The sequence below is a fragment of the Streptomyces sp. NBC_01294 genome (genome assembly GCF_035917235.1).
Taxonomy (GTDB): Bacteria; Actinomycetota; Actinomycetes; order Streptomycetales; family Streptomycetaceae; genus Streptomyces; species Streptomyces caledonius.
This window is the reverse complement of the sequence record NZ_CP108423.1, coordinates 738,315-794,740: the sequence shown is the minus strand read 5'-3', so window position 1 is coordinate 794,740 and position 56,426 is coordinate 738,315. Positions and strand designations below refer to the sequence as shown.

The window sequence follows — 56,426 nt, the reverse complement described above, 5'->3', positions numbered from 1 at the left end:
TGGCCCGCGACCTGATCACCGGGGAGATCTCCACGTACTACGCCGACGCGGTGGTGCTGGCGAGCGGCGGCTACGGCAACGTCTTCTACCTCTCCACCAACGCCATGAACTCCAACGCGACCGCCATCTGGCGGGCGCACCGGCGCGGCGCGTACTTCGCCAACCCCTGCTTCACACAGATCCACCCCACCTGCATCCCGCGCACCGGCGAGCACCAGTCCAAGCTCACCCTGATGAGCGAGTCCCTGCGCAACGACGGCCGCATCTGGGTCCCCAAGGCCAAGGGCGACACCCGCCCCGCGGCCGAGATCCCCGAGGCGGAGCGCGACTACTACCTGGAGCGGATCTACCCCTCCTTCGGCAACCTCGTGCCCCGCGACATCGCCTCCCGCGCCGCCAAGAACGTCTGCGACGAGGGCCGCGGCGTCGGCCCCGGCGGCCAGGGCGTCTACCTGGACTTCGCCGACGCCATCCGCCGCATGGGCCGGGACAAGGTCGCCGAGAAGTACGGCAACCTCTTCGAGATGTACGAGCGGATCACCGCGGAGAACCCGTACGAGGTCCCCATGCGGATCTACCCCGCCGTGCACTACACGATGGGCGGCCTCTGGGTCGACTACGACCTCCAGACCACCGTCCCCGGCCTCTTCGCCATCGGCGAGGCCAACTTCTCCGATCACGGGGCCAACCGCCTCGGCGCCTCCGCGCTGATGCAGGGCCTCGGCGACGGCTACTTCGTCCTGCCGTCCACGATCAACGACTACCTGGCGCGTCACCCGCACCGGGACACCGTGGACGACACCCACCCCGAGGCGGCGGCCGCCGTACGCGAGACCCGCGAGCGGCTCGCGAGGCTGCTCGCCGTCGACGGCGACCGCACCCCCGACTCCTTCCACCGCGAGATCGGCGAACTCATGTGGGAGTACTGCGGGATGGCCCGCAGCGAGGAGGGGCTGCGCAAGGCCCTCGACCGCATCCCGGAGATCCGCGCGGAGTTCTGGCGCCGGATCAAGGTCCCGGGCAGCGGCGAGGAGTTCAACCAGTCGCTGGAGAAGGCCAACCGCGTCGTCGACTACCTCGAACTCGCCGAGCTGATGTGCCTCGACGCGCTCCACCGCGCCGAGTCCTGCGGCGGCCACTTCCGCGAGGAGTCCCAGACGCCCGACGGCGAGGCGGCCCGTCAGGACGAGGCCTTCTCCTACGCCGCGGCCTGGGAGTTCACCACCACCGGCGCCGCCCCCGTCCTGCACAAGGAAGACCTCGTCTTCGAGTACGTCCACCCCACCCAGCGGAGCTACGCATGAAGCTCACCCTGCGCGTCTGGCGCCAGCGCGGCGCCGACGCCCCCGGCCACATGGCCTCGTACGAGGTCGACGGGATCTCCGAGGACATGTCCTTCCTGGAGATGCTCGACACTCTCAACGAGGACCTCATCCTGCGCGGCGAGGACCCGGTCGCCTTCGACCACGACTGCCGCGAGGGCATCTGCGGCGCCTGCAGCCTCGTCATCAACGGCGACGCCCACGGCCCGGAGCGCACCACCACCTGCCAGCTCCACATGCGGTCCTTCGCCGACGGCGACACCATCGACGTCGAGCCCTGGCGGGCCGCCGCCTTCCCGGTGGTCAAGGACCTCGTCGTCGACCGGGGCGCCTTCGACCGGATCGTCCAGGCGGGCGGCTACATCACCGCGCCCACCGGCTCCGCCCCCGAGGCGCACGCCACCGCCGTCCCCAAGGCCGACGCCGATTTCGCCTTCGAGCACGCCGAGTGCATCGGCTGCGGGGCCTGCGTGGCGGCCTGCCCCAACGGCTCCGCGATGCTCTTCACCTCCGCCAAGGTCAACCACCTGAACGTGCTGCCGCAGGGTTCCCCCGAGCGGGAGACCCGGGTGCTGGACATGGTGGCCCGGATGGACGAGGAGGGCTTCGGCGGCTGCACCCTCACCGGGGAGTGCGCCACGGCCTGCCCGAAGGGCATCCCGCTGCCGTCGATCGCCGCGATGAACAAGGAATGGCTGCGGGCGGTGCGCAAGGGCCCCCGCTGACTCCTGATCCCGAGGCGCCTCACCCGCCGCTCGGCCCTGCGTCGCTCGGCCCCTGCGCCGATCGGCTGACCGGCGCAGCCCACACCGCGCCGCACCCCGGCGGGGCCCGGGCCATGGGGGACAGTGGCGCCATGCCAGAAGCCCCCGCCGGGTCCGGACCGCGCCGCCGAGCCGTACTGGCCGCCGCCCTCGCCCCGCTGGCCGTGGCCGGCTGCTCGGGCGGGGAAGACCCCCGCGCCCCGGCGCCCGGCCCGCAGGCCGGGCCCAAGGACGCCCTGATCATGGTGATCCGCCACGCGGAGAAGCCGTACACCGGCGACTCCGGCTGGGACGAGGAGGGCGAGGACGACCCCGGCTCGCTGGCCGGCCGCGGCTGGCGCCGGGCCGAGGAGCTCCCGCGCCTCTTCCCGCCGGCCCGCGGCTCCTCGCTGCCCCGGCCCGCCGCGGTCTTCGCGGCCGGCGGCAAGCAGGGGGCGCCCGCGCGGTGCCGGCAGACCGTGGCGGCGCTCGCCGGCGCCCTGCGCACCCCGGTCCGCACCGAGTTCGCCCTCGGCGCCGAAACCGCCCTCGTCCAGGCGGCGCTGGCCGCCCCCATGCCCGTCCTCGTCTGCTGGGAGCACACCGGCATCCCCCGCCTGATCGGGGCCATCGGCGCCCACCGGGTCCCCGGCACTCCCGCGACCTGGCCCGACCGCTACGACCTCGTCTGGATGTTCACCCGCCGCCGGGGGCAGTGGAGCTTCCGCGAACTGCCCCAGCAGCTCCTGCCCGGGGACGCCTGATCGCCCGGAGCCCCCCGACGGGTCTCCGGGCGATCAGGGCCGCAGCGAGCGGATCCCTACCCGGTGAGTTCGCCGGCCGCCGTCTCGATGAGGTCGGTGACCGGGCCGGGCTGGGAGGCGAGCGAGGCGTGGCTCGCATCCAGCTCGATGAGCTTGCGGGGGTTCATCCGTTGGGCCATGCGGCGTTCGTTGTCGGGGTGGATCATGCGGTCCTGGGTGGAGACCTGGTACCAGACCGGCTTCTTCCTCCAGGCCGGGGCGGTGACGGCGTCGCCGAACGTCGAGGCCAGCGGCGCCTTCTGGGTCACCGCCATGACCAGGGCCTCGTCCGCGCCCAGGTCCTGGCAGAAGCTCTCGCGGAACTTGTCCTGCTTGATCCACAGGTAGCCGTCGGAGTCGGGGGCGATGTTCTCGAACGCTGCCGGCGGCAGCTCCTGACTGATCTGCCCCGGGCTCTCGCCCGCGTCCGGGGCGAACGCCGCGATGTAGACCAGCCCGGCGACGTTGGGCAGGTCGCCCGCCTCGGTGATCACCGCGCCGCCGTAGGAGTGCCCGACCAGCACGACCGGGCCGTCGACCTGTCGCACCATCTTCCGGGTGCGCTCGGCGTCGTCCGCCAGTGAGGTCAGCGGGTTCTCCACGGCGTGCAGGTCGGTGAAACCGCGCCGGTGGAGCTCGACGATGACGTTCGACCAGTGGGCGGCTCCGCCCCAGAAACCGTGGACCAGGACCACAGCGGGTTTGTCTGCCATGACGGCGTGCCGTTTCGCTCGGGAACACCACCTGCCGTACACGCTAGGCGGACGCCGTTCCGCCCGCGACCGCGACGTCGACGGTGACCGTGTCCAGCGCCCGCGCGAGGTAGTCCGCCGTACGGCTGCCCGGGGTGCGGGCCACCTCCCACGGGGTGCCCTCCGCAACGATCAGCCCGCCCTGCGCGCCGCCGCCCGGCCCCAGGTCGATCACCCAGTCCGCGCCCGCCACCACGTCCATGTCGTGCTCCACGACCACCACCGAGTGCCCGGCGTCCACCAGCCCGTGCAACTGCCGCAGCAGCACCCGCACATCGGCCGGATGCAGTCCGGTCGTCGGCTCGTCCAGCAGGTACAGCGTGGGGTCCCGGCGCAGCCGCTGCAGCTCCGTGGCCAGCTTGATCCGCTGCGCCTCGCCGCCCGACAGCTCGGTGGCCGGCTGCCCCAGCCGCAGGTACCCCAGCCCGATGTCCTCCAGCGCGCGCAGGCTGCGCGCCGCCGCCGGGACCTCCGCGAAGAAGCCGGCTGCGGACTCCACCGTCAGCGCGAGCACCTCCGCGATGTTCAGGCCCGCGTACCGGACCTCCAGGGTCTCGGTGTTGTACCGCGCGCCACCGCACTCGGGGCACGGGGCGTACGTACTGGGCAGGAACAGCAGCTCCACCGAGACGAAGCCCTCGCCCTGGCAGGTCTCGCACCGGCCGCCCGCCACGTTGAAGGAGAACCGGCCCGCCTTCCAGCCGCGCGCCCGGGCCTCCGGGGCCGCCGTGAAGAGCCGGCGCACCACGTCGAACAGCCCCGTGTACGTGGCCAGGTTGGAGCGCGGGGTCCGGCCGATCGGCTTCTGGTCCACCTCCACGAGCCGCCGTACGGGGAAGTCCGGCTCGGCCAGCCGTTCGCCGATCTCCCGGGCCAGCACCTGCCCCACCAGCGTGGACTTCCCCGACCCCGACACCCCGGTCACGGCCGTGAACACCCCGAGCGGGAACCGCGCCTCCAGATCCCGCAGGTTGTTCCGGTCCACACCGCTCAGACGCACCTCCCCGGTCGCCTCGCGCACCGGCCGGGGCGCCGCGGCAGGCTCCCGCGCCGCGAACAGGTGCCGGGCCGTCGCCGATTGCTCGACGCCGGCCAGGGCCTGCGGCGGCCCGCTGTGGAGCACCCGCCCACCGTGCTCCCCGGCCAGCGGTCCCACGTCCACCAGCCAGTCCGCGTGCCGCACCACGTCCAGCTGGTGTTCCACGACGAAGACCGTGTTCCCGGCCTCCTTCAGCCGGTCCAGTACCCCGAGCAGCGCCTCGGTGTCGGCCGGGTGGAGCCCCGCCGACGGCTCGTCCAGGACGTACACCACCCCGAACAGCCCCGACCGCAGCTGCGTCGCCAGCCGCAGCCGCTGCAGCTCGCCCGCGGACAGCGTGGGCGCGGTGCGGTCCAGGCTCAGATAGCCCAGCCCCAGCTCCGTGACGGGACCGATCCGCGAGCGCAGGTCCTCGGCGAGCACCCGCGCGGCCTCCCCGGCCGGAGGCGCGGTGGCGAGTACGCGGTCCAGGTCGCTCAGCGCCATCGCCGCCAGCTCCGAGATCCCGTAGCCGGCGAAGGTCACGGCCAGCGCCTCCGGACGCAGCCGCCGCCCCTCGCACACCGGACACGGCGCATCGGCGAGGAACTTCTCGGCGCGGGCCCGGAGCGTGGCGCTCTTGCTGTCGGCGAAGGTCCGCATCACGTAGCGGTGGGCGCTCATGTACGTGCCCTGGTAAGGCCGTTGGACCCGCTCCGCCTCCCGCACCGGGTGCACGGTCACCACCGGCTGCTCCTCGGTGAACAGGATCCACTTGCGGTCCTTCGCCGGCAGCTCCCGCCAGGGCCGGTCCACGTCGTGGCCGAGCGCATCCAGGATGTCCCGCAGGTTCTTGCCCTGCCAGGCGCCCGGCCAGGCGGCGATCGCCCCTTGACGGATCGACAGCTCAGGTTCGGGAACGAGGAGTTCCTCGCTGGTGTGGTGGATCCGGCCGATCCCGTGGCACGAAGGGCAGGCCCCGGCGGCGGTGTTGGGGGAGAAGGCGTCGGAGTCGAGGCGCTCGGCGCCCGGCGGATAGGTCCCGGCCCGGGAGTACAGCATCCGCAGGGAGTTGGACAGCAGGGTCACCGTGCCGACCGAGGAGCGCGAGCCGGGGGAGGAGCGGCGCTGCTCCAGCGAGACGGCCGGCGGCAGCCCGGTGACGGAGTCCACCTTGGGGGCGCCGATCTGGTGGATCAGGCGGCGGGCGTACGGGGCCACCGACTCGAAGTACCGGCGCTGGGCCTCGGCGTAGAGCGTGCCGAAGGCGAGCGAGCTCTTCCCGGACCCGGAGACCCCGGTGAACACGGTCAGCGCGTCGCGCGGGATGTCCACGTCTACGCCGCGCAGGTTGTGCTCCCGGGCGCCCCGGACCCGCACGTACGGATCCAGGGACGGGCGAGGAGGGGTGGAGGGATCGGCGTCCTGGTGCATTCGTCCTATTTTAGAGGCTCGTCTTCGAGGCCCGTCGTCAGAGGGTCGGCCTCAGAGAGCCGGCCTCGGAGAGCCGCCCCAGAGGCTCGGCTTCACAGGCCCGCGATCCGCGCCAGCCGCGCGTAGGAGTCCAGCAGCGCCTCCCGGTCGTACGTGGAGGTGGTGACCAGCAGTTCGTCCGCGCCGGTCAGCGCCGCCACCTCGGACAGCTCCGCCGCGACCTGCTCCTCGGTGCCGTGGATGTGCCCGCCGAGGGCGCCCTCGTACAGCTCCCGCTCCTTCGGGGTCATCTCCAGGGCCTCGACCTCCGCGGCCGGGCGGAGCGGCGGGAAGCTGCCCCGGGTGCGGGAGTACGCGAGGGACCAGGCCTCCGGAACCAGCAGGCGCCGGGCCTCCTCCGTGCTCGCGGCGACCGCCACCGTCCCGGAGATCACGACGTACGGCCGCGTGCCCCGTACGGAGGGCCGGAACTCCTTGCGGTACGTGTCCACGATCTCGGCGACCCGGCCGCGGGCCCGCAGATCGCCGACCACCACCGGCAGCCCGGCCCGGGCGGCGATCCCGGCCCCCTCGCCGGTGGCCAGCACGTAGGCCGGTATCCGCAGCCCTTCGGCGGGGCGGGCGTGCACCTCGGGGTGGGCCTGCTGGGTGCCGTCGAGCCAGCCCAGCAGCTCGGCCAGCTGCTCCTCGAAGCGGTCGGCGTCCCCCGTGTCGCGGCCCAGCGCCCGCCGGATGCCGTTGGTGAAGCCGACCGAGCGGCCGAGCCCCATGTCGATCCGGCCGGGGAACAGCGACTCCAGGACCCCGAACTGCTCCGCGACCACCAGCGGCTGGTGGTTGGGCAGCATCACGCCGCCCGTGCCGACCCGGATCCGGCGGGTCGCCCCGGCGACCGCGGCGGCCAGCACCGTCGGCGCGGAGCCCGCGACCCCGGGCACGCTGTGGTGCTCGGACACCCAGAAGCGGTGGTAGCCGAGCTCCTCCGCCGTCCGGGCCAGATCCACGGTGTCCCGCAGGGCCTGCGCGGCCGGGTGGCCCTGCCGGGTGCGGGACCGGTCGAGTATCGAGAGTTTTCGGATCACACAGGACTCAACGCCCGGGTGCCGTGAGGATTCCCCGGGCCCGGGGTGATCGCCAGAGGGGCCCTACGCTGGCGGGATGAGCGAGAACACGACGAGGCCGCTGGCCGTCTTCGACATCGACAACACCCTGGCGGACACCGGCCATCGCCAGCACTTCCTGGAGCGCCGTCCCCGGGACTGGGCCGGCTTCTTCGGTGCGGCGCCGGCCGATCCGCCGCTCGGGCGCGGGGTCGCGCTGGCGGTGGAGAGTGCGGCCGACTGCGAGGTGGTGTACCTGACCGGGCGCCCCGAGCGGTGCCGGGTGGACACGGTCGACTGGCTCACCCGGCACGGTCTGCCCGTGGGCCGGCTGTGGATGCGAGGCAACCAGGACCGGCGGCCGGCCCGGACGGCCAAGCTGGAGGTGCTGAAGCGGATCGCCCGCGGCCGGGAGGTGCGGATGCTCGTGGACGACGACGAGCTCGTCTGCCAGGCCGCGCGAGCCGCCGGATTCCGGGTGGTGACGGCCGACTGGGCGGCGGACGCGCCCGAACTCCGGTCGGCCCAGGAGGCCGAGGGCCGGACGTGAGCCCGGCCCGCCCGGGGAGTGGGGGCGGCGGCCGACCGGGGTCGGCGACCGGCCCGGCCGTCGCGTAAGGGCCGGACGGGGGCTCAGTCCTCGCCCTCGAGGCGGAAGCCGACCTTGAGCCCCACCTGGAAGTGGGCGATCTCCCCGTTCTCGATGTGACCGCGCATCTGGATCACCTCGAACCAGTCCAGGTTCCGCAGGCGCTGGCCCGCGCGCGCGATCCCGTTGCGGATGGCCTGATCGATGCCCTCCTGGGAGGTGCCGACGATCTCGGTCACCCGGTACGTGTGGTTGGACATGGGGGTCTCCCGACAGTGGGTGGCTTTTGCCTGGTTCTACGGTGCCCCAGTAAGTCCGGGTCCGCGAACTTTGCGCGAACAGTCCCGAGCGAAAGACCCTTGACCGGTCCATTGGTCTATGCCAATTTCGAGCCATCTGAGATCGAGCTCCCAGAAGGTGAACCCTCTTGAAGATGCGCTTCCTCGCCGTGTGCACCGCCCTCGCGGCCGCGACCGCCCTCACGGGCTGCAGCCAATCGGCCGATCCGGCCGGACGGTCGCAGAAGGTGACGCTCTGGCTCATGAAGGGCAGCGCCTCGGAGGACTTCATCGGCAAGTTCACCGCGGCGTTCGAGCAGGAACACCCCGGCGTCGACCTCGACGTCAAGATCCAGGAGTGGACGGGCATCGGCGACAAGGTCAACGCCGTCCTCGACGGCACGAGCCGGGAGAGCGCCGACGTCATCGAGGTCGGCAACACCCAGGTCGCCCAGTACATCGAGAACGGCGGCATCGAGGAGCTCACCCTCGAAGGCCTGCGCGAGTGGGGCAGCAAGGACTGGCTCAAGGGCCTCGCCGACCCGGGAAGCATCAACGGCGCCCAGTACGGCGTCCCTTGGTATGCCGCCAACCGCGTGGTCATCTACCACAAGGAGCTCTTCGCGGACGCCGGCATCAAGACCCCGCCCAAGAACCGCCAGGAATGGATCCAGGCCACCCAGAAGCTGGACAAGGGCGACCAGGAGGGCATCTACCTCGCGGGCCAGAACTGGTACGTCCTCGCCGGCTTCATCTGGGACGAGGGCGGCGAACTCGCCGTCGAGACCAACGGCAAATGGGTCGGCACCCTCGACGACGAGAAGGCCCTGGCCGGCATGGACTTCTACAAGCAGCTCCAGGCCCTCGGCGACGCCCCCAAGGACGCCGACGAGGAGACGCCCCCGCAGTCCCAGGTCTTCGCCCGCGGCCGGACCGCACAGATCATCGGGACGCCCGGCCAGGCCGCGGAGATCGAGGCGGCCAACCCCGCCCTGAAGGGCAAGCTCGGCTTCTTCCCGATCCCCGGCAAGACCTCCGACAAGGCGGGCGCGGTCTTCACCGGCGGCTCCGACCTGATCATCCCGGAGAAGACCGGGCAGCGGAAGGGCGCCGTGGACGTGATCACGGCCCTGGTCAGCGAGAGATGGCAGACCGAGCTCGCCCGCACGATGAGCTACGTGCCGAACAAGACCACCCTCGCGCACGTCGTCGAGGGCAACGAGGGCGCCACCAACATGGCTCCCGGCGCCGCCCAGGGCCGGGCCACCCCCACCTCCGCCCGCTGGGCCGAGGTCGAGGCGAAGAACCCGATCAAGCCCTTCATGACGGCGGTGCTCACCGGCCGGGACCCCAAGCAGGCGGCGCGGGCGGCCTCCGAGGAGATCGGCAAGGTGCTCAGCTCCGATCGCTGAGCGGGGGCCACCGCCGAGTTCAGCGTCCGCACATCCGAGGGCCGCTGAGCGGTCATGTCGAATCCAGCCGGTCACGGAAGAAGTAAAGGAGCCAGGCCGCGCACCTGCCGACCTGGCCCTCCGTGCCCGGATCAGGAGCCGCCATGACCATCGCACCCCTGTCCCCGTCCCCCCTGCCCTCCCCGTCCCCCCACGCCCCGTCGTCCCTCCACGCCCCGTCCTCCCCCCTGCTCACGCCGTCCGTGGCGCCCGCCGCCTCCCCGCTCCGCGCCCCGGCCCCGGCCGCCGCGCAGGCCCCCGGCCCGCGCTACGCCGTACGCCTCGCCCGCGACGAGGACGAGGTGCGCGCCGCCCAGCGCCTGCGCCACCAGGTCTTCGCCGGCGAGCTCGGCGCGCGCCTCGACGGGCCCGAGCCCGGCCTCGACGCCGACGCCTTCGACGCGTACTGCGACCACCTCCTGGTCATCGACGAGGAGACCGAGCAGGTCGTCGGCACCTACCGGCTGCTGCCCCCGGAGCGCGCCGCCGTCGCCGGCCGCCTCTACTCCGAGGGCGAGTTCGACCTCTCCGCCCTCGCCCCCATCCGCCCGGACCTGGTCGAGGTCGGCCGCTCCTGCGTCCACCCCGACCACCGCAACGGCGCCGTCATCGCCCTGATCTGGGCCGGCCTCGCCCACTACATGGACCGCTCCGGGCACAACTGGCTCGCCGGCTGCTGCTCGATACCGCTCGCCGACGGCGGCGTCCTGGCCGCCGCCACCCGCGAGACCGCCCTGACCCGCAGCCTCGCCCCCGAGGAGTACCGGGTCACCCCCCACATCCCCTGGAGCCCCGAGGGCATCGCCTTCCCCGACCGTATGGAGCTGCCCCCGCTGCTGCGCGGCTACCTCCGCCTCGGCGCCTGGGTCTGCGGCGAGCCCGCCCTCGACGCCGGGTTCGGCTGCGCCGACCTGTACGTACTGCTCTCGCTGCGCCGGACCAACCCGCGCTACCTGAAGCACTTCCGCTCGCTCGTCCCGGGCGCATGAGCGTCTGGCTGCCCACCTCGCCCTGCACCCCCGAGGCCTGCGCCGGCCACCAGGGGAGCACGGCGAGCGTCCCGCGCGCGGTGCTCCGGCTCACCGCCGCCGTCGCCCTGATTCTCTTGGGGATCCTGGGCTCCCCGCCGGTCCGGCTGCTGCCGGAAGGCCCCCGGCACGCGGTGGTACGGGCCTGGTCGGCCGCACTGGTACGCGCCTTCGGCATACGGATCACCGTGCACGGCAGCCCGGGCCCGGCCGGCGGCCGCCTCCTGGTCGCCAACCACATCTCCTGGCTGGACATCCCGCTCGTCGCCGCCGTCCTGCCCTGCCGGATGCTCGCCAAGAGCGACATCCGGTCCTGGCCGGTCCTCGGCCGCCTCGCCGGGCGGGCCGGGACCCTGTTCATCGAGCGCGACCGGATCCGCGCCCTGCCCGCCACCGTCGAGACCATGACCCGCGCGCTGCTGGCCGGGGACCGGGTCACCGTCTACCCCGAGGGCTCCACCTGGTGCGGCCGCGCCCAGGGAACCTTCCGCAGGGCCGCCTTCCAGGCGGCTCTGGACGCGCGCGTCCCCGTACAGCCGGTGCGGCTCGCGTACGTGGGGTGCGACGGGAACCCGGCCGGGGCGCCCGCCTTCGTCGGGGACGACCCCCTGACCGCCTCGCTGTGGCGGATCGCCCGGGCCCGCGGGGTGCGGGCCGAGGTACGGCTGCTGCCGCGGATCCCGCCGGGCCGGTACGCGGACCGGCGGGACCTTGCGGCGGCCGCTCAGAGCGCGATAGCCGCCGCCCCGGGGCCGGCCCCGCTACCCGGCATCCCGGCTCAGCCCGCCATGCCGTCGGCGACCGACAAGGACAGGGCGAACCGGCCCGACGCGTCCGTCCACCACTGGGTCAGCTCCAGCCCCGCCGCCGCCAACTCCTTGCGCACGCCCTCCTGACGGAACTTCGCGGAGACCTCCGTCAGGATCTCCTCACCCGCCGCGAACGGCACCACCAGGTCCAGGGCCCGGATCTTCACCACCACCTCCGACCGGGCCCGCAGTCGCATCTCGATCCACTCCTGCTCCCTGTTCCACACCGCCACGTGGTCGAAGTCGGCGGTGTGGAAGTCCGCGTCCAGCTCGCGGTTGATGACCGCCAGCACGTTCTTGTTGAACTCGGCCGTCACCCCGCGCGCGTCGTCGTACGCCGACACCAGCACGGCCTCGTCCTTCACCAGGTCCGTACCCATCAGCAGCGCGTCCCCGGGCGACAGCATCGCCCGTACGGACGCCAGGAACACCGCACGCTCCGGCGGCAGCAGGTTCCCGATCGTGCCGCCCAGGAACACCACCAGACGCGGCCCGGGGGAGTCAGGCAGCTGCAGGGCCCGGGTGAAATCGGCCAGCAGGGCGTGCACCCGCAGCCCCGGATGGTCCGCGAGCAGCGTGTCGGCCGCCCCCTTGAGCGCGCTCTCGCTCACGTCCACCGGGACGTAGGTGTCCAGCGCGGGCATCGCCTCGATCAGGTGCCGGGTCTTCTCCGAGGAACCGGAACCCAGCTCCACCAGGGTGCGGGCGCCGCTCTCCGAGGCGATCTCCCGCGCCCGCTCCAGCAGGATCTCCCGCTCCGCTCGCGTCGGGTAGTACTCGGGCAACCGGGTGATCTCCTCGAAGAGTTCACTGCCCCGCGCGTCGTAGAACCACTTGGGCGGCAACGCCTTGGGCGTCTGGGTCAGCCCGTGCAGCACGTCTTTGCGCAGCGCGCTCTCCGCGGCGTGCTCGTCGAGGGTCCGGGTCAACTGGAAGCTGGTCACGGGGAGTTCTCCTTGAGCGGGGTCAGGTCGACCCGCGTACGGGTGGCGGTCAGCAGGGTCCGGTCGGGCACTTCGCACCACCGGGGGTCGTCGTCGTATGGCTCGGAGGCCACCACGGTGCGCCGCGTGACCGGGTCGGCCAGGTACCAGAGGGAATCGCCCCAGGCCGTCGCGGCGATGGCGGCGCCGTCCGTCAGCAGCAGGTTCAGCCGGGAGCCGGGCGCCGCCGAGGCCAGGTCCCGGACCGGTTCGGCGAGCGCGGTGCCCAGGTCGTCCCCGGCCCGCAGGCGGTGCAGGACCAGCGCCCAGATCAGCGCCGAATCCGTGCGCGCGGCCAGCCGGAGCAGCTCCGCGGGCGGCAGCTCGGCCGCCAGCGGGGCCGCCGCGCCCGGCCAGTCCCGCACCGAGCCGTTGTGGCTGAACAGCCACGGCCCGTCCGAGAACGGCGCGGCCGCCGCCTCCCCGTCGGCCCCGGGGCGCGTGGCGTCCCGTACGGCGGCCAGCGCGGCCCCGCTGCGCACGACCCGGGTCAGGTCCGCGAAGGTCAGGTCGCTCCAGACCGGCCCGGCCCGCCGGTAGCGGGCGGGCACCGGGTCGCCCTCCGCGTACCAGCCGATGCCGAAACCGTCGGCGTTGACCGTGCCGGACACCTGCCGGCGCGGCTCCCAGGACTGTCGCACCAGCGAGTGCTCCGGCTCGGCCAGCAGCCTCTCCAGCGCCACCACCGGGCCCAGATAGGCGAGATGACGGCACATCAGACGTCCCTCGCGGTCCGGAAGCCGGAGAAGATCTGCCGCCGCACCGGAAGGTCCCAGTTGCGGAAGGTGCCCCGGCAGGCCACGTGGTCCACCGCGAAGGATCCGCCGCGCAGCACCTTGTGCTCCGGGCCGAAGAACACCTCCGAGTACTCCCGGTAGGGGAAGGCCCGGAACCCCGGGTACGGCAGGAAGTCGGAGGCGGTCCACTCCCACACGTCGCCGATCAGCTGGCGCACCCCGAGCGGGGAGGCCCCGGCCGGGTAGCTGCCCGCACGGGCCGGGCGCAGGTGGCGCTGCCCGAGGTTCGCGTGCGCGGGCGTGGGGTCGGCGTCGCCCCACGGGTAGCGGGCCGACCGGCCGGTCGCCGGATCGAACCGGGCCGCCTTCTCCCACTCCGCCTCCGTCGGCAGCCGCCGCCCCGCCCAGCGGGCGTAGGCGTCCGCCTCGTACCAGCTGACGTGCAGCACCGGCTCGTCGTCCGGCACCGGTTCGGTCACCCCGAAGCGGCGGCGCAGCCACTGGCCGGCCTCCTGGCGCCAGAACAGGGGGGCCGCGATCGCGTGCTCGCGGATCTGCTCCCAGCCCGCCGCCGCCCACCAGCGCGGCTCGCGGTAGCCGCCGTCGGCGATGAACGCGCGGTACGCCGCATTGGTCACCGGCACCGTGTCGATCCAGAACGGCGCGAGGTCCCGGACGTGGGCCGGCCGCTCGTTGTCCAGCGACCACGGCTCGGCGGAGGTGCCCATCGTGAACGGGCCCGCCGGGACGAGGACTTCGGCGACGAGCGGGGGATCGTACGGGGGATCGGGATCCGGGGCGGTCAGCACGGGCCCGCCCCGCCGGAGCTGATGGGTGATCAGCATCGTCTCGTCGTGCTGCTGTTCGTGCTGGGCGATCATCCCGAAGACGTAGCCGGAGTCCAGCAGCGCCGTCCCCTCCAGCGGGGTGCGCTCCAGCAGGTCGAAGACCCGGCCGCGCACCTCGGCCGCGTACGTGCGGGCCTCCGCCGGTCCCAGCAGGGGCAGCTTCGGCCGCTCGGCGCGGGGATGCTCGAACGCGTCGTAGAGCGGGTCGATCTCGGGGCGCATGGACTCGCGCCCCGCGACGTTGCGCAGGAGCCAGAGCTCCTCCATGTTCCCGATGTGCGCCAGGTCCCACACGAGCGGGGACATCAGGGGTGAGTGCTGGGCGGTCAGGTCCGCGTCGGTCACGGCGTCGGTGAGCGTGGCCGTGCGCACGCGCGCGGCGGCCAGGGCGGCGGCGGCCCGCTCCCGCAGGGCTTCGGTGGAAGACGTGGGCGTGGTCACCGGCGGGCCTCCTTCACGGCGTACGGTCGCAGGGCGCCGTCGTCGGCCGGGCAGCGGCCGCGCAGGACGAAACGCTCGGTGAAGGCGCCCACCGTCTCCTGGACGTGCGGGCTCGCGCCCAGCCGGGGCAGGGCCTCGACCGCGGCCAGGAAGCAGGCCGTCGCGGCCGTCCGCAGCTCGGGATCGGCCAGACCGTGCCGGGCGGCGGTCCGCCAGAGCGGATTGCGGGGCGCGGGCTGCGGGCCGTGCGCGTCGGCCAGGGCCTTGGTGACCCGGTACGCGGTCTCGGTGGCCTCCGGGTCGTCGAACAGCGCGTGCACCACGGCCACCGGGACCAGCCAGCCGTCGTCACCGGGCTGCGCGTCGATCATCCGCAGCTCCAGGTGGCCGCGCGGCCGGACCGGCGGGAACAGCGTGGTCAGGTGGTAGTCGAGGTCCTCGGCGGTGGGCGGCCGCAGCGCGGGGTGGCCGCCCGTGCGCAGCCAGTCGCGGAAGGTCGTGCCGCGCGGGATCTCCCACGGCGGTTCGCCGTCGTAGGACCGGATGCACATGACCTCGGTGTCCAGCGCCCGCCGCGTCCAGCCGGCCCGCGGCTCCGCGTCCGGCGGCGGGGCGAGCGCGCGCCGGCTGTCCAGGTCGCTCCAGATCCCCTGGCGGGCGCAGCGCCAGCCGGCGTACGGACCCTCGTGCGCGGGGGAGTTGGCGAAGGCGGCCACCAGGACCGCGCCCAGCAGGTGCGCGAGGCGCCAGCGCCGGCCGTGCCCGAGCACGCCCGGCTCCTCGTACCCGGCGTCCACGCAGACCTGCACGGAGGCGGAGGCGCACATCATGGCGCGTCCGGCCGGGCCGGTACGGTCGAAGTAGGCCTCCATCGCGTCGTAGCGCGGGCTGTGCAGCAGCCGGCGGTACGGGCGGCGGGGATCGCGGCCGAGGCCGCGCAGGACCACTCCCTGCGCCAGCAGGGCGGCGCGTACGGCGGTGAGGTCGGCGTGCAGGTCGTCCACGCACTCCGTGAGGGAGGAGGCGGGGTCGGAGCTGAGCTCCAGCTGGCCGCCGGGTTCGACGGTCACCCGGGAGTTCAGGGGCAGGGCGCGGGCGGCGGTGTGGGCGGCGCGCAGCCGCTCGGGGGACAGGGGCTGTCCGGGCCGCTCGGCGTCCAGGAGGATCCATTCGAGCTCGGCGCCTATGAGCCGGGGCGGGCCGGTCTTGAAACAGATCCCGTGGATCAGGTGCTCCGCCTCGGTCTCGCTGATCGAGGGGGAGGGGGCGGGATCGGGCGCGGGTGGGGGCGGGGGAACGGGTGAGTCCTGGGGCATGACCGGGTCCTCGTCTCCTGTCGTCGGCCGTGACATCACCCGTGCCTACCCGTCCCTCGGGCAACAATTCCTTTGCCGCTGACTGGTCGGGATGCGCACGATGGCGGCGTGAGCAGCAGATTGCGCGAGATCGCTCGGGAGAACTCCGAGATCCTGGCGGCCGGCGGCTACCGGACGCGGTCGGGGCGGCAGGTCGCCCTTGCCGCCGCCCTGGTGGAAGCCAAGGCGGGAACCAGGATATATGGACCAAACCAGGTCATTCCAGATGAAAAGCTCGCCGGTGGGGGCGACGGGACCGCTGTCGAGGTCACGGGGGAGAGCAGCACGGTCGCCGCCCGCAGACTCGCGACGGACCCCGCGGCCGGCCCCGAAGGGGTCCCGGTGGCGGTGCTGAACTTCGCCTCGGCCCGAAATCCCGGGGGCGGATACGTCCGCGGGGCCAAGGCCCAGGAGGAGGCGCTGTGCCGCGCCTCGGCGCTGTACGAGACCCTCCTGGAGGCCCCGGAGTACTACGAGGCCCACCGCGCGGAACGCAGCACCTTCTACACCGACCGGGTGATTCACTCACCCGCGGTCCCGGTGTTCCGCGACGACCGGGGTGAGCTGCTGGAGACCCCGTTCCGGGCCGGCTTCCTCACCTCTCCGGCGCCGAACGCGGGCACGATCCGCCGGCAGGAGCCGGAGCGGGTCGCCGAGATCCCGGGGGCGCTGGTCCGGCGCGCGGAGCTCGTCCTGGAGGTGGCGGCGCTGCACGGGTACCGGCGGCTGGTGCTGGGGGCGTGGGGCTGCGGGGTGTTCCAGAACGACCCGGCGGAGGTGGCGGAGGCCTTCCGGGGCCTGCTGGCGGGCCGCTTCGCGGGGGTGTTCGAGCGGGTGGTGTTCGGGGTGCTGGACCGCAAGCCCGAGACCCGCGAGGCCTTCGAGCGCGCCTTCGCGGGTTTCGGGACGTAGGAGCCCTCTTAAGGATCTGCGGATCTGCGGATCTGCGGATCTGCGGATGTACGGATCCGTGGACCGTGGATCTGCGGGTCAGGGATCCCCGGATCCAGGGATCAGCTCTTGACGGCGTTGCGCCAGACCGTCACGTCCAAGGTCATGTACTTGCTGGGCGACCCCTCGGGCGAGAAGCCCTGCACCGTCACGAGCCCCATGTGCCCGCTGCCCGTGGTGACGCAGATCTGGCGGCCCTTCGAGATCTTGTTCAGGTAGAGGTTCTTCGTGAACCGCGTATCGGCGCGGCAGGCGGCGAGGGACCCCTCCTGGCCGGGGTCGAGCAGGACCAGGTTTCCGGCCGAGGTCTCCGCGTCGAGGTATCCGCCGGTGTCGTAGGAGAGTTCGTACCCTCCGTCCTCGCCCTGCTGGGGCCGCAGGTCCTCGTCACCGAGGGTCAGGTGGTAGCCGGCCGTGAGGTTGATGCCCTTGTGATCGGTGGGCGTCGGATCGGCCTTGGGGTTCTGCTTCGCGTCGCCCGACGCACCCCCGCCGGCCTTGTCCTTGCCCTGCGACGACCCGCTGCCCTGCGCCTGCCCCTCCTTGTCCTTGAGCAGGTTGTACGCGGCGCCGCTGCCGACGAGGGCGAGCACCACCGCGACCACCACCAGGATCGAACTCCGCCGGCTCTGGTTCCCCGGAGGCTGGGCCGCCGGCTGCCCGGGCCATCCCGGGTACGGCTGCGGCCTCGGCGGCTGCATGGCCTGCGGAGGCTGCATGACGTGCTGCGGCTGCGCCGGGAACTGGGTCGGGGCGTAGTGGTGGGCCTGTGCGGGCGAAGATGCGGGCGGGGGCGTCGGGTACGGCTGCCGGGGCTGCGTCTGGGGCTGGGGCGCCGGCTGGGCGGACGGCTGGGGGGACGGCTGGGGAGGCCCGTACCCCGGGGGCGGCGTGGCCGGGGCCACCGGAGTGGTGGGCGAGTACGCCGCCACGGCCGGGGCGACGGTGGGCGGCGGCGGCGTCTGGACCGGCGCGGGGGCGGCCGCGCGCACGGTGATGTCGGCGGCGACCGGGGCCGGCAGCCAGTCCTCGGGGCGGCGCAGCACGGTCTCCGCGTTCGCCGCCTGGCAGAGCGCGATGACCTCGGCGAGGGACGGCCTGGCCTCGGGGTCCTTGGCGAGGCAGCGGGTCACCAGTTCGGTCAGCCGCTCCGGGATCCCGCTGAGGTCGGGCTCCTCGTGGACGATCCGGTAGAGCACGCCGTGCGAGGTGCCCTCGCCGAACGCCGGGCTTCCGGTGCACGCGTACGCGGCCACCTGGCCGAGGGCGAAGATGTCGGTCGCCGCGGTCACCCTGCGGCCCGCGGCCTGCTCCGGGGCCATGAAGGAGGGCGTGCCGATGGTCACCCCGCTGCCGGTGAGCGAGGTCGCGTCGGCGGCGTAGGCGATGCCGAAGTCGATGACGCGGGGCCCGTCGGCGGCGAGCAGCACGTTGGACGGCTTGAGGTCGCGGTGCACGATGCCCGCGCCGTGGATCACGTGGAGGGCCTCGGCCATGCCCGCGATCAGCAGCAGCACCGCGTCGACGGGCAGGGCCCCGTGCGCGACCACCGCGTCGGCCAGCGAGGGGCCCGGCACGTACGCGGTGGCCAGCCAGGGCTGCGCGCCGTCGGTGTCCGCGTCGATGACGGGAGCGGTGAACAGGCCCTGCACCCGCTGCGCGGACTGCACCTCCTGGGCGAACCGGCGGCGGAACTCGGCGTCCTCGCCGAACTCGGGGCGGATCACCTTGATGGCGACGGGTCGGCCGCCGGGGGTGTACGACAGGTAGACCTTGCCCATGCCGCCCGCGCCGAGCTTGGCGGCAAGCCGGTATCCGGCGATGGTGGTCGGGTCGTCTCCCGCCAGTGGCTGGAAGACGTGGGGTGAAGCGCCCCGGCCCGGCTGCTGACCACTCATCAACTCATGTCTCCCGCGCAGATCTCTCGTGTCGACCGGCACCCTACCCAACGACGGGCCGCCACCTCGCAGGCGCTCAAGGGGCGGCCGTACCGGAAGACGCTGCTACTGCCAGCCGTAGCGCTCGCGCAGCCGGTCGACCACCAGCCCGAAGCGCCCCCGGGCCAGTGCGCAGGCCTCGCGCCGCATCCCCGACTCGTGGACCCGCAGCACCCGGTCGACGTCCACCCAGGACTCCCGGCCCGCGCTGTCCCAGGGGCCCGTCCCGATCGGCACCCACTCCCGGTCGTGGTCGTGCCGCTTGCTGGACAGCTGTACGGCGAGCAGGGTCCGCCCGCCCGCCTCCCGGGCCACGACCAGCACCGGACGGTCCTTGCCGCGGCCGTCGTTCTCCTCGAAGGGGACCCAGGTCCACACGATCTCGCCGGGGTCGGGGTCCCCGTCGGGGTCGGGCGCGTACTCGGTCCGCACCGGCCCGATGGCGCGGGGATCGGCCTCGGTGGTCGCGGTGGCGCCGTCGCGGCCGGGCTGGTCGGCGTGACCGTTGCTGTGGTGTGAAAGTGCCGTCATTCGGGCGAGATTACTGACCTTGAAGTTGTCTTGTCGTAGGTGCTGACGGTTGGTGATCGTCGCGGTATGCCGGGTGTATGAGGTATCCGCAGGGTGGGGGTCTGACCGCGGAGAGGCAAGCGTTCCGTGAGCGGGTCCGGATGGAAGCGGTCGCGATGTTCGCCGATGGGCGGGGCAGTACGGAGGTCGCGAAGGAGTTACGGGTCAGCGTGCGATCGGTTCAGCGGTGGCGTCGTGCTTGGCTCGAGGCCGGCCAGAGCGGGGTCCGTTCTCAAGGCCCGGCGTCCCGGCCGAAGCTGAGTGACGCGTTGTTCGCCGTGCTCGAGGAGGAGCTGGCGAAGGGTCCGGTCGCGCATGGCTGGTCTGATCAGAGATGGACGCTGGCCAGAATCAAGACGTTGATCGGCTGGCGGTTCCACAAGTCCATGACGCTTTCGGGTATCTCGCAGATGCTGCGGAGGCACGGCTGGAGCCATCAGGTTCCGGCTCGTCGGGCCGTCGAGCGTGACGAGCCGGCGGTGGCCGGCTGGGTGAAGGACGTGTGGTCGCACGTGGAACCACCGCGGCGGCGCTCGGGGCCTGGATCGTCTTCGAAGACGAAGCCGGATTCTCGATGACGCCGCCGACCTCCCGCACCTGGGCCCGACGCGGAACCACACCGGTCATCCGGGTCCGTGGACGATCCCAGCGTCGCTTCTCCATCGCAGCCCTGTGCTGCTACAAACCCGGCGAACGCTCCCGCCTCGTCTACCGGCCCAAACGGCATACCGATCACAAGAGCGGAGGCCGCAAGAGCTTTGCCTGGACCGAGTACCGCGACCTTCTCATCGCCGCCCACCAGCAGCTCGGCGGACCGATCGTCCTCGTATGGGACAACCTCAACGTCCACAAAGACCGCCGCATGCGGGCCTTCATCGAGGAGCACGACTGGATCACCGCCTACCATCTGCCGCCCTACGCACCCGACCTCAACCCTGTCGAAGGCATATGGTCCATCCTCCGCAGGACCAGCCAGGCGAACACCGTCTTCACCGACCCCGACCACCTCATGCGCCGGCTACGACACGGCCTACGCCAGATCCAATACCGCAGCGACATCATCGACGGATGTCTCACCGGCACCGGACTCACCCTGACGACACCACGACTACAAGGTCAGTAGTGGGTCGCGCGCCGCGGGCGAGTGAGCCCGTGCACAAGGGCGCCCGGGGTGAGCCGTGTTGCGCGCAGGGCGCCGCCGGTCCAGGTGAAGGGGGTGTGAGGGCTTTGCGGGCGTGGCGTGCGTACGTAGGATCCGGCCATGTCGATCACGCCTTCGATACCCATTCTCCGGGGCAGCCGTGGCAGCGATCTCCGCGTCACGGGCGAGGAGTTGATCCTGCGCCGAGCGCGCCAGGAGTACCGCATCCCCTTCGCGGCCGTCGCGCTGGTCCACGCGGAGCGGCGGGCGGTCGAGGTGAGGCTCACGGCGCCCGCCGGGACCGCACCGACCGTCTATCGGATCGAGAACGTCAGCGAGGCGGCCGCCAGAGCCTTCGCCCGGGCGGTGAGCGCCGTGCTGCCGCCGGCCGCCGAGGGCGCCGCCGCGGTCGACGGCTCCACCCTCGTCACCACGCACGCCGCCGAGCGCGCGTCCGAGACTCCGAGGGAGGCGTTCGGGCGACGGGTCAGGCGGTTCGCCTGGGGCTCCGTCCTGGCGGTGGTCGTGATGAGCGTGGTCGTCTCGGTCGCCGTGCACCCCGTCATGATGATTTTCGTCTGGATCTCTGGCGCCGTCGCCTTCCCGTTCGCGGGCGCCGCCGTGTTGCTGACCCCGTCGGTCGTCGAACGCTGGCGCCTGCCCCGGCACGGCATCACGGTGATCGCGGACTACGCCCACAGCGCCGCCGAACCGAGCCTCTACCTGTACGGGGACCTGGACGGGAACACGCGGACGTACCACGACACGAGCGGCAGCCTCCGTATCGAGATCAGCTTCGACCCGAGTGATCCAGGCACGGTCGTTCGCGCCGACGGCAGGGGGCGCTGGTGGCAGACGATCCTCCTCCTGGTCACGGCGGGCATCGCCCTGATCGCCCTGATCGGGTTCCTCGCGACCCCCTTCATGGACGTATAGCGGCTCCTGACGGCGTGGCAGAGGGATTCGGCGGGCGCGGGCGGAGTGGAGGGGAAGGCGGGGCTTCCGCGCTCCGCGTCCGTCACCCTCGCGGCGCCGTCAGTCCGTGACCAGGGCCATGACGAAGCCGTCGTAGCCCTTGCCGCCGACGGTCTGCAGGGCGGTGGCGGTGAGCCGGGGGTGTTCGGCGATGAGCTCGGTGAAGCGGCGCACGCCCTGGACGCGGGGGTCGGAGCTGGCGGGATCGACCACGGCGCCGTCGCGGACGACGTTGTCGCCGATGATGACGCTGCCGGGGCGGGTGAGCTTGAGGGCCCATGCCAGGTACTCGGGATTCGACGGCTTGTCGGCGTCGATGAACACCAGGTCGAAGGGGGCGAGGCCGGTCAGCCCCGGGAGCAGGTCGACGGCCCTGCCGCGGCGGATGTCGACCAGGTGGTCCAGTCCGGCGCGGGCGATGTTGGCGGCGGCGATGTCGGCGCACCGCTCGTCGACCTCCAGCGTGACCAGCCGCCCGTCCTCGGGGAGGGCCCGGGCGAGCCAGATGGTGCTGTAGCCGCCCAGGGTGCCGATCTCCAGCACGGTACGGGCGCCCCTGATCCGGGCCAGGAGGTGGAGCAGCTTGCCCTGGTTGGGGGCGACCTGATGGGCCGGCAGCCCGGCCGCCGCGCTGTCCGACGCGGCGGCCGTCAGGGCCTCGTCCTCGTCGACCAACAACCCGTCGAAGTACGCGTCGACCGCCGTCCACGTCTGCTGAGTCATGGGCTTCCCCTCTGATTGCGTCCGTTCCCAAAGGGAACCTACAGGAAATCCCTTCCCCTCAACAGTTTGTTGCAGCTGTCACCGCCCCGGGCGTACGGACCCCCACCCGTCCACCGCCTCCACCTGCGCGGCCAGCGCCAGTAGCAGCGGCTCCGAGTCCGCCGGACCCAGCAGCTGCGCGCCCATCGGCAGCCCGTCGCCCGTCAGGCCCGCCGGAATGTTCACTCCCGGCCAGCCCAGGACGTTCCACGTCCAGGCGTACGGGCAGGCGGCGATCATCGCCCGGTCCGTGGCCATCGCCCCCAGCCCGGCCAGCGCTCCGACCCGCAGCGGCGGCGTGGCCGTCGTCGGGGTCAGGACCACGTCGAAGCGGTCGAAGATCTCGCCGACCCGCCACCGCAGGCCCGCCTCCGCCCTGCGGGACACCCGCAGCGCCAGCCCGCCCAGGACGCGCCCCGTCCGCACGGCCTCGTGCGTGCGCGGGTCCAGCAGCGCGGGATCCGGCACCCGCGCCGCCCAGTCCCGTACGCCGCTCGTCGCGCGGGGGACGAAGGTCAGGCCGATCGGGCCGTACCGCGGGTCCTCCGGGACCACCTCGTGGCCCAGCGACTCCAGCCGCCCGGCCAGCCGCTCCACCGCCGAACGGACCTGCGGGTCGAGGGACTTGGGCGTCGCCGTGAAGGGCATCCCGAAGGAGAGGGCGATCCGCAGCCGGCGGGGGGTGCGCCGGGCCGCCTCGACCGCCGAGATGCGCGCCGGGCGGTGCAGGTCCTCGGGGTGCGGGCCGCTCGCGGCGTCCAGCAGCAGTGCGGCGTCGGCGACGGTGCGGGCCAGGACGCCGTTGACCGTGAGCCCGTTGAAGGACTCGGGCTCCGGCCAGGTGGAGATGCGCCCGCGCTGCGGCTTCACTCCCACCAGGTGGGTCCAGGCGGCGGGGATCCGTACCGATCCGGCGCCGTCCGAGCCCAGCGCGGCCGGGACCAGGCCCGCCGCCACGGCGGCGGCCGAACCGCCCGACGAACCGCCGGGCGTGTAGGCCGGGTTCCACGGATTGCGGGTCTCGCCGAAGGCCCCGCCCTCGGTGAACGGCCACTGTCCCAGCTCCGGCGTCTGCGTCTTGCCGACGATCACCGCACCGGCCGCGCGCAGCCTGCGCACCGCCTCGCTGTCGGCGGTCTTCGGGGGGAAGGACCCGGCGCAGCCGAAGGCGGTCGGCTCGCCGGTCACGTCCATGTCGTCCTTGACCGCGAGCGGTACGCCCAGCAGGGGCAGCCGCTCGCCCGCGGCCAGCCGCCGGTCCGCCGCGTCCGCCTCCGCGAGCGCGGCGTCGGCGCGTACGGTCCGGAAGGCGTTGAGCTCGGGCTGCGCCGCCGCGATCCGGCACAGCGCATCCTCGGTCAACCGCCGTGCCGACACGCTGCCTTCGGCGAGTGCGGCGGCCATCGCGACCAGGCCGGGGGCCGCCGCCGCGGCCTCCGGGGCCGTTGTCGCCGAAGAAGCTGAAGAATCCGACATCGCGCACCACTCCCCATTACCGATCGGTAGGAAGACGGTAGCGGGGAGCGGACGCGAGCGGCCAGGTCCGGACCCCCTGGATTCGGACCCTGGATTCAGGCCCTGGATTCAGACCCCCTGGATCCAGTCCTCGAGGGAGGCCATGAACCCGTCGAAGTCGTCCCGGTGGATCGTGTGTCCGGCCCCCGCGACCGAACGCACCTCGAAACCGCGGCTCTTGAGCGTCCGCGCCCGCTCTTCGTTGATCAGGATGCTCGGGTCGGCGAGCTGCACGAGCGAGGGAACCACCGGGGCGGCCGGCAGCAGGTCGGCGCCGAACAGCGGGGCGAGGCTCAGTGCGGTCCGCTCGTCCCACAGCGCCAGGGTCGCCAGCTCGATGTCGACGTCCACCTCCTCCCAGCGCGGGCTCATCGCCCGGATCTCCTCCCGGGTCGCCGTCTTGAACTGCGCCAGCATCTCCGGACCGAAGCCCTCGACCGGGGCGGCCAGGTGCCATGCCGGGTCGGAGAAGACCGCCCGCCGCGGCTTCAGCCGGTCCACGGCGAGCGAGAGGGTCAGGCCGCCGAGGGAGTGACCGATGGCGAGCTCGGCGCCGGCCGGCAGCGTCTCGACGACGTCGTCCGCGTAGAGCTGGGGGCTGTACTCGCCGCGGCCGCTGGCCCCGTGGCCGCGCAGGTCCACGGCGATGACGCGGTAGCCGCGGTCGGCGAGGGCGGGGCCGACCCGGCGCCAGGTCCGGTGATCGGCCATGATGCCGTGGATCAGGAGGGCGATGCGGTCGCCCTCGCCCCAGGTCTGGGTGTGCAGCTGCACGGTGGTGCCTCTCTCCATGGTGGCGGCGACGTCGCGGGTCGACGGTGCCGACGGCTCGACGGGTCAACAGGTCAGCGGAACAACGGTGGTTCGGGGAAAGGAAATTCCGGGTCAGGGTGCGGGAGGTCGGTGCGGGCTGCCGGTGCGGGTCGCCGGTACGGGCCGCTGCTGCGGGCGCCGGTCAGCGCACGCCGCGGATCGGCTTCACCGCCAGGGCGCCGGCCACCGCCAGCACGGCCGCGACGATGAACAGCGCGGTGTACCCGCCGCTGAACGACACGATCACCGAGGCGATGAACGGCGCGATGATCTGCGGCCCGGCGTTGGCGATGTTGAGCACGCCCATGTCCCGGGCCGCGTCCTCGGCCTTGGGGAGCACCATCGTCACGAGCGCGGTGTCCACCGCCATGTAGCAGCCGAACGCCAGCCCGTTGACCACGGCGAAGGCCAGCATCGCGGTCCAGTTGGTCGACACGGCCGGGATGACGAGGGCGACGGCCGACAGGAGGGCGGAGGCGCCGACGAAGAGCTTGCGGCGGTCGAACCGGTCGGAGAGGTACCCGCCGAGGACCGTGGAGACGACCATCGCCACGCTCGTGAGCGGCATCATCACCGCCACCGCGGCCTCCGGCTTCATGCCGTCGGGCAGCACCGTGTGGTCCTGCAGGATGTAGAGCTGGTAGCCGCTGACCGCGAAGTACCCGAGGACGAGCAGCGCCCGCCCGATGAAGGCCCACCGGAAGTCGTGGTCGCGGAGCGCGCTCGCGAAAGCGGTGAGCTGGGCCTTGACGGGCAGCGGGGCGCGGGCCGGCAGCCGCTGCTCGCGGCTGCAGGCGGTGAAGAGGACCGCGGCGCCCGCCACGAGCGCGCCGAAGACGAGGTACCCGGTGCGGTAGTCCTCGGAGAAGGCCGCCCCGATCAGCGCGCCGAGCGTGGAACCGAAGGGAAGGCCGAGGCCCACGGCCGCGGAGGCCCTGCCGCGGGCGCTCATGGGCACCCGGTCGGGGACCACGGAGGTGATGGCCGCCTGGTAGACGTTCATGACGGCCTGTCCGAGGCACCAGGCGATGGTGATCAGCAGGATGGTGTCGGCGAAGCCGAGCAGGAACATCGCCGGTACGGCGGCGAGCCCGCCGCCGAGGATCCACGGGTTGCGCCGCCCGCTGCGGTCGGACAGGGCGCCGGCGACGGGGTTGAAGACCGTGGCGAATATCGCCGACACCCCTGCTATCAGGCCGAAGTTCGCCACCTTGTTCGCCGGATCGATGTCCTCGACCTGGAGTGCGAGCAGGACGCCGGCCACGCCGACGTAGAGCGCGTACATGGCGCTGTTGCCGACGAGCAGCAGGGGGAGCATCCCGCGCCGTCCGGGGTCGGACCCGTCGGACCCGTCGGACGCGTCGGTGGTGGAGCCGGTGCCGGGGGAGGAAAGGGCCACGGTGCCCTCCTGGGCGGATGAGGGTGGATGAGGCGAGTCGGGGGGCGGGGGGTGCGCGCCGCCCCGTCGCGACGGCGGGGGTGCGACGGAGCGCGACGGGGCGGCGGCACGACGGGACACGTGCGGGACACGTGCGGTGCCACATCCGGCCGAGGAGGATGCGACGCCATGGTTACACGTGTCAACGACTCGTGTAACCACTGTGTAGCATTCGATTCAGGCCATCCGCTAGCCCTGGGCCGCAATCGGTCTGGAAAGATGCCACGGCAATGTCTCAGTCATCGAAAGCGCCGAAGCCGCCGACCCCGGCCTCCGGATCCTCCACGCCGCCGCCACCCCCCGTCCCGACCAGTGCGGACGTGGCCCGCCGCGCGGGCGTGTCGCGCGCGACGGTCTCGTACGTGCTGAACAACGCGGAAGCCGTGCGCATCAGCGAGCCGACCCGCCGCAAGGTCCGCGAGGCCGCCGAGGAACTCGGCTACGTCCCGCACGCGGCCGCCCGCAGCCTGCGCGCCGGGCATACCCGGATCGTGCTGCTGCCCACCCCGCACGTGCCGATCGGGCCGCTGTACAGCACCTTCCTCAACGAACTCCAGTGGGCGCTGCGCCGCCTCGACTACACCGTGGTCCAGTACGGGAGCCTCGGGCTCAGCGGCGACGAGGCCGTACGGGCGTGGGCGGAGCTGCGTCCGGTGGCGGTGATATCCCTCGGCGAGATCACGCTCTCCGCGCACAACGTCGCCACCCTCAAGCGGGCCGGGGCCCGCGCGGTGATCACCATGGGGCCGGTCGGCGTGCAGGGAGCGCACGCGCTGGTCATGGACCAGCAGGAGGTCGGCACCCGCGCCGCCGCCCACCTGGTCGAGCGCGGCCGGCGGCGGATCGGCGTGGTCGTCCCGGAGGAGGAGGGGCTGGAGCTGTTCTCCGCGCCCCGGCTGGCGGGGGCACGCTCGGTGGCGGGCGCCGAGGTCGAGGCCCTCCCGATGGCCTACACCGAGGAATCGGCCGCGGCCCTCGCGGCCCGCTGGCGCGGGCTCGGCCTGGACGCGGTGTTCGCGTACAACGACGAGTACGCGATGCTGCTGATGCGGGCCTTCCAGGACGAGGGGCTGCGCATTCCCGAGGACGTGGCCGTCATCGGCGCCGACGACCTGCTCATCGGGCGGCTGCTGCGGCCCCGGCTGAGCACCGTGCAGATCCGGATGCCGACCGGCGACCACCTGGCGTCGCTGGTGGACCACGCGGTGCGCGAGCCGTCGGAGGCCACCGAACGGCACGATCTGATGGCGGCCACGGCCATCCACCGGGAGTCGACCTGACGGCGCCCGGCCGTGCCCGGCCGTGCCCGGCGGAGCCCCGGCCCGGCCGGCCGAGGGGGAGCCGTTGACAGGCGGTGACGTGCGGAAGGAGACTGCGGGCGCGCCCCACCGGGCGTGCCCGGTGGCGTGTCCGGGTGCCCACACCGGCACCGACGCGCCACCGCCCGTACGGATCCGCCCAGGAGAGCCCCCATGAGCATCCGCACCGTCCGCGACGTCTACGTCGTCGACGCCGTCCGCACCCCGATCGGCAAGTTCGGCGGCGCCCTGGCCGGGGTCCGGCCCGACGACCTGGCCGCGCACGTGGTGCGCGCGCTGGTGGACCGTACGCCCGACCTCGACCCGGCCCGGATCGACGACGTCGTCTTCGGCGACGCCAACGGCGCGGGCGAGGACAACCGGGACGTGGCCCGCATGGCCGTGCTGCTGGCGGGGCTGCCGGTGAGCGTGCCCGGGGTGACCGTCAACCGGCTCTGCGGGTCCGGCCTCGAAGCCGTGATCCAGGCCGCCCGCGCCATCGCGCTGGGTGACGCCTCCGTGGCCATCGCCGGCGGCGTCGAGTCGATGAGCCGCGCCCCCTGGGTGGTGCAGAAGCCCGAACGGGCCTACCCCGCCGGGCACCAGCAGATGTGGTCCACCACCCTCGGGTGGCGGATGACCAACCCGCGGATGCCCGAGGAGTGGACCGGCTCGCTCGGCGAGGGCGCCGAACTCGTCGCCGACAAGCACGGCATCACCCGCGAGGCACAGGACGCCTTCGCCCTGGAGAGCCACCGCAAGGCGGCCGCCGCCTGGGCCGCCGGGCTGTACGACGACGAGGTCGTCCCGTACTCCGGCGTGGACCTGGTGCGCGACGAGTGCATCCGGGAGGGCTCCACGCCCGAGGCGCTCGCCCGGCTGAGGCCCGCCTTCCGGACCGACGGCACCGGCACGGTCACCGCCGCCAACGCCTCCCCGCTCAACGACGGCGCCGCCGCCCTGCTGCTGACCGACGAGGCGGGGCTGGCGGCCACCGGCCGGGAGCCGCTCGCCCGGATCAGCGCCTCCGCCGTCACCGGCATCGAGCCCCAGCTCTTCGGCCTGGGCCCGGTGGACGCCGTGCAGCGGGCGCTCGGCAAGGCCGGCCGCGGGTTCGCCGACCTCACCTCCTTCGAACTCAACGAGGCTTTCGCCGCACAGGCGTTGGGCTGTCTGGCGGCCTGGCCGGAGCTGGACCCGGCCGTGGTCAACCCGCGCGGCGGCGCCATCGCGATCGGCCACCCGCTCGGCGCCTCGGGCGCCCGGCTGGCCGGCTCGGTCGCGCACCAGCTGGCGGCGGCGGGCTCGGGCACCGGCATGGCGGCCCTGTGCATCGGAGTCGGGCAGGGCATCGCACTCGTCCTGGAGCGCTGACCCACGGCCCCGTCCGTTGCGTCCACGGCATCCACGGCGTCCACGGCGTCCACGGCATCCGTTGCCCTGCCCCCTGCCACCAGGACGTCGATCGTTTCCGGTCACCGTTCCGTGTCAACTGCCCAATAACTGAACAGAAGTGGCGCCTCCGGTCTGGCACGATGGCGCGTGCTGCCGCCCCCCGCCCCGCCCATCCCCACCCGGAGGCCCCGCGCCATGCCGCTCCTCGATCCGACGCTCTGGCAGGACGGACCCACCCTCACCGGCGGCGCCGCCCCGGTCGTCGAACCCGCCACCGGCCGCACCCTCGCCACCCTCGACCTCGCCGCGCCCGCCGACGTCGCGGAGGCCGCCGTACGGGCCCGGGCGGCGCAGCAGGACTGGGCGCGCACCACCCACCCGGAGCGGGCGGCCGTACTGCGCCGCGCCGGGGACCTGTTCGCCGCGCACGCCGACGAGCTGCGGGAATGGCTGGTCCGCGAGTCCGGCTCGATACCCGGCAAGGCCGACTTCGAGCTGCACGTCGCCGCGCAGGAGTGCTACGAGGCGGCCGCGCTGGCCTCGCGCCCGGTCGGCCAGGTGCTGCCGAGCGAGGCGCCCCGGCTGTCCTTCACCCGTCGGGTCCCGGCCGGGGTGGTCGGGGTCGTGGCCCCCTTCAACGCCCCGCTGATCCTGGCGATCCGCTCGGTCGCGCCCGCGCTGGCGCTCGGCAACGCGGTGCTGCTCAAGCCGGACCGGCGCACCGTCGTCTGCGGCGGCCTCGCCCTGGCCGCGGTCCTGGCCGCCGCCGGCCTGCCGAGCGGGCTGCTCCAGGTCCTGCCCGGTGGCGCCGAGGTGGGGGCCGCCGTGGTCGCCGACCCGTGCGTCCGGGTGGTCTCCTTCACCGGATCCACCGCCTCGGGCCGGGCCGTCGGCGAACTGGCGGGACGTCATCTCAAGCGGGCACACCTGGAGTTGGGCGGCAACTCCGCCCTCGTCGTGCTCCGCGACGCCGACATCGAGGGCGCCGTCGCCCAGGCCTCCTGGGGCTCCTTCTTCCACCAGGGCCAGATCTGCATGACCGCGGGCCGCCACCTCGTCCACGCCTCGCTCTACGACGAGTACGTCGAGCGGCTCGCCGCGCGCGCCGAGGAACTGGCCGTGGGGGACCCGTACCGCGAGAAGGTCCACCTGGGCCCGCTGATCGACCGCGCCCAGCTGGAGCGCGTACACGCCCTGGTGGAGGCCAGCACGGGACAGGGGGCCAAGCTCGTCGCCGGCGGCACGTACCGGGACCTCTTCTACCGGCCGACCGTCCTGGCGGGCGTCGCCGACGACACCCCCGCCTACGCCGAGGAGGTCTTCGGCCCGGTCGCGCCCGTACGGTCGTTCGCGACGGAGGAGGAGGCCGTGGCGCTGGCGTCGGCGGGCCCGTACGGCCTGTCCCTCGGCATCGTGACCCGGGACGCGGCGCGCGGGCTCGACTTGGCCGAGCGGATCCCGACCGGGATCGCGCACGTCAACGACCAGACGGTCAACGACGAGGCCGTCGCCCCGTTCGGCGGGGTCGGTGCCTCGGGAACCGGGGCCCGCTTCGGCGGCGAGGCGAATCTGGACGCCTTCACGGAACTGCGCTGGACCACGGCCCGCACCACCCCCGCGGGCCATCCGTTCTAGGCACGGTCGGGCTTTCCGCTGTGCGGAATGCCTGGGGCAGGTCGTTCGTTCAAGGAGCAGACGGCTCAATCAGGAGGTCTTGAAACCGTGGCTACAGTCGAGCTCACCAAGGAAAATTTCGACCAGACGGTCAGCGAGAACGCGTTCGTGCTGATCGACTTCTGGGCGGGCTGGTGCCGGCCGTGCCTGCAGTTCGCGCCGGTCTACGAGAAGGCCTCGGAGGCCCACCCCGATCTGCTCTTCGCCAAGGTGGACACCGAGGCGCAGCAGGAGCTGGCCGGCGCCTTCCAGATCACCTCGATCCCGACCCTGATGATCGTCCGGGACCAGGTGGCCATCTTCTCCCAGCCCGGCGCACTGCCCGAGGCGGCGCTGACCGACCTGATCGGGCAGGCCCGTGCGCTCGACATGGACGAGGTGCGCGCCAAGATCGCCGCATCGCAGCAGGACGGGCACGGCGGCCATGAAGGGCACGGCGGGCATGAAGGGCACGGCCAGGGCACCGGTACGCGGGAGCCCGGCACGCCGGAGGCCTGATTGCCCGCCGTGGAGCCGGACAGCGGTGACACTGGCCCGTATGACGGAACCGGTGGAGTACGACGTCGTAGTGCTCGGCGGGGGTCCGGTCGGCGAGAACATCGCCGACCGGACCTGCGCCGCCGGGCTGAGCACGGCGGTGGTGGAGAGCGAACTGTTGGGCGGTGAGTGCTCGTACTGGGCCTGCGTCCCGAGCAAGGCGCTGTTGCGCCCGGTGCTGGCGCGGGCCGAAGCCCGTCAGGTGCCGGGCCTGGCGGGGGCCGTCGAGGGGCCCCTGGACACGGCGGCGGTGTTCGCGCACCGCAATTACTGGGCCAGTGACTGGAAGGACCAGGGCCAGGTCGACTGGCTCGACTCGATCGGCGCCCACGTGTACCGGGGCCACGGCCGGCTCTACGGGGTCCGCAAGGTGGCCGTGACCAGTCCCGAGGGCGAGCACCACATCCTGTCGGCCCGGCACGCGGTGGTCGTCGCGACCGGCACCCGGGCCTTGCTTCCCGACGTGCCCGGGCTTGCCGGAGCCCGTCCCTGGACCAGCCGCGAGGCGACCTCCGCGCAGGAGGCCCCCGGACGGCTGCTGATCGTGGGCGGCTCGGTGGTGGCCACCGAGATGGCCACCGCCTGGCAGGGCCTCGGATCGCAGGTCACCGTCCTCGTACGCGGCTCGGGACTGCTGCCGCGGATGGAGCCCTTCGCGGGAGAACTGGTCGCCGACGCGCTGCGCGAGGCCGGTGCGGTGGTCCGTACGGGTGTCACCGTCGAGGCGGTCGTACGGGACGGCTCGACCGGCCCCGTCCAGGTGGTGCTGGAGGGCGGCGAGACGCTGGAGGGCGACGAGCTGCTGATGGCCACGGGCCGCACCCCGCACACCGAGGACATCGGGCTGGACACGGTGGGCCTGCCGGTCGGGGAGTGGATCCGGGTCGACGACAGCTGCCGGGTGCCCGGGCACGACTGGCTCTACGCCGCCGGGGACGTCAACCACCGCGCGCTCCTCACCCACCAGGGCAAGTACCAGGCCCGGATCGTGGGCGCCGCGATCGCCGCCCGCGCGGCCGGCACTCCGCTGGACACCGCTCTCTGGGGCGCGCACACGGCGACCGCCGACACCCACGCGCTGCCGCAGGCGGTCTTCACCGACCCGGAGGCCGCGGCGGTGGGCCTGACCCTGGCCGGGGCGGAACGGGCCGGGCACCGGGTGCGCGCGGTCGACTACGACCTGGGCAGGGTCTCCGGCGCCGGGCTGTACGCCGACGGATACCGCGGGCGGGCCCGGATGGTCGTCGACCTCGACCGCGAGATCCTCCTCGGGGTCACCTTCGTCGGGCCGGGCGCCGCCGAACTGCTCCAGGCGGCCACCATCGCGGTGGCGGGGGAGGTCCCGATCGATCGGCTGTGGCACGCGGTGCCGGCCTTCCCGACCATCGGCGAGATCTGGCTGCGACTGCTGGAGACCTACCGGGGGTGAGCGCAGGGCGCGGAGATCGCCCTCATGCGGCGTTCTCCGCACCTTCCCACCCGCAGGCCCACTTGCATCACGAGGTCCGGCGCGGGCAGCTCCCGCGCCGGCCCGGCGGGCGGATCAGATCGCCGTGGCCAGCAGCCGCCCCATCGCCGCCACCACGGACGGCTCCACGCGGTAGTAGACCCAGGTCCCCCGGCGTTCGGAGGACAGCAGTCCGGCCTCCTTCAGCTTCTTGAGGTGGTGGGAGACGGTCGGCTGCGAGACGCCGACGTCGGAGATGTCGCACACGCACGCCTCACCGCCCTCGTGGGAGGCGACCGACGAGAACAGCCGAAGGCGCACCGGGTCTCCGAGCGCCTTGAACATCTTCGCCGTGCGCTCGGCCTCTTCGGCGGTCAGCGGACGTTCGGTCAGCGGCGGGCAGCACGGCGCCACGCCGTCGGGCTCCAGCAGCGGCAGGACCTCGGCATTCGACATGCATCTATGTTGACACGCATCGAACCAAGTGGCATTGCTGATTCGATAATTGTCTATGTTGACGGGTGTCGATGCAGGGTGCATGGTGGAGCCGTCGAGCCATCGACAGATGTCGAATCAACAGGGGAGCCCCGCCATGGCCGCATCCACCACCCCGGCCCTGCCCGTCGTCGTCATCGGAGTGGGTCCGATCGGTCTGGCCGCCGCGGCCCACCTGGTCGGCCGCGGCATCGAGCCGCTGGTACTGGAGGCCGGGAGCGCGGCCGGATCGGCCGTACGGGAGTGGTCCCACGTACGCCTCTTCTCGACCTGGGCCGAGGTGATCGACCCCGCCGCCGAGAAGCTGCTGGCCCCGACCGGGTGGACCGCGCCCCCCGGTGGCGCGTACCCGACGGGCGGCGACTGGGCCGGGCGCTATCTCCAGCCCCTCGCCGACGCCCTGGGCGACCGGGTCCGCTACGGAGCCACCGTGACCGGCGTGTCCCGGGCGGGCCGCGACCGCATCGTCGACTCCGGCCGCGCCGGGCAGCCGTACAGCGTGCACGTCCGGCGGGCCGACGGCGGCGAGGAGCGGATCACCGCCCGCGCGGTCCTCGACGTCTCGGGCACCTGGACCACCCCCGGCCCGCTCGGCGCCGACGGCCTCCCGGCCCTCGGTGAGCGCGCCGCCGCCGACCGCATCTCCTACCGCGTCCCCGACCTGGCCGACCCGGCGGTCCGCGCCCGCTACGCCGGCAAGCGCACCGCCGTGATCGGCTCCGGCGCCTCCGCCTTCACCGCGCTCGCCCACCTCGCCGTCCTCGCGAAGGAGGCGGAGGGCACCCACGCGCTGTGGATCCTGCGGCGCGGGATCAGCGGCTCCACCTTCGGCGGCGGGACCGCCGACCAGTTGCCCGCCCGTGGCGCGCTGGGCCTGGCGGCCAAGGCCGCGGTCGACGACGGTCACGCCGACGCGGTGACCGGCTTCCGCACCGGCGGCGTCGAGAGGGCCGGGGGCCGGCTCGTTCTGATCGCCGAGGACGGCCGCCGGCTGGACCCGGTCGACGAGCTCATCGTCCTCACCGGCCTGCGTCCGGACCTCTCCTTCCTCTCCGAACTGCGCCTCGGCCTCGACGAGCGACTCCAGGCCCCCCTCGGGCTGGCGCCCCTGATCGACCCCAACGTCCACTCCTGCGGCACCGTCTACCCGCACGGCGCGGCCGAACTCTCCCACCCGGAGCGGGACCTCTACCTCGTCGGGATGAAGAGCTACGGCCGCGCCCCGACCTTCCTCGCCATGACCGGCTACGAGCAGGTCCGCTCCGTCGCCGCCGCCCTCGCCGGCGACCGGGAAGCCGCCGAGCGCGTCGAGCTGACGCTGCCGGAGACCGGGGTGTGCGGCGGCGCGGGCCTCTTCGACCAGCCCGAGGCCGCCGAGGAGCAGGGCGGCGGCTGCTGCGCCGCCCCGCCCGCCCTCACCGTCGGTGCGCCGGCCCGTTCCGGCGGCTGCTGACGCCGAGGCCGACCGACCTGCACCGCTGCGGGGGCCGCGACCGGACGAGGTGGCCGGTCGCGGCCCCCGTCGTGCTGACGGCCGACTCTCGGCCATTTTCGGGGGCGCCGAGCCGCAATCGGAGGACCCCCACTCGGTGGGTCGGCATGGCCCTCGCGGCCCCTGTCCGGCGGCCGCCTGAGGCTCTTCGGCTCCGAGAGGTGCGTGCCCCAACGGCTGCCCGTACGGCCCTCGGTGAGGCCGCCGCATGGCCGGAAGTGAGGCTTCAACCTTGATCAGATTAGGTTAGCCTTACCTCAGTTTTGCGACCTCTCGCACCCTGAAAGGTGTTCCAGTGATGCGTGCTGCCTTCCTGCCCCGGCCCCGTACCGCCGCCCGTGTGGCCGTCGCCGCCTCCGCCGCCGTCGCGCTCGCCGTCGGCGCGGCCGGCTCCGCCTCGGCCGCCACCTCGACGCGTACGGTCACCGACGGCGCGACCACCTTCAACCTCAGCCTCACGGCGCCCTCTTCGGCCGCCGCGGCCGGTCAGAACGTCACGGTCACCGGCAGCGGCTACAACACCGCCAAGGGCATCTACGTCAGCCTCTGTGCGGTGAACGGCGCACCGGGTGCGAACAAGCCCACCCCCTGCCTGGGCGGCTCGGACCAGGCCGGCACCACGGGCGCCTCGCACTGGATCAACAACATCTTCGGCGGGACCCTCGCCAACACCTCCACGTTCGGTCCGGGCGGCACCTTCAGCGTCACCATCCACGTCAAGGCCGACCTGGGCGGCGGCCAGATCTGCGGCGAGACGGTCGAGTGCGCCATCGTCACGCGTGCCGACCACTTCAACTCCTCGGACCGCAAGTACGACGTCCACGTCCCGGTGACCTTCAACTAGCCGGAGCCGCTTCGAGCCCGTCCCACCCGTCGACGAGGAAGCCATGACACCCCGACACCCCCTCACCCCCGGCGGCCGTGCCGGCACCGCCTCCGCCGCGCTCGCGCTCGTGCTCGCATCGGCCGCCGCCGGCAGCCCCGTCTCGGCCGCCGGGGGCGAGGGGGCCGACGTACCGCAGGGCACCGTCGCGTACCGGTCCGTGGCGCAGTTCACCACCGCGGGCAAACCCCGTGACCTGCTGCTGCATCCCGACTCGAAGAAGCTGTACGTCGGTTCGGACGATCTGCCCGGCACCGCGGACGTCAACGAGAGCGGGCTGCACGTCCTGGACCCCGCCGACGGCAAGGTGCGCAGTACCGTCGGCCAGGCGCCCGGACCCACCGGCACGCTCGGCCGACGGGCCGTGCGGCAGCTCGTGACCCCGCTGCCGGGCGACGGCGCGGTCTTCGTCTATCCGCTGCGCGGCATCGGCGCCGCCAAGGACGGCGACGCCGCAGCTGCGGGGGCGTGGGTGCCGGGTGCGGCCGTCACCGACGCCGGACCGGGGCCCACCGCCTCGACGGTGCTGGTCGCGCAGGGCCCCGTACTGTCGGAGGTCGACATCGCCACCGCGACCGTGAAGCGCTCCGTCACGCTCGCGGGCGGCGACGGGTTCGCGGTCGACGCGGCGCGGGGCACGGTGTGGTTCACCGACATCGCCAACCGCCGGATGTACCGGGTCGACACCGCCGCCTTCCAGGTCACGGCGACGGTCGAACTCCCGGCGGGCGAGGGCTTCGGCGGGTTCACGGAGGTGGTTCCGGAGACCGGCGCCGTGTGGGTGGGGCTGGACACCTCCGTCGTCGTCCACGACGCGGCGGGCAAGCGGCTGGGTGTCATCCAGGGCGCGGACATGCCCCGCGCGGCGAGGTTCGACGCCGCCACGCACGAGGCGTTCGTGGTGTGGCAGGACGCGGGGGACACCTCCCAGCCGGGCAGCGACGACAACGGCGCGCTCACCGTCCACCGCACCCGTGACCTCCAGGAGGTCGCGAAGCCGGTCGTACTTCCGGGAAACCACGTGCAGTTGGGCGCTGCGGCCGTGGCCGTCGAGCCCGGCGGCGGGACGGTGTTCGTGTCGGACCCTGCCGGGGGGAAGATCACCCGGATGGAGCGGTCCACGTCCCCGAAGATCACCCGGGGCCCGGCGGACCAGTCCGTCACGGCCGGGACCCGGGTCTCCCTGACCGCGGAGGCGGAGGGGGCCCCGCGGCCCACCGTGGCCTGGCAGGTCAGCACGGACGCGGGCCGGACCTGGCGGGCGGTGGAGGGCGCGACCTCGTCGACGTACGCGTTCACGGCGGCGCTCTCCGACCACGGCCGCCGCTACCGTGCGGAGTTCACCAACGACGCCGGCGTCAGCCGAACCGCCCCGGCCACGCTCACCGTCACCTCCGCGGACGCCACGACGGGCGGCGGCCCGACCGACGGAGGAGCCGGCGGGACGGGTACGGCGGGCGGAACGGGAACGACCGGGGGCACCGACGGCGGTGCGGGGGGACCCGGGGGTTCCGGGGCCGCCGGCGGATCCGACGGCAGCTCTGGCGGATCCGACGGTTCCGGTAGCTCCGGTGGCGCAGTCGGCGGTGGTTCGGCCGCCGGGACGGGGACGGTCGGCGGAACGGGCGCCACCCCCACCGGCGGCGCGCTCGCCTCCACCGGAGTCGCCGTGGCCTCCCTCGCCGGGTGCGCGCTCGTCCTCACCGCGGCCGGCTGGGTGCTGGTGCGCCGCACCCGGCCGGCGGCCCTCTGACCGGCCGCGGACGACCCCGCCGACGACCCCGCCGACGACCCGGCTACCGGGACGCCGCGGCCCGCCGGTAGCTGCGGCCGTCACGGGTCCGCGTGAGCAGGCCCGAGGTGATCAGGTAGCGCCGCAGCGCCGAGCAGTCCTCGTGAACGGTGCGCAGCGCGTTGTTCACCTCGGGCTCCGTGTACTCCCGGTCCACCGTGAAGAGGGTTTCGGTGAGGTGTACGAGCAACTGCTCGCGCCGGGCGGCCCGGCGCGGGATCGCGATCAGCCGCCCGCCCGAGAAGAGGTCGCCGACGTCGCGTCGCTCCCTGCGCGGGGCGGACGGCCGGGGATGATCGGTGCTCTCAGACATGAGGGCGAGCTTGGCCCCTCCGCTCACCTCCGGGCAACGGAATTTCCGGCTCGAAGGCCTGGAGGGCGTCCTCGCCGGCGGTCCACAGGACGCCGAGCCGTTGGCGGACCAGGAGCCAGCCGTCAGGGCCCCGGCGGAAGTCCCATGCGTACGGGCCGCCCATCGAGTAGGTGGCGGAGGCCGTCCCCGATGCGGTGACCGCGACGAACCACATGTAGCCGATGCCGTTCGCCCGGTCGTCCTCCACCTCGAAGTGCATGTTGAGGATGTGGTGTTGCATGCTCGGGTAGGGCGCTTCCGCCTCTTCCACCTTTGCCCGGATCGACTCCTTCCCGCGGATCTCGCCCCACGGCCCGAACTCCAGGACCCCGTCGTCGGCCCAGCAGTCGATCCAGGTCTGCCAGTCCTTGCGGTCCAGTGCCCGCCAGCCGCGGATCAGGAGGGCGCGCAGCGCCTCCTTGTCCTCCAGGTCCCGCAGCCTTCGGACCAGGCCGTCGTGCTCGGCGGCCGTCAGCGGCACGCCGGCGCCCTTGCGCTCGGGGCGGCTCACCGGGCGCTCGCGGCCGGGCGGACGACGATCTCGTTCACGTCGACGTGCGGAGGCTGGGAAACGGCGTAGGCGATCGCCTCCGCGATGGCCGAGGCCGGCAGTGCCACGGCCCGGTAGGCCTTCATGGCCTCCCTGGCGTCCGGATCGGAGATGCCGTCCGCGAGTTCGGACTCGGTCACGCCGGGGGAGACGAGGGTGACCCGGACGTCTCCGGCGGACTCCTGCCTCAGGCCTTCGGAGATCGCGCGGACGGCGAACTTGGTGGCGCAGTAGACGGCGGCGGTGGGGGAGACCTCGTAGGCGCCGACGGAGGCGATGTTCACGAAGTGCCCGCCGCCCTGGGCCCGCATCACCGGCAGGGCGGCGGCGATTCCGTGCAGGACGCCCCGCACGTTCACATCGATCATGCGGTCCCACTCACCGGTCCTGAGCGCCGCCAGCGGCGACAGGGGCATCACGCCCGCGTTGTTCACGAGGACGTCGATGCGGCCGTACTCGCGGACCGCCGCGTCGACGAACGCGCGCATGTCGGCCGCGTCGGTGACGTCCAGCGTCCGGAAGGCGGCGGTACCGCCCTCCCCGGTGATCTCGTCGACCAGTTGTTCCAGCCGGCCGGTACGGCGCGCGCCGAGCAGGACCCGGTGCCCGTCCGCCGCGAGACGGCGTGCCGTGGCCTCCCCGATGCCGCTGCTGGCACCGGTGACGGCCACGGTCCTGGTGGTGTGCTCCATGTCTGTTCCTCCTTGTGGACGGCGTGCGGCCGCCCCGTCCTCCGGAGTCTGGGCGGCGGCGGAAGGAGGGACCAGGACAGGCTGTGCCCGGGTACGGCGCACCCAGGCACGCGTCGGGGGACCCGTCTAGCCTGGCGTCATGACAGGCAACGCCCTCGGGGACTTCCTTCGCGCCCACCGTGCACGGCTGCGGCCCGACGACGTGGGGCTGGCCTCCTACGGCCGGCGCCGGGTGGCCGGACTGCGGCGGGAGGAGGTCGCGGTCCTGGCCGGCATGAACACCGACTACTACGCCCGCCTGGAACAGGGCCGCGAGCAGAGCCCGTCGCCACAGATCCTCGACGCGATCAGCGCCGCCCTGCGCATGGACCACGAGGCACGCGACCACCTGTTCCGGCTGGCGGGCACCTTCCCGGACGGCCGGCGGACCCGGCCGAGCGAGACGGTCGACCCGATGCTGCGCCAATTGCTGGACGGGTACGCGCACACCCCGGCCTTCGTCCTCAACCCGGCGCTGGACGTCCTGGCGGCCAACGGCCTGGCCGACGCGCTCTTCTCGCCGTTCGAGGAGGCGGACAACCTCGCCCGCATGACCCTCCTCGACCCCGCGGGCCGCGTCTTCTACGCCCAGTGGCACCGGGCGGCCGAGGCGGTCGTCGCCGCCCTGCGCCAGGCGACCGGCCTCGTACCGCACTACCCGCGCCTGCGCGAACTGGTGCGCCGGCTCACCGGGGCGAGCGAGGAGTTCGCCGCGCTCTGGGCCTCGCACACCGTCTACGGGAAGACCCTCGACGCCAAGGCACTCGTGCACCCGGAGGTGGGGGCCCTGTCCCTCACCTACCAGTCCTTCGACGTACGGGGCGCCCCCGGCCAGCAGGTCGTGATCTACCATGCGGAACCGGACAGCCCCAGCTCCCACGCGCTCTCCCTGCTCGGCAGTCTGAGCGCAACCAGCGCAACCAGCGCAACCAGCGCAACCAGCGCAACCAGCGCAACCAGCGCAACCAGCGCAACCAGCCCGCCCGACACCGGAGTTCACCGGGGTCGGACGGGCGGGGGCGCGACCGGAAGGGGTACCGGGGTCAGGGACCCACGGTGATCTGCTGCGCCGGGTCGGTGGTGTCGGCGACCTTGTAGACCGCGTTGAAGACGGACGCGGTCGCGCTCGTCGGGCAGCCGAAGCCGCCGGTGACCTTGACCGGTACGGAGGCGTTGGTGAACGTCAGGCTCGACGGGGCGCCGTTGACCCAGGTGCCGCCGACGCTCGCCGCGGCCGTGGGCGCGGCGGTGACCGTACAGGAGGCGAGTCCGGTCGTCTTGAGCACCAGCCCGCCGACGGGCACGGTCATGGTGGCGGTGATGGGCGAACCGTCCTGCATCGTCACGGCCCAGGCACCGCTGGTGGTGACCGTGGGGGTCACTCCCGGCATGCTGGAGGTACAGGAGCTGTACGTCGGCGGCGAGATCGGCGACGACACGGGACCGGCCGGGTTGCTGTTGCCGGGGGCCGCCGGGACCGTGCCGGTGGCGACGGAGACGGTGCACGTCACCGTCACCGAACCGGCCTTGAGGGTGGCCTTCCCGCTGAGGGTGGCCTGGAAGGCGTGCCCGGCCGGGGTGACGGTGGTCGACCCGGCCACGGGTAAGGGCGCGGCGGAGGCGGTGACCGAGGCGAGCGCGATGGCTCCGGCGGCGGCCGTCCCGAGGGCGAGCGCGGTGCGCGTACGGCTCATGGCTGTGCTCCTTGGGGATCGGGGTGCGGGGTGGGGGGAGGGGGCGCGGGCGCGGCGGACTCCGCGTCCCCGGTGTGCGGGGTGCGCTGGGCGGGTTGGGCATGTGGGGCGTGTGGGGTGCCTGGGGCGCCTGGGGTGGGTGGGGCCTGCCGGGTGGTGTACGGCTGCCAGGCGAACATCAGGCCGCCGCCGAGAATGCCGAGCAGGGTGCCGATCAGGAATCCGCCCAGATTCGACAGGACCAGGGCGGCGGTGGCGATCAGGGTGGTGAGGACGCCGGCGAGAGTGCGCTGCGGGGGAGAGAACCAGGCGGTGAGGCCGAGCACGATCATCACGATGCCCATCAGGAAGGACGGGATCCCCGCCACCCCCTGCTGGAGCATGATCTTCAGCGGTGCCAGCGGCAGGACGCAGATCCACGCACCGGCGAGGATCGCGAACAGCCCGCCCCAGAAGGGCCTGCTGCGACGCCACCGACGCCACTGCCGCAACCCGCGCCCCTGCCCTGACCCGCGCCCCTGCTGAACTTCACGCAGCGGCTGCGCTCCTCCGCGCCCCTGCCGCCATCGCGGACGGCGGCTCAGAAGCATTCCTTCTTGCCCTTGCTGACGTTCATGCTGAGCCCGGAGAGCTTGAAGGTGCCGGCGTTCGTCGCCCACGCCGTCTGCTGGAGATCGGAGATCCGGACCGTGTCCGCCTGCTGGGCGAAGAGGTCCTGCATGCCCTGCGCGTCGGCCGGCCCCTTGTCGAGGGTGGAGGCGTCGCGCCCGATCTCGATGTTGCTGAACACGGCGTCCCCGGAGAGCTGGGTCGCGTCGACGAACAGGTTGCTCGCCTCCACCGGCGCCTTGCGGCCCGCGGTGAGGTGGAGCGAGATGTCTCCGACCACCGGGAGCGAAGTGACCACGGACTGGCAGAGGTTGTGGAGCTTGGCCTCCCTGATGGCGGTGACCGCCACCGGGATGAGTTCCTCACGGGCGTTGACGTCGACGCTCCCGTACTGGACGAAGCCCTCGCCCTCCAGGCTGCTGGCCGACACCTTGAACTGCTGTCCCGACACGGCGAACGAGGCGGCCAGCACACCCTGGGCGAGGGCGATGCCGAGGCCGGCGGTCACGGCGACGGCGGGGACGGTCAGGACGGCGAACCGCCGCCAGCGGACGCGGCCGGAGTCGCTGTGGTGGTCGTCGGATAAGTGGGGGGAGTCCGTCATGAGATCGTCCCTTTTTTCGGCTGTGCACCGTTGTTACCGACGAGTTGAATGTAAGAGTGCCAATGACGGTTGGCAAGGTTGTGCGAGCGCACCTTTTGAGCCGACTCCTACTGCTCCGTACGCAGCAGTTCGGCGACCTCCGCGTCCACCCGCCGGGCCATCGCCCGCGCGAACTCCGTGGCCACCACCTCGCCGGCCACCGGCCTCAGGGCCGTCACCGCCGCCGTGATGTGCTGGAGCTGCGTGGCCGAAAGCCGTTCCAGCCCGGCCGCCCCCTCCGCACCGATCACATGCTGCCGGAACAGCCCGACGAACCGGTCCGCGAGCGCGGCGGCCTGAGCCTGGACGAACTCCCCGGCGTCCAGGATCTCCGCGAGCGGCACCCCCTGGCGCACCAGCGTCAGCGTCGCGTCCAGCAGCCGTCCGCTCGGGTAGGTGACCAGGTCCCCGTCGATCGTCACGTACCCGAGCTCCGCCGCCCGCCGGGTGTCCTCGGCCGTCGCCCCCGGACCGAACAGCTTCCGCAGCTGCGCCCGGGTCATCGTCACCGGCTCCTCCTGCACCCAGTCCCGGGTCATCTCCCGTTCCAGGCCCAGCAGTCGGGACAGGCCGCCGCCCTCCTCCCACGCGTGCAGCAGCTCGGCGATGCCGTTGACCGTGTAGCCGCGGCCCAGCAGATCGCTGATCAGGCGCAGCCGCGTCAGGTGGTCGTCGGAGTACCAGGCGATCCGGCCCTCCCGGCGCGGCGGCGGCAGCAGCCCGCGCTCCTGGTAGTAGCGCAGGTTGCGCACCTTGACGCCGGCCGCGCGGGCCACGTCCTCCCGGCGGTAGCGTCCGCCGCCGCTCACGTCCCCCACCTGGCTGCTCACGCGCCAGAGTGTAGGACGCCCCAGGCTGCCGCCGGGAGGTGTACTCGCAGGTCACATAGGCCGCGGACGATCCTGCTTGACCGCCCGCAGGACCACGAACTTCGGCTCGCTCGCGACGACTTCGCTGTTGCCGAACAGCCGGCGCAGATGGGTGTGGTAGCCCATGTGCCGGTTGGCGACGATCCACAGCTCGCCCCCGGGCCGCAGCACCTTGCGCGACTGCGCGAACATCCGCAGCGCCGTCGCGTCCGTGGTGGCCTGGTGCGAGTGGAAGGGCGGATTGCTCAGCACCAGGTCCACGGAGGCGGGGGGCAGCATCGCGACCCCGTCGCCGACGAGGAACTCGGCGGTCCGCCGGCCCTCGCGGACGTTCGCCCGGTACGTGGCCTGCGCCGAGGCGACCGCCTGGTAGGACTCGTCGGTGAAGACGACCTCGGCATCCGGGTCGTGGGCCTGCACCGCCGTGCCGACGACGCCGTTCCCGCAGCCCAGGTCCACGACCCGGGCGCCGTCGGTGTTGGTCGGCAGGTTCTGCAGGAAGAAGCGGGTGCCCACGTCCAGCCGGTCGGCGCAGAAGATCCCGGCGTGGTTCACGACGGTCAGGCCGGAGCCCGACCCCGCGTCCTCGTCCACCGTGTACGTCAGCGGCCACGGCCCCGGGGTCGCGGGGCGGGTCGCCCCGGGGGTGCCCGGGGTGCAGAAGATCAGCCGGGCCTTTTTCTCCGCGAGCGAGGTCTTCGTCGGGCCGAGGATCTTCTCGAAGAGGCGCAGCGTGGAGGTGTGGATCTCCTTGACCATGCCGGCGCCGACCACGACGGTGCCCGCGTGCACGTGCGGCGCCAGCCGGTAAAGCTGGTCCTCCAGCAGCGCCAGGCTCTTGGGCACGCGCACCAGAAGGACGTCGATCTTCCCGGGCGGCGGGTCCTGCGTGGTCAGCAGCGTCAGCGTCGACTTCGCCGTCCCGATCCCGTTGCGGTCGAGATTGGCCGCGGTGGCGGAGCGGGTGAGGACCGAGTCGGTGATCTGCGTCGGACGGTACGCGGCGAGCGCCGTCGTCAGCGTCCCCCATCGGTCCCCGAGCACGGTGATCTGCCCGGCGGCGGCCAGGTCCACCGGTCCGCGCTCCCCGGTACCGGAGTCCAGGTGGCGCAGCAGGTACTCGTCGGCGGCGTCCCATGCACGGAGCCGGTCGCGCGGGTCCTCGGGGAAGCGGGTGAGCTCGTAGGAGCCGAAGGGTGTGGTGAGGCGGTTCATATGGGACCCAGGCTATCCGAGCCGGAGGCCCGACCCCGCATGCACGGGGCCGGGCGGCCCGCTACTCGGGGAACTCGCCCGCCATCGCGGCGGCCATCCGGAGGTACGGGCGGGCCTCGGTGGCCCGGCCCAGCCGCTCCAGGGTGCGACCGAGCATCAGCTGCGCGTAGTCCTCCACCGGCCAGCGCTCCAGGATGGCGCGGAGCTCGTGCTCGGCGCGGGAGAGCTGGGCGGAGTGGTAGTAGGCACGGGCCAGCAGCAGCCGCGGCGCGAGCTGCTTCGGCGCCTCGCCCGTCAGCGTGTCCAGGATGCGGGCGGCCGTCGCGTACTCCTTCGCGTCGAAGAAGAGCAGGGCGCGCGCCCAGCGCTCGGCTGCCGTCCCGTGCTCGAAGTACGTCGTCGGCGCGTTCATCGGGTCCCTTCCGCCGTTCAGGTGGTCCGTCCGGAGCGTCCAACACGCCGTGGCAGTGGAACATTCCGCCCTCCGGAGCCACCGCCGCGAGGCTAGGTTGTCAGCATGAGCAATCTCGATCGCCAGCCCGCTCTCTCCGCATGCGGCGGCCGCGGCTTCGTCGTGGCCGAACCGGTACGCGAGCTCCTCAGCCCGCGCACGGTCAAGCTCGGGGAATCCACGGAGGTACGCCGCCTCCTGCCGAACCTGGGCCGCCGCATGGTGGGCGCCTGGTGCTTCGTGGACCACTACGGCCCGGACGACATCGCCGACGAGCCCGGCATGCAGGTCGCCCCGCACCCCCACTCGGGCCTGCAGACCGTGAGCTGGCTCCACGAGGGCGAGGTCCTGCACCGCGACAGCGAGGGCAGCCTCGCCACGATCCGCCCGCGCGAGCTGGGCCTGATGACCTCCGGCCGCGGCATCAGCCACTCGGAGGAGAGCCCGCGCCCGCACGCCCGCTTCCTGCACGGCGCACAGCTGTGGGTGGCCCTGCCGGACGCGCACCGGGACGTGGCCCCCCACTTCCAGCACCACGCCGAACTCCCGCAGGTCACGGCCCCCGGCCTGACCGCCACCGTCATCCTGGGCACCCTGGACACGGCGACCTCGCCCGGCACGGCGTACACCCCGATCGTGGGCGCGGACCTGACCCTGGCATCCGGCACCGAGACCGCGCTCCCGCTCGACCCGGACTTCGAGTACGCGGTCCTGTCGATGTCGGGCGAGGCCCACGTGGACGACGTCCCGGTCCTCCCGGGCTCGATGCTCTACCTCGGCTGCGGCCGCACGGAACTCCCCCTGAGGGCAACCTCGGACGCGAGCCTGATGCTCCTGGGCGGCGAACCGTTCGAGGAGGAGATCGTGATGTTCTGGAACTGGATCGGCCGGAGCAACGAGGAGATCGTACAAGCCCGCAAGGACTGGATGGAAGGCTCCCGGTACGGCGAAGTGAAGGGTTACGACGGCCCTCCGATCCCGGCGCCGCAGCTCCCGCCGGGGCCGCTTAAGGCACGCGGACGGGTACGTTGACCTGCGGTTTTTCAAAGTAGCCCGACAAGTCGAGATCAGCCTGAGAGGGGCCGTATCCCGCGCGGAGATCGTTCCGCCGGGGTGGGCGACGCGGGCTGCGAGAGGCCCTCTCCGGGCTCTCGACGTTTCCCAGGTGTGACCAGCTGGGGTCAGCTTTGCCAGGACCAATGCTGACCCAATGCTGACCCAATGCTGACTTTGATGACGGTTCGTCAGGTCGAGGGATGTCTTCCGATGGTCCCGAATGAACCGTGGACGGGCTCCTCGGGCACGGCGCCGCAGGTTCTACAGAGCGTAGCCGTCAAAGCTCTTCTCGCCCGGCCTGGACGCAGAGGGCGCTTGCGGGCGTTCCAGTGATCGAGTGGGTAGGCAAGCGGATTGCACGACCCTGGGTGGGGGAAGTCCTGAGCGGACCGGCGTGCAGGGACCTGGGGGTGGCGGTGGCGGGTGGGGGCGACGAGTACGCGCGCGAGCGGGCGCGGCAGGCCAAGGAACGTGAGCGGCGCCAGAAGGCTGCTGAGACGGAGGCCAAGCGCAAGGCGCGCGACGAGAAGGTTGCCTACGAGGCCGCACGTGCCCAGGAGGCCGTCGACAAGACGAGCGTGACCGAGCACGACGTCGAGCAGCTGGCGGGACTGTTACGTGCGGCGGTGCTGGAGGGCCGGCCCCTGAGCTTCGACAGTCTCAGGCAGCACTTCGTCCCTGCGGTCTTCGCGCCGTCCAAGAGCCGCACGAAGCCCGTTCCCCTCCCGCGGTGGGGAGAGTACGAGCCCGAGCCGCCGCGTGGATGGTTGGGCGCGCTCGGCTTCGGGCGCCGTTCGTACGACGCGGAGGTGGAGGCTGCACGCAAGCGGTTCGACGAGGCGCTGCGTGACCATGCTCGCGAGGAGCACAAGCGGGTCGGGAAGCTGGATGCGGCGCAGGCCCGCCATGACGAGCGCAACCAGCAGGAGGCCGCCCGCATCGAGGAGTGGAATGCCGGGATCGAGGCACGCCGCGTCGCCTACCAGGAGCGCGACGTCGAAGCGGTCGAGTGGTTCATCGACCAGGTCCTGGCCGCCTCCACGTACCCCCACGGCTTCCCGAAGGCGCACCAGGTCTCCTACCAGGCAGATACGGGAGACCTGCTGGTCGAGATCGACCTGCCGCTGGAAGATGTGGTCCCGGCGGCCCGCGCCTACCGGTACGTGAAGACGCGCGACGAGATCACGCTTGTCTCGAGGCCCGAGAAGGAGCGCCACGAGCTGTACGCGTCCGTACTGGCGCAGACGGCGCTGAGGACCGTCCACGAGTTGTTCGCGGCGGACACCGACGGGGTGGTGAGGTCCGTGGCGCTGAACGGGCACGTGGCGACCATCGACCGTGCCACGGGCCGCGAGGTGCACCCCTGTCTGATCACTCTCCAGGCGGGGAGGCAGGAGTTCAGCGAACTGGTGCTGACCCAAGTCGATCCGCAGGCCTGCCTGAAGCGGCTGCGATCGCTGATCTCACCGAATCCGTACCAGCTGGAGCCGGTGCGCCCGCTGGTCACCTTCGACTTGAGCAAGTACCGGCTGATGGACAGCATGGACGTCGTGGCGGGCCTGGACAGCCGTCCCGTGCTGATGGACCTCTCGCCCACGGAATTCGAGCATTTGGTCCGGCAGTTGTTCGAAGCCATCGGCCTCGACAGTGTCAACACGCGACCGTCGCAGGACGAGGGTGTGGACGCTGTGGCGATGAACACCGACCCGGTCATGCGAGGCCTGTGCATCATTCAGGCCAAACGCACTGCCAAGGTGGTGCCCTTCGAATCGGTCTCCGCCCTCGCCGGCGTCGTGGAGCACAAGCGGGCAGCCAAGGGCATCCTGGTGACGACCTCGTGGTTCGGCCGGGCGAGCGAGGCGTTCGCGAACGACCACGGACGCCTTGAACTCCTGGACGGCGCCAACCTGGTTCACTTGTTCAAGGAACATCTCGACCTCGATGTCATCCCGGGTCCGGTCCCTCCGAAGCGCCGACCGCGCTGAGGGGGTCCGGTGATGGGGACTGCATCAGTGGGCCTGGGTGAATCTCTGGAATTCACCGAAAAGACGACGTTGGCGGCCGTATTATCTGCTTCAAGCCGCGTACGGGTGGGGAACTTGGGGCGGTAGCCGACGCCTGCATCCTCAGGGGTGCACTCTTGCCGCCCGGGGGAACGTGTGTATCTGGCTCATCTGCGCGCCGAGAACTTTCGCACCTTCGGCCCGGCTGGGCAGGAGGGCGGCGACGCGGACCGCTCGCTTCGCGTTGACTTCGCTCCGGGCACCACCGTACTAGTGGGAGAGAACGACAGCGGTAAGACGGCCATCGTGGATGCCATCCGGGTCTGCCTCCTCACAACTGCAGCGGACTACTACCGCGTCACCAAGGACGACTTCCATGTCGGGGCCGGGGGCCGCTCGGACACCTTCACGATTACCTGTGGGTTCAGAGGGCTTTCCGCGGAGGAGAAGGGTACCTTCCTCGAGCTGCTCACTACAGACGCGAGTGGCAGCGCCTTGTATGTCACATTCAGAGCGCAACTCATGGATCCGCAGCGCTCGAATCGTGTCTCTGTCACCACGCGGACCGGACCGGACGGCAAGGGACCCGCTTTGGACGGTGCCGCCCGTGAGCTCCTGAAAGCGACCTACCTGAGGCCGCTACGGGATGCGGAGGCAGAGCTTCGCTCGGGACGTGGATCCAGGCTTTCCCAGATCCTGGCCAGCTATCCGGCGATCCTCAAGGAAGAGCAGGACGACTTCAACGCTGAGACCGACACAGCCGACACCCTTGTGGGCATCCTGCGGCGAGCTGAACACCACATCACAAGCAATGCTGCCGTTGCTGCGGCTCGCGACGACATCAACACCAACTACCTCGAAAAGTTCTCGATTGGCTCAGATGTCCTCCGGGGCGAGATCGGGGTGGCCGGCGATGCCACGCTCGCTCGGGCGTTGGAACGGCTGGAGCTCACGCTCTTCGCTGGTACTGGCGAATGGACCCGTCGGGGGCTGGGCTACAACAACGCTCTGTTCATGGCTGCCGAGCTGCTACTGCTGGGGAACAGCGAGACCGCGCCTTTGCTGCTCATCGAGGAACCCGAGGCCCACCTGCATCCTCAGTTGCAGACTCGTGTGATGGACCTTCTGTACGAGCGGGCGGCCGGGACGGCCGGAGCGGCCGCAGGCGTCCAAGTCATTCTCACTACCCACAGCCCCAACCTGGCCTCCGCGGTCCCTGTCGAATGGCTCACCCTCGTAGCGCGTGGCAGCACGTTCAGCCTGGCTCCGGGACACACCCGGCTCGATGCGGGCGACTATGCTTTCCTTTCTCGCTTCCTTGACGTGACCAAGGCCAATCTGTTCTTTGCCCGCTCCGTCGCTGTGGTGGAAGGCGATGCGGAGGCTTTGCTGCTTCCTGCCCTCGCGCAGGCTGTCGGCCGCTCCTTCAACGAGAGTGGGGTCAGCGTCGTCAATGTCGGTCACACGGGCCTGTTCCGGTATAGCCGGATCTTCCAGCGGGAGGGTCGGCAGATCCCCGTCACTGTGGCCTGCATCCGCGACAGAGATCTGCTGCCGGATGGTACTCCCACGGACATGAGAGGCGAGCTGCCGTGTGTATCAGACATGACTGCGGAGCAGATTGCCGCACACGTTGATGCCCTTACGCGTGGAGACGACGGGAATGTGAAGACATTCGTTTCCGACCACTGGACCCTCGAGTACGATCTGGCAGCTGCGTCATGGGCCATGGCTAGGGTGATGCACCAGGCCGTACGTGCTGCCCGAGCTTCGGAGCGGTCGTGGCCTGATGCTGAAAGGCTTGCAGAGCTCGATGGTGAGGCGGCACAGGAGGTCGAAGAATGGCGGGCCGCGGGCGTCAATCGTCCTGAGGCGGCCCTGCGAATCTACCGACCACTGAAGAAAGGCAATGCGAGCAAGGCCATCGCAGCCCAGCATGCGGCCAGGCTGCTCAAGTCCACGCCACTCACAGAGGCACACATCCCGGCGTACCTCCGTCGCGCCTTTGCCCACCTTTGCGGTGAGCCATGACGATCCCCTACGAGCAGGCCGCCTTCGCCAAGGATAGGATTGAGGCGCTGGCTTCCGCGATGGGCCTCACCCTTCCCCACGAGGAACAGTGGGACTTTCTGCAGAGCATGATCTCTCTTGATCTACAAGCGGCACCTGGGTCGGGGAAAACCAGCCTCATAGGCCTGAAGCTTGCACTGCTTGCCGCAGGTTGGAGCTCACGGACGAGAGGCATATGCGTTCTCTCGCACACCAACACAGCCAAGACTGAAATCACTGCACGACTTGCCGCAACCCCCGCCGGCCGAAGACTTCTGGCTTATCCACACTTCATTGGGACGATCCAATCGTTCGCCAACACCTTCCTTGCTCTACCCGCTGTGCGGGCCCTGGGTGTTGAGATCCAGGCAGTCGATGACGAGGCGTATGCAGCAGCCGCGCTCCGTCTCCTTGAGCGGGACCCCCGCTTCCGAACTCTGCTCGGAACCCTCGATCGCCAGAGGGACGGCAGGCAGCTCGCAGCCACCGCCCGTTTCGTCTGTGAAGCCCGCGACCTCGCCGTGGTAGCCACGCGTAGTCTGCCGTTCTCGAAGGAGACCTCCAGCGGGAAGCAGTTCATCCTCCTCAAACGGGACCTGTCTCGCAGAGGAATCTTCCGCTACGAGGACATGTTCGCGATCGCCGAGCAGCACCTGGCGCGGAACCCTGACTTGGCGGAGGCCACGTCGCGGCGCTTTCCGTTCGTTCTCCTGGACGAGATGCAGGACACCAGCCTGGTGCAGGAGCGACTACTGGACAAGGTATTCGGGTCGACGGGAACCGTCGTGCAGCGCGTCGGTGACGTGAATCAGCGCATCTTCAACGACGGGCAGCCCGGGCGCACCGAAGCCGGTACGTTCCCGCTGCCCATGGCCGCTGAACTACCGGTCAGCCGACGGTTCGGCAGTCGGATAGCAGGTCTGGCGAGCGAGTTGACGGTGCATCGTCGGCAGCGCATCCACGGGGCAGGGCCTGAGGGGGCCATCGTGCTCCTCACCTATGACGAAAGTACGGTTGCCCAAGTCGTGCCGGCCTTCGAAAGGCTGGCGGCGACTCTCGTCCCACCACCTCTCCTTCAACAGAGCCCTCCGCGCGTGCTTGGCGCGCGTCGACACCGAGGAAGTTCTCCGAACTTTCCCCAGTCCCTTGCTTGCTACGTACCTGAACTTCTTGCCCAAGCGGATGCTGTTCGGGGCAGTCTCATCCGAACTACCCGCTCGGCTCAGACGCAGTGGCAATCGGATGACAGCCACGGTGCCGTAAGTCACGTCTGGAATGCCGTTCGAGGGTTGGTTCGACCTATGACGGAGGGCTATCTCCCAGCAATCGGGCGGCTGGAGCGAGAGGCAGTCACCGCTGGCGGGAAGGCGCGTGCCGTACTACTGAGCATGCTCACCGCGCAGTTGGACGATGAGGGTCTGTGGGAGTCGCTGACGGATCAGCTCATGCGTGTCTTGTCCGAGTTGACGAGCGTAACCGAGGCAGACCTCAACCGTATGGGAGAGGTGTTTCTGTACGTGCCCAGAGGTCAGTCGCCCCGCACTTTGCTGCCAACCTCCGATGAGACCGATCTGGTGCCATCTATTGCGAGCACGATTCAAAGCGCTAAGGGTGAGACGCACAGTGCCACTCTGCTTCTTGACTGCTTGGACAAGACGGGCAAGAAGTTTGATGTGAACGAGGTGCTGAATCTTCTTGCAAGTGGAAGAGACCTGGATCGAGCGACAAGCACCGTTAAGAGAGCCGCTCAGCTGATCTTCGTTGGAGCTACACGTCCAACGCATCTGCTGGCCTTCGCTACCCCTCGGCAGCGCGCCGAGCCATATGCCGAGGCGCTGGTGGCGCGAGGTTGGTCAGTGCACGATGCAAGTGCGACCCTTTGAATTGAGTCAGAGCCGCTGGCAGGTGGCCGCGTCATGCGGGCATGCTGGCGTCACCCCGTACCTCTGGCCCCCTGCTGGGCCGCGCGGACAGAGTAGTCGTAGACCTCGGTGGAGACGGGTCAACCCTCTATGCCCCCGGCGAGGCCTGGATCATGCCCAGTTGTAGGTATGTGCCATTTCTCAATGATCGAGTGAACGCGAAGGAGCGTATAAACCTTCATAACAGGTAGCGATTCTATCCATGTTGGCCGATCATCATCAATATGGCGACGTATCCGCGGGTAGTGTGCCCGAGCGTGCTGGGCACCGGGGACAGGCCGGGGCCGTGCGGCCGGACGGTGGCGGCGATACCCATCGGGGGAGCGGTGGGTTGGGGCCGGGTGGCCGACCACAAGAGGGCGCACGGGGACCTCGTGCTTTGCCCTGGGTCCGCGCAGCGTGTTGATGTGTCGCAGGCAGGTCCGCTTCAGCTGGAGGTGCCTGGTCCCCCGGACGAGATATTGAGGCCGGAGTTCGAGGAGCAAGGGCTGTTCTGACCCGGGCGCGAGATGCTGACCCCTGGCGAGCGGTTGGCCACACCTGCGGGAGTGCAGGCCGCGATGCCCCCACTCCTGGCGGGGGAGACGAGGCATCGTCGACGGGTCAGGTGAGGGACGGCAGGATGCCGCGGGGCCACTGCCCGAGCCAAAACGCGGCTGCCGAGGGCCGGTCTTGGGCCTCGGTGGAGCCGTCGTGCAGCAAGTATTCGGTGGGAGCCACGTAGCCCTCGCCGGGGGCCAGGCGTGTGCGGATGATGCGGATGGGGCGGCCGCTGGCGACGTAGTCGCGGTAGTCCTGGGTGTGCGGGAAGCGATGGGCGTGGTCGTTGGGATGGACGGCTCGGCAGACCGCTTGGGCGTCGATGGTGCCGAAGATGATGTACCGGGTTCCGGGGCCGAGGTTGAGGCAGAGTCTGCGGCGTCCGGTGTGCTTGTCGGTGTACTGGAGCTTGTCCCAGTTGTCGAGGTGCAGCCCGATCAGCCGGCCGTCCTCGTAGTTGTCGGTGGTCGTGGTCATGCCGGGCTTGGCCAGGGCTTGACCGAGGTACACCGCGTCCGGATCGCCCAGCGGGCCGGTGAGGTCTTCGAGGAGGAGTCCTACTTGATACGTGGGTCGGACGATCTCCACGAGTGTGCTGTCCAGGGGCCGGCGAGGGGCTGAGACGGCCTTGACGTCCACCTTGGTCATGGGGCGCCACTGCCCGGCGGGGATGATCGCGCCGGGCTCGTAGGCGGTCTCCTCGGGGCGAGTGGTCCGGACGGTGGCGATTTCGCAGCGGGCGCGGAGGGCGGATGGGTCGCCGTAGGCGATGTGCAGGGGCACGGGGCCTCCCTTCAGGGTCAGTCGTCCCCGATGGTGATGTTGAGTTCGTTCACGAGGGCTTCGGCGAGGTCGGACTGCTGGCCGGGGTCGATGCGGACCTTGGCGAGGTTCGCGACCCCTCGGATGGCCGACAGATCGTTCTCGCGCAGGTCGGTGTTGCGATAGCGGCCCGTGCCGAATTCGGCGCGCCGGAGCGTGCAGTCGGTGAACACGGTGTCGGACAGGTCGCAGTCCGCGAATGTGGCCTCTGTGAGGACGCAGCCGATGAAGGCCACGGGGCCGGTGGCGCGGACCTTCTCGAACGTGGCGAAGTCGAGCTTGCAGCTTTCGAACAGCACGTCGTCGAGCACCAGGCCGTCCAGAGCGGCGCCCATCAGCTTGCAGTCTCGGAAGTGGACTCGGGTCAGCTTGCTCTCGGTCCAGCGCGCGGTGCCGAGGTCGCTGTCGCTGATCTCGACGCCGTGGAGGTTGACCGCCTCGAACTCGAGACGCTTCGCGCGGATGCCCGAGAGCCGGCCGGTGACGAGTTGGGTGTCCGTGAGGTCGAGCGATCGGAGATCGGCATCCCCGTACACGAAGTCCTGGACTGTGCCACGGGAGCTGTCGAGGCTGTCGACGTTGCTCAGGTAGAGGCCGGGCTCGTCCAGCTCAGGCAGGGTGATCGTGGCGTGGCCGAAGGTTCGGATGGCCATGGTGCTCCTTGTCGTTGGGGCGGGGCGGCCCCGCGCGGCGGGACCGTCCCGATGTCGGCGGCTGCTACTTGTTCTTCCAGTTGTCCCAGGTGGGCCGGTTGTCGAAGGTGGCCGTGGGGTTGTCCCAGGTCGGGCGGTTGTCGAACGCGGCGAGGGGCTTGGCGTGCGCGGCTTCGGAGGTGGGCTGGTTGCTCCAGGTGGCGTTGGTCCAGGAGTTCTCCCAGCGGGCGACGGCGCCGGTGCCAGCGGCCTCCAGGAGGGACTCGAATCCCTCCGCCGAGTCCATCACGAGGGTGGCGGCGTCAGTGGGCGTGTGAATGGACATGTCGCGTGACTCCTTCGAGTAGGGCGATTTTGGCGGTGGTGCAGTACCGGGTCCTGGTCCCGTCGAACCGGCCGGCGTGCTCGAAGTACCGGTTCGCGGCGTGGGCACCCCCGCAGAAGGCGAAGGCGGGGCAGGTGTCGCGGCACGCGTCGACGCCCTGCCAGAACTCGGTGATCCAGGGGGTGCGTTCCTCGGCCTCGGCCACGAGGACGTCCAGGCCGTCCTTGAGTACGTTGCCGGTGGTGAAGTCGCCGAACCGGGCGTCGGTGAACCCCGCCAGCTCTGGGGAGAGCATGATCACCCCGCCGTCGTAGGCGACGGTGGGCATCGGATCCCAAGGTGCAGAGGTGGGCGTGGGGGCGGTGTCGTGGCTGCCGAGAACGGCACCGGCGAAGTTGAGCACCCGCTGGATCTCCCTCAGCCGGATCACCGGATTGGCCCGCCAGGCGTCCGCGAGGGCGGCCCAGAACTCGGTCGTGCGCACGGGGTCGGACTCCTTGGCTCCGCGGTTGACCCCTTCTTCCTCTTCGACGTTGACGCCGAGGGTGGTGACGCCCAGCTCGGCGAAGAAGTCGTAGAAGCGGGCCGCGTTCTCGGGGGCCGGGTCGGAGACGACCGCGATGGCGGAGAACGGGATGCCGTGGCGGCGCAGGCGCTCGATGCCTCGCATGGTGACGCGGAATCCGGGGTGGCCGGCGAGGGTGACGCGGTGGGTGTTCATGTCCTCGGGGCCGTCGATGCTGACGCCGACGTGGACCTCGTGCTCCAGCAGGAACTCGCACCAGGCGTCATCCACCAGAGCCGCGTTCGTCTGGATGCTGTGCTTCACGCCCTCGAAAGGGGACATGAGCGCGGCCAAGTGCTCACGGCCCGTGGCCAGCGGCTCTCCACCGTGCCACACGACTTCGAACGCCGGATCGTGAGCTGCCCACGGGTTGACGGACGCGGCCACAGCCTCGGCAACCGTCACCGGCATCAAGTGGTTCATCTTGCGGAACGGCAAGTAGCAGTAGGTGCAGTCCATGGGCAGGCACTTCGTGGTGGGCTGCATGATCACAGACCGAGGCCTGGCCGCGAGCCGTAATGCACTCTGCATCGTGCTCCTCTCGATTGGGTCCGGGCGGGGTGTCCCGCCTCGGCTAGTGGTGCTGTTGGAGGCACCGGGCGGAGCGTGGGTGGGGTCAGCGGGGGTCGGCCTGGCGCAGGGCCTGGTGGTCGGCGACGACCCATTCGACGCCGCCGCCCTCGGGGCGCAGGAAGACGGCTTCGGGGATGAAGCGGCGGGTCTTGGGGTCTTCCCAGTCGCCGATGAACTGGACGATCCCCTCGCGGTCTTCGGCGGGGTCCAGTACGCGGGCGCCCTCGTAGAGCCAGGAGGGCCGCCCGCTCATGCCGCACCGTCCGTGCCCGCCGACTTCCTGAATCGCTCCATGCCGCGCTCGGCGCGGACCCTCAGGGAGGGACTGGGGTCCGGACTGCCGAACGGGTCGTCCCACGGGGCGTATTCGGGCTCGTGCTGCATCCTGCCGCCGGGGGCCCTGCGGGGGAGCGGAACGGGGGCGTCCTCCGCGGGCACGAGGGTGTTGAGCGAGGCGTTCCAGCCGTCCTCGCCGCCGCCCTCGGGACACAGGCGGTAGACCGTGGTGCCGGTGTCCCCGGGGACGTCTATGACCACACCCGTGCGGGAGGTTGCGGTGTCGTGCGCAAGGTCGCCGCGCAGCGGCCAGCGGGGATCAGGGTCGTCCGCCTGCTGTCGTACGCGGTCATGGTCAGTGCGACGCGTCGAGGTCATGTAGCGGAACGTATGCGCTCCGCTACGGGGCAATATGAATCCGGGGAATGTCCCCAGGTCAGTCCAGCGAAAAACGTCCGGTCATGCCGCGCAGCCGCTGGCGCGTAGCAGCCCGCTCCGCGTAGATGATCTTCCGCAGAGTAGCGCGAGCGACAGGGTGATTGCGCACCAGTTGGGGAGCGATACGTTCGGCGGTCTCCAGTTCGGTCAGGGCCTGGTCGCGGTTACCGTCCCACAGCCACGCGCGGGCAAGGTCCATGTGGTGGTGACCGAGCCGGGAGTTCGGCAGAACCGCGATGTGCGCGGGGTCCGCCTCGCGGTTGAGCCGGAGCGCCTTCGTCTGGTCACTCATCTCCAAGGCGGCGCTGACGCCGTGGATGACGACGTTGCCGAGGCTGAACGTGACCGAGTGCCGGTCGTGGATCTCGGGCCCGACGTATGAGTTGACCCGCTCGCCCGCCGTACGGGCAAGCGCGAGCCGCTCATCCGACCCAGCAGCGTTCCCGCCGCGCGCGGACGAGATCGCGGCCCGCAGGTGCAGGGCGCCCCACATACGCAGGGCGAGAGGGTCGCCGGCCTCGTACTCGGCTTCGATGCTGGCGAGGGCCTTGTCCCCGAGGGCGAGGGCGTCATCCCAGTCGGCCGACGCCCACGTGTCCCACATGCGCATCCACAGCGCCATCGCCGGCATCACCGGGTCACCTGAGAGCTGCGCGGACCAGGTGGCCCGTTCGCAGGCCATGGCGACCAGCTCGGGATGTCCGAGGGCATGGGCCGCTGTGTGGGCGAACTTGCAGGCCACCGCATAGATCGCGAACGCCTCTTCACGTTCGTGGCCAGTGGACGCCTCAGCGAGGGCCCGGGCCTCGCGCAGCATGTCCGGCAGCTCCTTCAGTACGGCGGCGTTCGCCGCGGCGTCGCGCAGGCGGAGCAGGCGCTTCATGTCGTGCCACAGCACCTCGGACGGCCGAGGGGTGCCGTCAAAGACGGGAGCCAGGTCGTACCGGCGCAGTTCCCGGATGATGGAGGCCGCTGAGACCTGCCACTTGGTTTCGGCGCCGCCGCCCGAGTACGGGCGCTCGATCAAGGTGTTCGGATGGCAGTGGAGCGCGGCGGCCACGGCGTTGATCAGACCGGCCCGGTCCAGCTCGATCCGCCCCTTCTCCAGCTTCGATACCCACCCCTGCGTCCGCCCCAGTGCGGCGGCAAGGTCGGCCTGAGTCATCCCAACCGAGAGCCGCTGACGCCGGACCCGTTGTCCGATCCGCTCTTGCTCCTCGATGTACCCGCTCACACCCATCACCCCGATCTGCGACCGCTTCTTCTGACGCGAAGGTACCGCTG

At 71.7% G+C, this 56,426-nt stretch carries 54 protein-coding genes (1 of these 54 only partly in view); 23 read left to right on the top strand and 31 right to left on the bottom strand.

The features are described 5' to 3' along the window. The 3 genes from OG534_RS03895 to OG534_RS03885 form a co-directional block, all read left to right on the top strand. A protein-coding gene (locus OG534_RS03895; RefSeq protein WP_326586657.1) for a fumarate reductase/succinate dehydrogenase flavoprotein subunit crosses the window boundary here: on the top strand, positions 1–1,304 show its 3' portion. 664 nt of this gene lie to the left of the window's left edge; only the last 1,304 of its 1,968 coding nucleotides appear in the window; its start codon lies off the left edge, out of view; its stop codon occupies positions 1,302–1,304. Next, positions 1,301–2,047 (top strand): succinate dehydrogenase/fumarate reductase iron-sulfur subunit, encoded by a 747-nt coding sequence (locus tag OG534_RS03890; protein ID WP_326586656.1) that lies wholly within the window; start codon positions 1,301–1,303, stop codon positions 2,045–2,047. Before OG534_RS03895 ends, OG534_RS03890 begins: the two co-directional genes overlap by 4 nt. Positions 2,048–2,178: 131 nt before the next feature. Beyond that, positions 2,179–2,829 carry a hypothetical protein gene (locus OG534_RS03885; protein WP_326586655.1) on the top strand — a complete coding sequence of 217 codons (651 nt, stop codon included), beginning with the start codon at positions 2,179–2,181 and terminating at the stop codon, positions 2,827–2,829. Between the two features lie 56 nt (positions 2,830–2,885). Here the strand turns inward: OG534_RS03885 and OG534_RS03880 are convergent, their stop codons facing one another. From OG534_RS03880 to OG534_RS03870, 3 genes are all read right to left on the bottom strand, one after another. Continuing rightward, a complete protein-coding gene (locus tag OG534_RS03880; RefSeq protein ID WP_326586654.1) occupies positions 2,886–3,581 on the bottom strand; it encodes an alpha/beta hydrolase in 696 nt (231 codons plus the stop codon). Positions 3,582–3,624: 43 nt separating this feature from the next. Beyond that, on the bottom strand, positions 3,625–6,072 hold the full coding sequence (locus OG534_RS03875) for an excinuclease ABC subunit UvrA (protein WP_326586653.1): 2,448 nt from the start codon (positions 6,070–6,072) through the stop codon (positions 3,625–3,627). 92 nt (positions 6,073–6,164) lie between these two features. Then, entirely contained in the window at positions 6,165–7,154 is a 990-nt protein-coding gene (locus OG534_RS03870) for an LLM class flavin-dependent oxidoreductase (protein WP_326586652.1), read from the bottom strand. 76 nt (positions 7,155–7,230) lie between these two features. On the opposite strand from OG534_RS03870, the gene OG534_RS03865 reads away from it, so the two are divergent. After that, positions 7,231–7,722: a phosphatase domain-containing protein gene (locus OG534_RS03865; protein WP_326586651.1), complete on the top strand. Its 492-nt coding sequence runs from the start codon at positions 7,231–7,233 to the stop codon at positions 7,720–7,722. A gap of 83 nt (positions 7,723–7,805) precedes the next feature. Here OG534_RS03865 and OG534_RS03860 read toward each other — a convergent pair whose 3' ends face one another. Next, complete coding sequence (locus OG534_RS03860; protein WP_326586650.1) at positions 7,806–8,021, bottom strand: dodecin; 216 nt, start codon at positions 8,019–8,021, stop codon at positions 7,806–7,808. 167 nt (positions 8,022–8,188) lie between these two features. On the opposite strand from OG534_RS03860, the gene OG534_RS03855 reads away from it, so the two are divergent. From OG534_RS03855 to OG534_RS03845, 3 genes are all read left to right on the top strand, one after another. Beyond that, positions 8,189–9,451 (top strand): extracellular solute-binding protein, encoded by a 1,263-nt coding sequence (locus OG534_RS03855; protein WP_442807029.1) that lies wholly within the window; start codon positions 8,189–8,191, stop codon positions 9,449–9,451. A gap of 143 nt (positions 9,452–9,594) precedes the next feature. Continuing rightward, on the top strand, positions 9,595–10,479 hold the full coding sequence (locus OG534_RS03850) for a GNAT family N-acetyltransferase (RefSeq protein ID WP_326586649.1): 885 nt from the start codon (positions 9,595–9,597) through the stop codon (positions 10,477–10,479). After that, entirely contained in the window at positions 10,476–11,414 is a 939-nt protein-coding gene (locus tag OG534_RS03845) for a lysophospholipid acyltransferase family protein (protein WP_326586648.1), read from the top strand. Before OG534_RS03850 ends, OG534_RS03845 begins: the two co-directional genes overlap by 4 nt. Here OG534_RS03845 and egtD read toward each other — a convergent pair. Genes egtD through egtA form a run of 4 tightly spaced genes read right to left on the bottom strand, consistent with a single transcriptional unit; the run spans position 11,297 to position 15,652 of the window. Further along, positions 11,297–12,271 (bottom strand): L-histidine N(alpha)-methyltransferase, encoded by a 975-nt coding sequence (gene egtD, locus OG534_RS03840; RefSeq protein ID WP_326586647.1) that lies wholly within the window; start codon positions 12,269–12,271, stop codon positions 11,297–11,299. The genes OG534_RS03845 and egtD overlap by 118 nt on opposite strands. Then, positions 12,268–13,026: an ergothioneine biosynthesis protein EgtC gene (gene egtC / locus OG534_RS03835; protein WP_326586646.1), complete on the bottom strand. Its 759-nt coding sequence runs from the start codon at positions 13,024–13,026 to the stop codon at positions 12,268–12,270. The genes egtD and egtC overlap by 4 nt, the downstream gene beginning before the upstream one ends. Beyond that, on the bottom strand, positions 13,026–14,336 hold the full coding sequence (gene egtB, locus OG534_RS03830) for an ergothioneine biosynthesis protein EgtB (protein ID WP_326586645.1): 1,311 nt from the start codon (positions 14,334–14,336) through the stop codon (positions 13,026–13,028). The genes egtC and egtB overlap by 1 nt, the downstream gene beginning before the upstream one ends. Beyond that, positions 14,333–15,652 carry an ergothioneine biosynthesis glutamate--cysteine ligase EgtA gene (egtA, locus tag OG534_RS03825; protein WP_326586644.1) on the bottom strand — a complete coding sequence of 440 codons (1,320 nt, stop codon included), beginning with the start codon at positions 15,650–15,652 and terminating at the stop codon, positions 14,333–14,335. The genes egtB and egtA overlap by 4 nt, the downstream gene beginning before the upstream one ends. Positions 15,653–15,760: 108 nt before the next feature. Here egtA and OG534_RS03820 point away from each other — a divergent pair, with 108 nt between their 5' ends. Then, entirely contained in the window at positions 15,761–16,603 is an 843-nt protein-coding gene (locus OG534_RS03820; RefSeq protein ID WP_326586643.1) for a TIGR02452 family protein, read from the top strand. 101 nt (positions 16,604–16,704) lie between these two features. Here OG534_RS03820 and OG534_RS03815 read toward each other — a convergent pair whose 3' ends face one another. After that, positions 16,705–18,540, bottom strand: a complete 1,836-nt coding sequence (locus tag OG534_RS03815; RefSeq protein WP_326586642.1) for a protein kinase domain-containing protein — start codon at positions 18,538–18,540, stop codon at positions 16,705–16,707. Positions 18,541–18,645: 105 nt separating this feature from the next. Then, complete coding sequence (locus OG534_RS03810; protein ID WP_326586641.1) at positions 18,646–19,110, bottom strand: type II toxin-antitoxin system PemK/MazF family toxin; 465 nt, start codon at positions 19,108–19,110, stop codon at positions 18,646–18,648. 77 nt (positions 19,111–19,187) lie between these two features. On the opposite strand from OG534_RS03810, the gene OG534_RS38650 reads away from it, so the two are divergent. Next, positions 19,188–20,272 (top strand): IS630 family transposase gene (locus OG534_RS38650; RefSeq protein WP_442807010.1). Its coding sequence is split into 2 segments (ribosomal slippage): positions 19,188–19,713 and positions 19,713–20,272, totalling 1,086 coding nucleotides; the frame shifts between segments, so codons are not numbered across the junction. Between the two features lie 138 nt (positions 20,273–20,410). Further along, positions 20,411–21,226 carry a hypothetical protein gene (locus OG534_RS03795; protein WP_326586640.1) on the top strand — a complete coding sequence of 272 codons (816 nt, stop codon included), beginning with the start codon at positions 20,411–20,413 and terminating at the stop codon, positions 21,224–21,226. Between the two features lie 99 nt (positions 21,227–21,325). Here the strand turns inward: OG534_RS03795 and OG534_RS03790 are convergent, their stop codons facing one another. The 4 genes from OG534_RS03790 to OG534_RS03775 form a co-directional block, all read right to left on the bottom strand. Then, on the bottom strand, positions 21,326–21,988 hold the full coding sequence (locus OG534_RS03790) for an O-methyltransferase (RefSeq protein WP_326586639.1): 663 nt from the start codon (positions 21,986–21,988) through the stop codon (positions 21,326–21,328). A gap of 78 nt (positions 21,989–22,066) precedes the next feature. Continuing rightward, complete coding sequence (locus OG534_RS03785; protein WP_326586638.1) at positions 22,067–23,503, bottom strand: amidase; 1,437 nt, start codon at positions 23,501–23,503, stop codon at positions 22,067–22,069. Positions 23,504–23,611: 108 nt separating this feature from the next. Next, a complete protein-coding gene (locus tag OG534_RS03780) occupies positions 23,612–24,316 on the bottom strand; it encodes an alpha/beta fold hydrolase (protein WP_326593450.1) in 705 nt (234 codons plus the stop codon). Positions 24,317–24,497: 181 nt separating this feature from the next. Further along, a complete protein-coding gene (locus OG534_RS03775) occupies positions 24,498–25,754 on the bottom strand; it encodes an MFS transporter (RefSeq protein WP_326586637.1) in 1,257 nt (418 codons plus the stop codon). 269 nt (positions 25,755–26,023) lie between these two features. Here OG534_RS03775 and OG534_RS03770 point away from each other — a divergent pair, with 269 nt between their 5' ends. The 5 genes from OG534_RS03770 to OG534_RS03750 all read left to right on the top strand — a co-directional run bounded on the left by OG534_RS03770 (position 26,024) and on the right by OG534_RS03750 (position 32,126). Next, the gene (locus OG534_RS03770; protein ID WP_326586636.1) at positions 26,024–27,073 is read left to right on the top strand and encodes a LacI family DNA-binding transcriptional regulator; all 1,050 of its coding nucleotides are present in this window, start codon (positions 26,024–26,026) and stop codon (positions 27,071–27,073) included. Between the two features lie 192 nt (positions 27,074–27,265). Further along, the gene (locus tag OG534_RS03765; RefSeq protein WP_326586635.1) at positions 27,266–28,465 is read left to right on the top strand and encodes a thiolase family protein; all 1,200 of its coding nucleotides are present in this window, start codon (positions 27,266–27,268) and stop codon (positions 28,463–28,465) included. A gap of 216 nt (positions 28,466–28,681) precedes the next feature. Continuing rightward, positions 28,682–30,121 (top strand): aldehyde dehydrogenase family protein, encoded by a 1,440-nt coding sequence (locus tag OG534_RS03760; protein WP_326586634.1) that lies wholly within the window; start codon positions 28,682–28,684, stop codon positions 30,119–30,121. An 87-nt stretch (positions 30,122–30,208) separates the two neighbouring features. Next, the gene (locus OG534_RS03755) at positions 30,209–30,658 is read left to right on the top strand and encodes a thioredoxin family protein (RefSeq protein ID WP_326586633.1); all 450 of its coding nucleotides are present in this window, start codon (positions 30,209–30,211) and stop codon (positions 30,656–30,658) included. A 40-nt stretch (positions 30,659–30,698) separates the two neighbouring features. Then, positions 30,699–32,126, top strand: coding sequence for a dihydrolipoyl dehydrogenase family protein (locus tag OG534_RS03750; protein WP_326586632.1), 1,428 nt, complete (start codon positions 30,699–30,701; stop codon positions 32,124–32,126). A 114-nt stretch (positions 32,127–32,240) separates the two neighbouring features. Here OG534_RS03750 and OG534_RS03745 read toward each other — a convergent pair whose 3' ends face one another. Next, positions 32,241–32,600 carry an ArsR/SmtB family transcription factor gene (locus OG534_RS03745; RefSeq protein WP_326586631.1) on the bottom strand — a complete coding sequence of 120 codons (360 nt, stop codon included), beginning with the start codon at positions 32,598–32,600 and terminating at the stop codon, positions 32,241–32,243. A 136-nt stretch (positions 32,601–32,736) separates the two neighbouring features. Between OG534_RS03745 and OG534_RS03740 the strand changes: the two genes are divergently transcribed. The 3 genes from OG534_RS03740 to OG534_RS03730 all read left to right on the top strand — a co-directional run bounded on the left by OG534_RS03740 (position 32,737) and on the right by OG534_RS03730 (position 36,767). Next, a complete protein-coding gene (locus OG534_RS03740; protein ID WP_326586630.1) occupies positions 32,737–34,092 on the top strand; it encodes a flavoprotein in 1,356 nt (451 codons plus the stop codon). 337 nt (positions 34,093–34,429) lie between these two features. Then, the gene (locus OG534_RS03735; protein WP_326586629.1) at positions 34,430–34,975 is read left to right on the top strand and encodes a hypothetical protein; all 546 of its coding nucleotides are present in this window, start codon (positions 34,430–34,432) and stop codon (positions 34,973–34,975) included. Between the two features lie 43 nt (positions 34,976–35,018). Beyond that, on the top strand, positions 35,019–36,767 hold the full coding sequence (locus OG534_RS03730) for a hypothetical protein (RefSeq protein ID WP_326586628.1): 1,749 nt from the start codon (positions 35,019–35,021) through the stop codon (positions 36,765–36,767). A gap of 43 nt (positions 36,768–36,810) precedes the next feature. Here OG534_RS03730 and OG534_RS03725 read toward each other — a convergent pair whose 3' ends face one another. From OG534_RS03725 to OG534_RS03715, 3 genes are read right to left on the bottom strand one after another with little or no spacing between them, the layout of a single operon-like run. After that, entirely contained in the window at positions 36,811–37,119 is a 309-nt protein-coding gene (locus tag OG534_RS03725; RefSeq protein WP_326586627.1) for a DUF2087 domain-containing protein, read from the bottom strand. Beyond that, on the bottom strand, positions 37,112–37,669 hold the full coding sequence (locus OG534_RS03720; RefSeq protein ID WP_326586626.1) for a nuclear transport factor 2 family protein: 558 nt from the start codon (positions 37,667–37,669) through the stop codon (positions 37,112–37,114). The genes OG534_RS03725 and OG534_RS03720 overlap by 8 nt, the downstream gene beginning before the upstream one ends. Continuing rightward, positions 37,666–38,400: an SDR family oxidoreductase gene (locus OG534_RS03715; RefSeq protein WP_326586625.1), complete on the bottom strand. Its 735-nt coding sequence runs from the start codon at positions 38,398–38,400 to the stop codon at positions 37,666–37,668. The genes OG534_RS03720 and OG534_RS03715 overlap by 4 nt, the downstream gene beginning before the upstream one ends. 139 nt (positions 38,401–38,539) lie before the next feature. Between OG534_RS03715 and OG534_RS03710 the strand changes: the two genes are divergently transcribed. Continuing rightward, positions 38,540–39,499, top strand: coding sequence for a helix-turn-helix transcriptional regulator (locus tag OG534_RS03710; protein ID WP_326586624.1), 960 nt, complete (start codon positions 38,540–38,542; stop codon positions 39,497–39,499). Here the strand turns inward: OG534_RS03710 and OG534_RS03705 are convergent. From OG534_RS03705 to OG534_RS03680, 6 genes are all read right to left on the bottom strand, one after another. Further along, positions 39,483–40,133: a hypothetical protein gene (locus OG534_RS03705; RefSeq protein WP_326586622.1), complete on the bottom strand. Its 651-nt coding sequence runs from the start codon at positions 40,131–40,133 to the stop codon at positions 39,483–39,485. The genes OG534_RS03710 and OG534_RS03705 overlap by 17 nt on opposite strands. Beyond that, entirely contained in the window at positions 40,130–40,624 is a 495-nt protein-coding gene (locus OG534_RS03700) for a DUF6114 domain-containing protein (protein WP_326586621.1), read from the bottom strand. Before OG534_RS03700 ends, OG534_RS03705 begins: the two co-directional genes overlap by 4 nt. An 89-nt stretch (positions 40,625–40,713) precedes the next feature. After that, a complete protein-coding gene (locus tag OG534_RS03695) occupies positions 40,714–41,346 on the bottom strand; it encodes a DUF6230 family protein (RefSeq protein WP_326586620.1) in 633 nt (210 codons plus the stop codon). 107 nt (positions 41,347–41,453) lie between these two features. Next, on the bottom strand, positions 41,454–42,215 hold the full coding sequence (locus OG534_RS03690) for a MerR family transcriptional regulator (protein WP_326586619.1): 762 nt from the start codon (positions 42,213–42,215) through the stop codon (positions 41,454–41,456). 51 nt (positions 42,216–42,266) lie between these two features. Further along, on the bottom strand, positions 42,267–43,469 hold the full coding sequence (locus tag OG534_RS03685) for a methyltransferase (RefSeq protein WP_326586618.1): 1,203 nt from the start codon (positions 43,467–43,469) through the stop codon (positions 42,267–42,269). 61 nt (positions 43,470–43,530) lie between these two features. After that, positions 43,531–43,881: a tetratricopeptide repeat protein gene (locus tag OG534_RS03680; protein WP_326586617.1), complete on the bottom strand. Its 351-nt coding sequence runs from the start codon at positions 43,879–43,881 to the stop codon at positions 43,531–43,533. Between the two features lie 105 nt (positions 43,882–43,986). Here OG534_RS03680 and OG534_RS03675 point away from each other — a divergent pair, with 105 nt between their 5' ends. The 4 genes from OG534_RS03675 to OG534_RS03660 all read left to right on the top strand — a co-directional run bounded on the left by OG534_RS03675 (position 43,987) and on the right by OG534_RS03660 (position 50,911). Beyond that, positions 43,987–44,952, top strand: coding sequence for a pirin family protein (locus OG534_RS03675; RefSeq protein WP_326586616.1), 966 nt, complete (start codon positions 43,987–43,989; stop codon positions 44,950–44,952). A 251-nt stretch (positions 44,953–45,203) separates the two neighbouring features. Then, entirely contained in the window at positions 45,204–46,961 is a 1,758-nt protein-coding gene (locus OG534_RS03670; RefSeq protein ID WP_326586615.1) for a restriction endonuclease, read from the top strand. Between the two features lie 174 nt (positions 46,962–47,135). Continuing rightward, positions 47,136–49,010 carry an ATP-dependent nuclease gene (locus tag OG534_RS03665; protein ID WP_326586614.1) on the top strand — a complete coding sequence of 625 codons (1,875 nt, stop codon included), beginning with the start codon at positions 47,136–47,138 and terminating at the stop codon, positions 49,008–49,010. Beyond that, entirely contained in the window at positions 49,007–50,911 is a 1,905-nt protein-coding gene (locus OG534_RS03660) for a UvrD-helicase domain-containing protein (protein ID WP_326586613.1), read from the top strand. Before OG534_RS03665 ends, OG534_RS03660 begins: the two co-directional genes overlap by 4 nt. A gap of 642 nt (positions 50,912–51,553) precedes the next feature. Here OG534_RS03660 and OG534_RS03655 read toward each other — a convergent pair. The 7 genes from OG534_RS03655 to OG534_RS03625 all read right to left on the bottom strand — a co-directional run bounded on the left by OG534_RS03655 (position 51,554) and on the right by OG534_RS03625 (position 56,382). Continuing rightward, positions 51,554–52,273, bottom strand: coding sequence for a hypothetical protein (locus OG534_RS03655; RefSeq protein WP_326586612.1), 720 nt, complete (start codon positions 52,271–52,273; stop codon positions 51,554–51,556). A 17-nt stretch (positions 52,274–52,290) separates the two neighbouring features. Further along, positions 52,291–52,965, bottom strand: coding sequence for a pentapeptide repeat-containing protein (locus OG534_RS03650; protein WP_257553136.1), 675 nt, complete (start codon positions 52,963–52,965; stop codon positions 52,291–52,293). 64 nt (positions 52,966–53,029) lie between these two features. After that, a complete protein-coding gene (amcA, locus tag OG534_RS03645; protein WP_326586610.1) occupies positions 53,030–53,290 on the bottom strand; it encodes a multiple cyclophane-containing RiPP AmcA in 261 nt (86 codons plus the stop codon). Further along, positions 53,268–54,341, bottom strand: a complete 1,074-nt coding sequence (amcB, locus tag OG534_RS03640; RefSeq protein ID WP_257553134.1) for a cyclophane-forming radical SAM peptide maturase AmcB — start codon at positions 54,339–54,341, stop codon at positions 53,268–53,270. Before amcB ends, amcA begins: the two co-directional genes overlap by 23 nt. 130 nt (positions 54,342–54,471) lie before the next feature. Next, positions 54,472–54,681, bottom strand: a complete 210-nt coding sequence (locus OG534_RS03635; RefSeq protein ID WP_053173540.1) for a hypothetical protein — start codon at positions 54,679–54,681, stop codon at positions 54,472–54,474. Next, positions 54,678–55,082: a hypothetical protein gene (locus OG534_RS03630; RefSeq protein WP_326586609.1), complete on the bottom strand. Its 405-nt coding sequence runs from the start codon at positions 55,080–55,082 to the stop codon at positions 54,678–54,680. The genes OG534_RS03635 and OG534_RS03630 overlap by 4 nt, the downstream gene beginning before the upstream one ends. 58 nt (positions 55,083–55,140) lie before the next feature. Next, the gene (locus tag OG534_RS03625) at positions 55,141–56,382 is read right to left on the bottom strand and encodes a helix-turn-helix domain-containing protein (RefSeq protein WP_257553132.1); all 1,242 of its coding nucleotides are present in this window, start codon (positions 56,380–56,382) and stop codon (positions 55,141–55,143) included. Positions 56,383–56,426 lie beyond the last annotated feature (44 nt).

Coding starts and splice junctions, on each gene's coding strand:
- OG534_RS03890 (WP_326586656.1), top strand. CDS start 1,301: ATGAAGCTCACCCTGCGCGTCTGGCGCCAGCGCGGCGCCGACGCCCCC.
- OG534_RS03885 (WP_326586655.1), top strand. CDS start 2,179: ATGCCAGAAGCCCCCGCCGGGTCCGGACCGCGCCGCCGAGCCGTACTG.
- OG534_RS03880 (WP_326586654.1), bottom strand. CDS start 3,581: ATGGCAGACAAACCCGCTGTGGTCCTGGTCCACGGTTTCTGGGGCGGA.
- OG534_RS03875 (WP_326586653.1), bottom strand. CDS start 6,072: ATGCACCAGGACGCCGATCCCTCCACCCCTCCTCGCCCGTCCCTGGAT.
- OG534_RS03865 (WP_326586651.1), top strand. CDS start 7,231: ATGAGCGAGAACACGACGAGGCCGCTGGCCGTCTTCGACATCGACAAC.
- OG534_RS03860 (WP_326586650.1), bottom strand. CDS start 8,021: ATGTCCAACCACACGTACCGGGTGACCGAGATCGTCGGCACCTCCCAG.
- OG534_RS03850 (WP_326586649.1), top strand. CDS start 9,595: ATGACCATCGCACCCCTGTCCCCGTCCCCCCTGCCCTCCCCGTCCCCC.
- OG534_RS03845 (WP_326586648.1), top strand. CDS start 10,476: ATGAGCGTCTGGCTGCCCACCTCGCCCTGCACCCCCGAGGCCTGCGCC.
- egtC (WP_326586646.1), bottom strand. CDS start 13,026: ATGTGCCGTCATCTCGCCTATCTGGGCCCGGTGGTGGCGCTGGAGAGG.
- egtA (WP_326586644.1), bottom strand. CDS start 15,652: ATGCCCCAGGACTCACCCGTTCCCCCGCCCCCACCCGCGCCCGATCCC.
- OG534_RS03815 (WP_326586642.1), bottom strand. CDS start 18,540: ATGAGTGGTCAGCAGCCGGGCCGGGGCGCTTCACCCCACGTCTTCCAG.
- OG534_RS03810 (WP_326586641.1), bottom strand. CDS start 19,110: ATGACGGCACTTTCACACCACAGCAACGGTCACGCCGACCAGCCCGGC.
- OG534_RS03795 (WP_326586640.1), top strand. CDS start 20,411: ATGTCGATCACGCCTTCGATACCCATTCTCCGGGGCAGCCGTGGCAGC.
- OG534_RS03790 (WP_326586639.1), bottom strand. CDS start 21,988: ATGACTCAGCAGACGTGGACGGCGGTCGACGCGTACTTCGACGGGTTG.
- OG534_RS03785 (WP_326586638.1), bottom strand. CDS start 23,503: ATGTCGGATTCTTCAGCTTCTTCGGCGACAACGGCCCCGGAGGCCGCG.
- OG534_RS03770 (WP_326586636.1), top strand. CDS start 26,024: ATGTCTCAGTCATCGAAAGCGCCGAAGCCGCCGACCCCGGCCTCCGGA.
- OG534_RS03765 (WP_326586635.1), top strand. CDS start 27,266: ATGAGCATCCGCACCGTCCGCGACGTCTACGTCGTCGACGCCGTCCGC.
- OG534_RS03760 (WP_326586634.1), top strand. CDS start 28,682: ATGCCGCTCCTCGATCCGACGCTCTGGCAGGACGGACCCACCCTCACC.
- OG534_RS03750 (WP_326586632.1), top strand. CDS start 30,699: ATGACGGAACCGGTGGAGTACGACGTCGTAGTGCTCGGCGGGGGTCCG.
- OG534_RS03745 (WP_326586631.1), bottom strand. CDS start 32,600: ATGTCGAATGCCGAGGTCCTGCCGCTGCTGGAGCCCGACGGCGTGGCG.
- OG534_RS03740 (WP_326586630.1), top strand. CDS start 32,737: ATGGCCGCATCCACCACCCCGGCCCTGCCCGTCGTCGTCATCGGAGTG.
- OG534_RS03735 (WP_326586629.1), top strand. CDS start 34,430: ATGCGTGCTGCCTTCCTGCCCCGGCCCCGTACCGCCGCCCGTGTGGCC.
- OG534_RS03730 (WP_326586628.1), top strand. CDS start 35,019: ATGACACCCCGACACCCCCTCACCCCCGGCGGCCGTGCCGGCACCGCC.
- OG534_RS03725 (WP_326586627.1), bottom strand. CDS start 37,119: ATGTCTGAGAGCACCGATCATCCCCGGCCGTCCGCCCCGCGCAGGGAG.
- OG534_RS03715 (WP_326586625.1), bottom strand. CDS start 38,400: ATGGAGCACACCACCAGGACCGTGGCCGTCACCGGTGCCAGCAGCGGC.
- OG534_RS03710 (WP_326586624.1), top strand. CDS start 38,540: ATGACAGGCAACGCCCTCGGGGACTTCCTTCGCGCCCACCGTGCACGG.
- OG534_RS03705 (WP_326586622.1), bottom strand. CDS start 40,133: ATGAGCCGTACGCGCACCGCGCTCGCCCTCGGGACGGCCGCCGCCGGA.
- OG534_RS03695 (WP_326586620.1), bottom strand. CDS start 41,346: ATGACGGACTCCCCCCACTTATCCGACGACCACCACAGCGACTCCGGC.
- OG534_RS03685 (WP_326586618.1), bottom strand. CDS start 43,469: ATGAACCGCCTCACCACACCCTTCGGCTCCTACGAGCTCACCCGCTTC.
- OG534_RS03680 (WP_326586617.1), bottom strand. CDS start 43,881: ATGAACGCGCCGACGACGTACTTCGAGCACGGGACGGCAGCCGAGCGC.
- OG534_RS03675 (WP_326586616.1), top strand. CDS start 43,987: ATGAGCAATCTCGATCGCCAGCCCGCTCTCTCCGCATGCGGCGGCCGC.
- OG534_RS03660 (WP_326586613.1), top strand. CDS start 49,007: ATGACGATCCCCTACGAGCAGGCCGCCTTCGCCAAGGATAGGATTGAG.
- OG534_RS03650 (WP_257553136.1), bottom strand. CDS start 52,965: ATGGCCATCCGAACCTTCGGCCACGCCACGATCACCCTGCCTGAGCTG.
- amcA (WP_326586610.1), bottom strand. CDS start 53,290: ATGTCCATTCACACGCCCACTGACGCCGCCACCCTCGTGATGGACTCG.
- amcB (WP_257553134.1), bottom strand. CDS start 54,341: ATGCAGCCCACCACGAAGTGCCTGCCCATGGACTGCACCTACTGCTAC.
- OG534_RS03635 (WP_053173540.1), bottom strand. CDS start 54,681: ATGAGCGGGCGGCCCTCCTGGCTCTACGAGGGCGCCCGCGTACTGGAC.
- OG534_RS03630 (WP_326586609.1), bottom strand. CDS start 55,082: ATGACCTCGACGCGTCGCACTGACCATGACCGCGTACGACAGCAGGCG.
- OG534_RS03625 (WP_257553132.1), bottom strand. CDS start 56,382: ATGGGTGTGAGCGGGTACATCGAGGAGCAAGAGCGGATCGGACAACGG.